The following is a 57,671-nucleotide window of genomic DNA, read 5'->3' as shown; positions in this document are numbered from 1 at the left end:
GATTGGCGGTTCGCTGGAGGAAGAATTCGACATCCTTCTGATCTACCGCAATGCGCTCCTGCTCCTTGCTCCGGCGCTGCTCAGCGCTGCGGCCATTTGCGGATATCTGCTAAGCCGCCAGTCTCTGAAGACTGTCGACCGCATGACAAAGGCAGCCATAAACATCGGCGTGGGGAACCTGTCGACGCGGCTGCCAGTGCCATCCGCGAGAGATGAGATACAGGAACTCGCAGTTGCATGGAACCAGCTGCTGGACAGAGTGCAGTCTGCAGTTTCGCGTCTCAGCAAGTTTTCCGAGGACGTCTCGCACGATCTGAGAACTTCGATTACGGTGATTCTGGGTACAGCTCAGCTGTCGCTCCATAGAGACCACTCGGAGGAGGAATATCGCGAAGACCTCAGCAGAGTGGTAGACGAGTGCCGTACTGCGTCGACACTATTGGACGCGCTCCTTTCTCTGGCCCGCAGCGACACATTCAGCTATGAGGCCGCCTTTCAACCGATCAATCTCTGCGATCTGGTCGTGAATGGATGCAGGCGCGTGGAGGATCTGGCAGAGTCAAGGGGAATCATGCTGGATTGGCGACTTCCGCTCGAGCCGGTCTACATTCAAGGCGATGAACTTCTGCTGTTAAGGCTGCTGGGAATTCTTCTCGACAATGCGATTAAATACACACGGGAAGGTGGCGAGATTACAGCCGCGGTTTCCCGGACTGAAGATCAGGTTCTTCTTACCGTGAGCGATACCGGCATCGGCATGTCCGAAGACGTGCGGCAGCGTGTCTTCGAGCGCTATTACCAGGGCGAGCTTCGCGAGCGGCAAACGCAGCCCGGCAATGGTCTGGGCCTCGCAATTGCGCGATGGATTGCCGATGCGCACCAGGCAGAACTTACTGCGGAGAGCACGCCCGCTACCGGCTCCGTCTTTCAGATTTCTCTCCCGTCGATAGTAAGCCGTCCACTCGAAGGCCAGCGCGAGCAGTACGCAGCCGGCTGATGCGAGCGTGTGTGCTGCGCCATATTTGCTGATCCTGACGCAGACTGCGTCCCACATCACCCCGCCTTTTATGCGGGAAAGAATGCCATGCATCACCTTAAAAAAATCTTAACGAAGCCTCCCTATAAACCGCCTCACCCGCGCGCTAAGTCTCTTACTTGCAGCGTGTAATGCTGCATTCATCAACTGCCTAACCGGTGGAAACTACTGTGATGTTGCAGTTCTTGCACTTTTTTATTTATGGAGGATTCTTTGCGGCGATTGACTATAGGCACCTGGTATCGATTCCTTGCCTTGAGTGTGTGTGTATGGCTTCTATCGGCAGCGCCGGCCCAACTGCGGGCGCAACAGGATCAGACGGCATCGATCACCGGAACCGTTTTTGACTCCCACGGAGCTGCCGTTGCCAATGCAAGCGTCGCGGCAAAGAATCAGACAACGAACGCGCTCAGCAAAGTGAATACCGACGGCGTCGGACATTTCGCCATCACGGGAATCCCCGCGGGCCGTTACGCACTCACGATCAGCGCCAAAGGATTCGGCACGACGGCGAAATCGGATGTTGCAGCCGCTGTGCGATCACAAGACATTTCTGTAACCCTGGGTATCCAGAGCTTCGAACAGAGTGTCGAGGTCCAGGCCGTCGCCGGCGACTCAATTGCAGGGCAGCATGCTCTCTCGCAGGGCTCTCTCGATACGGTGGCGCCCGAATCGGCCATCAGCAACGAGTTCATCCGTGAGTTTACTCCGCCCACGACCGATTACTCCGAAATCATCAACATTGCCCCCGGCACGATCAGCTACAACCCCAACGGCGTGGGGCTTGGACAGGGAACGATTTATTTCCGCGGATTCCAGGATGGAGATTTCGACATCACCTGGGACGGCATCCCTTTCAACGACAGCAACAACCCGACCCATCACTCCTGGGCATTCTTTCCCGGACCGTGGATAGGCAGTGTGAACTTCGACCGCAGCCCGGGCACGGCATCGACTATAGGGCAAGCGACTTATGGCGGGTCGATCAATCTGCTCTCTCCGGAAGTGCCATCAGAGCAGTCCGTTCTACCTCAGGTTTCCTACGGATCGTTCAATACGCTGCTGATCGACGGCCAGTACAACACCGGTATGCTCGGGCCACGCAAGAACATCGGCCTGACGCTGGATGTTCATCGCATTACCAGCAACGGCTTCGAAACCTTGAACTATCTGGAGCGCAATGCCGGAGATATCAAGGTCTTGTACAAATTGTCGGATCGCACAGTTATTACCGGATACAGCGGTGTCGTCCACCTCTTCGGCAACGCGCCGAATGTTTCTCCCTACCGCGCTCAGATCAACGCGTACGGCTGGAATTACCTGCTGCAGAATAACGACCCCACCAGCGCCTTCTTTCAGAAGTACAACACCAACACCGTTCCCACGGACTTCGAGTATGTCGGCATCCACTCGTCGCTGAACCGCGGCTGGCAGGTGGACGTGAAGCCTTACACATACAGCTACAACAACGCGCAGTATTACGCGAACGACAATCCAAACGATACGACAGGCCTTGCCACCGGCCCCAACGGCTCAAGCGGATGGATTACCCCCGCCAACTGCGAGCCAGAGGGCAAGATCTGGCCTTGTGCGATCGACAAAGTGAACAGCTATCGTAAGTATGGTGAGACTTCGACGATCAGCCAGACTTCGAAGTATGGCGTCTTCCGCACCGGCATGTGGTACGAGTGGGCAACGAGCAATCGCTTTCAGTTCCCTTCCGATCCGATCAACCACCTCGACCAGGCCGTACCTAACTTCCACGAGAATTACTGGACCAACTCTTATAACCCGTATGTCGAGTACGAATGGCATGCAACGAAGAAGCTCACTCTCATCGTGGGCGATAAGTATGCCTACTACACCCTGAACTTTAAGCAGTTCGCAGATAACGGTAAAGTGGTGGGCAATCTTAATGGCGCGCCCTCCATTACATCCTCGGGCGGCTTCGGCTCGAATCTGCCTTCGGCATCGGCAAATTACCGGCTGACGAATAACTGGTCGGTCTATGGCCAGTTCGGGAAGGGCGATGAAATTCCTCCCACCAGCATCTTCGACGTCGCAGGCGGCGGCAAAGAGATCTCCAAATTGCCCAGCCCGCAGACGACTTCTGCATACCAGGGTGGAACAGTCCTGAAGCTGAACCGCGTAACTTTCGATGCTGATTATTACGCTGTAAAGTTCCAGAACAACTATATTCAGAACGTTGTCACCAATCCAAATAACCCGGCTTTTGGTCTCAACGAATATTTCCTGGGCCCCGATTCAATCACCCAGGGATTTGAGGCGGAAACCAATGCCTCTCTAGGTTATGGCCTCAACGTCTACGCCAACGGAACCATAGGAAAAGCCACTTATACGGGAATCGGCGTTCCCTCCGGCCTCAATGTCACTGACACTCCCTCTTACACGCAGGGGCTGGGCGTCACCTATCAGGGCCACGGAATGGATCTAGGAATCATCGAGAAGCGCGTCGGCAGCTATTACGATGACAACGGCTCCTTTCACAATCAGGTCTATGTTGCGCCGTATAACAACGTCAATCTTTTCCTGAACTATACGATTCGCAAGCACTCGATGTTCGACGAATCGAAGATCAGCTTCAGCATCAATAACCTCTTCAACAGCGAAAACATCACCGATGTATTCCCCTTTAACAGTCCGACGCCTGCAGGCACATCGGCGTACATCGCGACCACGACTCCTTCGCCGTTGGATCAGATCAACCTGACTGCCGGACGCAGCTTTGTCGTCACCTTCAAGATGGGACTCTTCCCCAACCGCCACGAGTAGCAGCACGCCGGCCCGAGTCGGATGGGAGAAAACGCTCCTATCCGGCTCGGGCTTTTTTTGCGTTGAACTGTCGTGGTTAATGCTGCAGCTTGGATGGCGGAGCGACACAGGACATATATCGATCTTTGCAGCGGGCCCGCGCGTCTGAAGCGTTGCTCCAGTTCCACTGAAGCCGTCTCAGGAAAAAGCTCGAACTACAGCGTTGAGCGCCGCGCCGTCGGGCATGGCCAGCATTTCCGTTATCGTAAAGTGATTGCGGCCAGGCGCTAAAATCTCCTCCACCAGCTCGCCGCGTGCTCGTAGTAAAGAGGAGTAGTCTGCGGTCTGGCGCATCAATTCAGGCAGTTCAGAGTCCCCCACGGTCAGCAGTGTAGGCGCGCCAGGACCGATGTACGTTTGCGGGCTATAGGCTGCAACTTCGGACGGAGTTAGATTGAGCTTCTCGTTTAAATAGCTGAGCCGGATCGGCTCGAGATCGTATAGTCCGCTCATGCAAAGAACGAGTGAGACCGCCGGATGATTCCGATGCATGGCTGCGAGATGGCCGCCGGCGGAATGGCCCGCAAGGCAGAGACACGCGGGGTCGGCTCCCCACTCTTCGAAGTGAGCCACCAGAAAATCGATCGCCTGACCAATCTCGCTGACAATAGCGCCCATGCGCGCCTGGGGTGCGAGCGTATATTCGATAAGCGCGACGTTGAAGCCGTGCGCGAGCGGGCCGGCCGCAACATGGGCAAACTTCTCCTTGGACAGGCTCTGCCAATAACCCCCGTGAACGTAGGCAATGGTCGGCGCACCTGCGCGTGAACTGGGAATCCAATCTATTCGCTGGCTCGCAGCCTCACCATAGGCCAGGTCGCGCTTGATACCGGCACGCTCGTAAATCGCGGCGCCGCGACGTCCGAAATCGGCCATCGTCTCCGCCACATCCGGCACAGCGGCCGTGTTGTTGTAGGCGCGGTCGAGCTCCTCCCGATTCATCCCTCGATAGCTGTCCATTCGTCTCCTGATCTACTCATCTATATGCAGCATGGCTCGCATACGGAGTATTAGAAAGCAACCACCATGCCAAATGTTAGCGGCTCTATCCCAGAGTTCGCCGTGGAAGCTAAATCCTTCCTGGCGTTACGCGAGTGCTCCGCGAATCTCCTCGGGGTTCACTTACTTGCTGACGAACGAACGACGGATATCCGACACTGACGGAATTTGATTCGGCAGCGAACTTCGCCAAGATAGAACACAGAGCCGTAGTCGCTAAGATTATTCACTCAGCTGTCGGAGTCTCCGCCGCTAGATCATGCTTTTCTGCACGATCTCAGGAATGGTTTGGGCGTGCCGCAACGGGGGCGGCCCTCCACTTACTACCCCACCGCGAGGGCTTCGGGCCCATCACGAAATGGAGAAGCCCACCGGCTTGAATCTGCTCCCATGTAATAACGGGAATGTTGAGCGGAGTTCCATTGAGGGTCGCTGACTGAATGTAGAGATTTTCTGGTGAGTTATTGCTTGCCTGTATGCGGAAGGTCTTTCCATTCGCGAGGGTGAGTGCGATCTCGCCGTACATCGGACTGCCGATCATGTAATCGCCGCTGGCAGGATTGACGGGATAGAAGCCCATTGCAGTGAAGAGCAGCCACGCCGACATCTGTCCGCAATCATCATCGCCATCCAGGCCGCCGGGCGTTGGCGAATATTCCTTCTCAGCAATCTTACGCACCATCGCTTGCGTCTTCCAGGGCTCGCCGCCGAAGTCATACAGGTATCCGTAGTGATGACTCGGCTCGTTGCTGTGTACGTTATGGCCGCCGCTAAAGTGCTGATCGAGCTTCTTGTCGTATTGCTCCACGCCACCCATCAACTGAATCAATCCAGCCTGATCATGGAGCGGCGACCATGTGTAGACCCATGCGTCGCCTTCGGTCCAGCCGGAGACGGAGCGGTTTCCGTTGTCGTCTCTTCCTCCGCCGATCGGTGCCCATTTGCCATCGGAAGTTTTTCCATTCATCAGACCGAGTGCGGGATTGTAAAGATTGCGATCGTTCAAGGAACGCTTGAGAAAGAACTGGTAATCGTTCGCCCGCCCGAGAGCTTTCGCAACCTGCGCAACGCACCAGTCATCGTAGCTGTCTTCGAGAGTACTCGAAGCCGCTTCATCGGTTTTGTCGGTCGGGATATAGCCAAGCTGCTTGTAATAAGTGAGGCCGGCGCGCGCTTCATATGGAGTATGCTCCTCACGGTCAAGCCATCGCCGCGTTGTGTCTCCGTCCGGAGGCGTCATCGCGTCCTTATATACCGCCTGCCATGCCACCTCTCGATCGAAGCCGTGAAAACCTTTGCGGATGGCTTCAGCGACGAGCGAGTCCGCATGCGTTGCGATCATGATGTTGGTGTAGCTGGGATTCGGCCACTTGGGCATCCAACCACCTTCCTTGAAATTCTGCAAGAGCGCGGTAATCATGCCGTCGATTCGCTCTGGAGCAAAGAGAGTGAGCAGGCTGTTCTCTGCGCGAAAGGTATCCCAGATGGAATATGCCGTGAAGCTTTCACCGCGGTGGATGCTGTCATCGAAGGCGCTGTAATAGCGGCCATATTCCGAGAAGACTCTCGGATAAAGCAATGCATGATAGAGCGCCGTATAAAGCAATGTCTTATCGGCGTCGGTTGCTCCGCCGATCTGCAATCGCGAAAGCTTTGCGTTCCACTGCGCTCGCAGCGCCCGCTGCACCGCTTCGAAATCCCAGCCCGGTATCTCCCGCTGGAGATTTTCGCGGGCCTGTTCCACACTGATGAATGAAGTTCCCACGCGCAACTGAATGGTCTGGCCAGGCTCGAATTCCGCATAAGCTCCACGGCTGCTCTCAGCTTTGCTGTCGTCCATGCCATAAGTCTTCATAGCCTTCGGCGTCTGCTGAAACTGGATGACGAAGTAACCCTTAAAGTTCGGCAATGCGAGCGGACCCAAATGCGCATCCATCCGATGAGGATTGTAGCCAGTAATCTCGCGTGTTTCAGGATTCACAGATGCCATGCCTGGAATTCCTGGACGAGAAGCTTCAATCAGGACGCGGCCCGTGCTGGAGGCGGGAAAAGTAAATCTCAGCATCGAACAACGCTCTGTAGCTGTCACCTCTGCCTGGATTTTTCCATCCGAGCCGGTATCCAACAGAACTCGATAGTAGTCGGGCCGTGCGACTTCCGATTGATGGCTGTAAGGAAGTTGGCGGGAATCCGGCGTGGTGCGCAGTTCGCCGATTTGCGGAGCGATTGTGACGTAGCCGTAGTCTCCCATCCAGATCGCTGGCTGATGCGTCCCGGTGAATCCGGAGATGGTCGTGTCGTCGTAGTTGTATGAGGTGACGCTGATCTTGTTCTGCCGCGTTTGCGGCGTCCAGTCCGTCATGCCGAACGGCGTGGTCACGAAGGGCATGGTGCCGCCGTAACCGATCGCGCTGCGCTGAGAACCGACAAGTGGATTTACATACGGAACGAGATCTGTTTGAGCAGACAGCTTCGAGAACGCACCCAGAAAAATAATCGCGACGACAAAAAAAATTCTCTTCATCACCGCGAATTGTATCTCGCGAGCCTGCTGCTACTGCAGGTCGTTGCCGGCCAGCCAAGGCGTATCTCGATAGGAATCGGCAATCACCCAGGCGGCAGCCAACAGCGCCGCGTTCAGGATGGTCTCGCTCCACTGAAAGGCAACTTTGGAACCCGCTGCCACGATGGGTATCCATACGAGGAGCAGGAACAATCCGATCTGCAAGGCGGCGAGGCACGCTGCCAATCGCGCCCAGAAGCGGATGAGTACCGCGATGCCCGCCGCAACGAAGGCAGAGCCGGTGAAATAGGCCCAGAACAGGTGACCCGGCAACCATTCAGGGATTAGCGAAAGCGTGTCTTTCACGTCGATGAAATGGGCCGCGCCGAAGAAGATCAGCGGGAGACCGTAGAGTACGCGAGCGATGTGGAGTCCGTTGTTGCCGCTGATAAACCTAAGATGTCGACGGTCCCAGTCAGCGGCGTACCAGACATAAAGCACCCAAGCGGCGGCCAGAATGACCAGGAGCGGAAACACCGACCAACAGGCTGCGAAGAGAGCAGTGTGGAGAAAGTTTGGCAACCGGAACAGCAGCAGCCAAAAGAGAAGTGTGGCGAATAGCAAACGCGCCGCAATGGTCGCCGTACGTGAAACCAGCAGACCAATGCCGGTTGCAAGGGATATAAGCGCAGCGAGGGAAACGAAGAGTTCGTGTGCCGTGACACTCGCGGGAACAGGATTCCACACCGGAACGAGGTCGCGGTAGAGAAGCCCCACAATTCCGAGACCGATCATGGCAATCGAGAAGACGGCATGACCGATGCTTGCGATGCGCATGGATGTATTCTCCAGAGCTGCCTCCGTTGATTGGAGAGAGTTCCGGTAGAAAACCCTAGCACATCGAAGAAGGGCTGAATACCAGGGAAAATAAGGCTAAGCGGAAGCGTCCTTGAACTCTTCGTACCATGCCATCTGGATGGCTTCGAGCTTCGATTCGTTGGATTTTGTGGGGTCGTCGGCGAAGCCTTCGAGCTCCTTCACGTATTTATGCAGATCGGTGAAGCGGACCGTGAGCGGATCGAGCTCAGGATGCTTCTCCTGAAGCTGAATGCCGATTTCTTCCGAGTCGTTCCAGGTAATTTCGCGCGGCATGGGATCTCCTGAGTCCGTCCTGATATCGATCGATGTTGCGGTTTGCCTCTGCTCTCGACCTAGCTCTGATTCAGAGCCAGGGGCTTGCCTTCCGAGACGTAATTCCGATTCCAGCTGGGAATTTCGACGACGTAGGTTCCGGGACCGGTGATGATGGCCTGGCAGCCAAGGCGCGAGTTGAGCTGGAGTCCAGGCGCCATGTCGAGGCGGTCGAGCTCATCCTCTTCGGCCTCGCTGATCTTCGCAGTTCCCTCCTTCACCAGCAGGTGGCAGGTGGTGCAGGCACAGGCACCTCCGCAGGCGTGGTCGAGAAAGATGTTGTAGTTCTCAGCCACGTCGAGGAAGGACATCGGCTTGCCATGATGATCGTAGGGCATTGTCCCGTATTCGAATTCAACCGTGCGTCCTTCGGGCAGAAATGTAACGCGCACCATGTTGGGCGCGGGCGGCTTGGTCAGGTCGATCTCTTGTACTTTCGCTTCGGTCATTCTTCACTCATTCAATTCTGATCGGTTACTGATGCTTCATTCACATTACTTGATTTCCGCGGGCGCGAAGGGATGCGGCGCAGTCGGTCCGTCACCGAGCTTCTCGCCGGCGGATTGCATGGTCTGGCCGCCAATGGCGCTGGAGACGGCGGTCTCCATCATGAGCTCTGCCATGCGGCGCGTGGATTTGTCGAGAGCTTCGGTGCCGTCGCGCAACGCCTTTGCGTCATCGCCTTCCTTGAGGACGCCCAGCTCGGCGGACAGCAGCGCGATCTGACTGCGTTCTTCGTCGGTGAGCTCGCGCCACGCTGGATTCGATTTCGCCTTCTCGATCGCCGTGAGGATGGTCTCCGCTTCGTTTCTGGCTTCGATGAGCTGGCGCTGCTGGAAATCTGCCTCGGCATTATCGAAGGAGTCGAGGATCATGGTTTCGACCTGCTCGTCGGTGAGCCCGTAGGTCGGCTTCACCTCGATTTCTGCTTCCTTGCCGCTGCGCTGCTCGCGCGCGGAGACATGCAGGATACCGTTCGCGTCGATGAGGAACTTGACCTCGATGCGCGGCAGACCGGCGGACATGGGCGGTATGCCTTTGAGGTCGAAGCGTGCGAGGGAGCGGCAATCTTTCGCCAATTCGCGCTCGCCCTGGACCACATGGATGGCGACATTAAGCTGCCCATCGACACCGGTGGTGAAGTGCTCGGTCGCGGATGCAGGGATGGTCGAGTTGCGCTGAATGATCTTGGCCACAACTCCGCCGAGTGCTTCGATGCCGAGCGAGAGCGGCGTGACATCGAGAAGCAGCATGTCCTCGGTGGCCTTCGAACCACCTTCGAGGATGTTGGCCTGCACGGCTGCGCCGAGCGCGACGACTTCGTCAGGGTTGAGCTCGATGTGAGGCTTCTTGTTGCGCGGCGCGAGATGGAAGATCTGATCGGTCAGGCTGCGCACGAACGGGATACGCGTCGAGCCGCCAACCAGCACCACTTCGTCAATCTGCTCGGGCGTGACGCCGGCATCTTTGAGGGCTTGCTTGCAGGGGTTGATCGTCCGATCGATGACTGGCTTGATGATCTGCTCGAACTGTTCGCGGGTGATTTCGCGGCGATAGGGCTGACCTCCGGGCAGATCGACGGCGATCCGCGTGGTCTCGGAGGTCGAGAGCACGATCTTGGCTTCGATCACCGCTTTGCGAATAGCCTGGATGGCTTCCGGGTTGGCGCGGAGATCGAGCTTCAGCTCGCCGTGGATGTCATCGAGCGCGATGGCGATGAGCAGATTGTCGATGTCATCGCCGCCGAGGTGTGTGTCTCCGTTGGTCGCGATGACTTCAAAGATGCCCTCGTGCAGCTTGAGGATGGAGATGTCGAAGGTGCCTCCGCCGAGATCGTAGACGGCGACGATGCCTTCCTTGTTGCGATCGAGGCCGTAAGCGAGCGCCGCAGCGGTAGGCTCATTGACCAGGCGCAGCACGTCGAGTCCGGCCATGCGTCCGGCGTCCTTAGTGGCCTGGCGCTGCGCATCGTTGAAGTACGCGGGCACGGTGATGACGGCCTTGGTTACGGGCGAGCCGAAATAACGTTCGGCATTCTTCTTCAGTTGGCGCAGGACGTAGGCGGAGATTTCCGGCGGCGTGTACTGCTGCTCGCCGAGCTGGATGCGCAGAACCTCGCCGGGCTGAATGTCCGATGCGAGATGGAACGGGAAGAGCTTCAGCTCGTCCTGGATGTCTTCTACGCCGCGGCCCATCAGGCGCTTGGCGGAGTAGATGACGCGATCAGGTGTGGCAGCGAGATGCTTCGCCGCCGGGTTCCCTACGACGATTTTCTTGGGCTCGGGAATGGCGACTACTGAGGGAACCAGGTTGACGCCGTCTTCGCCGGGAATGACGACGGGGTGATCGCCCTGCATGAAGGCGACTAGCGAATTGGTGGTTCCGAGATCGATGCCCACGATGCGAGCTGCATTGGTTTCGCTCAACGAGATTCCCCTACGAATGACGAACGCGCGGGCGTTAGTTTGCCCGCGGGCGCATTCAATACGTATTGGGCCTCGCCGCGGCCGAAGGACCAGTCGTCAAGATCGTTCTCTGTGAGCATGATCATCACGTCATCCGGCTCTACACCTGCGCGCTCCTTGACCAGATGCGCGATGCGGCGATAGAGCGCCTGCTTGGCCTCGGTGGTACGGCCTTTGCGCAGAGTGATGTGCACCAGCGTAAAGTCTCCGGAGCGCTCCATGGCCATGAACTGGGGATCGACGACGAGCTCCCCTTTCAGATGCGCGGTGAGCACAACGAAAAGATCATTCTCGGGGATGGAAATAGACTCACGCATCGCGTCGTAGACAGCTCCGGGGAGCTTGCCCCGCTTGTCTGTGGGCATGGTGTCGTAAACAGAAATTCTTACTAGCGGCATGTCATCCTCGATCAGGCTTCCAGAGCCTCGTTGACGTCGCGAACCAGGTTACGGATGTAGCGGCGGCGGTCCAGCAGGGCGACCATCTGATCCTTTGTCTCGCTCTTGCGCGCCGTGTCTTCGTTGTCCAGAGCCGTGCCCCAGAGGGTCCACAGATCCTGCAAGTTGGAGTCGCTCGCGGCTAGCTGCGATTCAAAGTCGATGTGGGCTTTTTCCAGATCCTTGCGGAGCTGCGGGTCGTCTTCGCCCATCTTGCGAGTCATGCGCATCTCTTCGAGCTGCATGTTCAACTCGAAGACCTCTTCGAGCAGATCAGCGGGAACGCGCGACTCCTTGGCGGCTCCATCTTCGCTCTTCCCTGCTTCGAGGACGACGCCCTCGAGCTTGAGGAGATATTCGGTGCGCGCGATGGAATTCTTCAGCGTGCGATAGGCGTCGTTGAGCAGCGAGGTCTGTTCGAGACTCCACTGCTGCTCCTGCTGCGTGGCCTGTGCGTAGACGTCAGGATGAAGCTTCCGGCTGAGGCGGTAAAAGCTGCGCTCCAGCGCGGACAAGTCGATATTGAGCTTACGCGGCAATCCAAATGCGGCGAAATAATCGATGTCAGGAGATGGAGGTTGTACTTTGCCGCAAGCATCGCAAAAGGGCTTCGTGCCCATGACGGTTGCTCCGCACGACCAACAGGCCGCGCTGACGGATTGATGTTCCGCAGTTTGCATAGAGTGAAATTAAGCGGCGAGCGGCGCGCTACGCTGAGAAGGACGACCCGCAGCCGCAGGATTTCGTCGAGTGGGGATTGATGAAGTTAAATCCCTGGCGCATCAGCGTCTCCTCGTAATCGAGAATCATGCCGTGCAAATAGATGAATGACTTTGGATCGACAAAGACGCGCACGTCACCGAACTGATAGATGCGGTCACGCTCACGCGGCTGAGAATCAAAGCGAATGTTGTAGGAGAGCCCTGAGCAACCGCCGCCGGTGATGCCGAGACGCAAGCCGCCTTCGGTGGGTGAGACACCCTCCTTGGCCATGGCGACGCGAATGCGCTGGATGGCGCGCTCGGTCACCTGGATTCCCTTTTGATTGGGAGCCTGGTTTTCGGCATTCAGTATTTCGAGTTGCGGCGTGCTCATTCTTTCATCCCCAGGGGCTAAAGCCCTTGAATCTACAGCCCCTTGAATCTACGGCTCAGACAGGCACGGCTTAAGCCGTGCCCTGCTACACGACTCGCTTAGTTTGCGGCTACGGCCTGGGCGACTTCTGCGCCTTCGGTCACGCCGTTCTTCTTCTTCCAGTCGCCGATAGCGGCGCGGATGGCGTCTTCGGCAAGCACCGAGCAGTGAATCTTGACCGGAGGAAGCGCGAGCTCCTTCACGATATCCGTGTTTGTGATCTGCATTGCTTCTTCGATGGTCTTGCCTTTGACCCATTCGGTCGCGAGCGAGGAAGAGGCGATGGCCGAGCCGCAGCCGAAGGTCTTGAACTTGGCTTCCTCGATCACCTGGGTCTCGGGGTTCACCTTGATCTGCAGACGCATGACGTCGCCGCACTCCGGTGCGCCGACGAGGCCGGTGCCAACTTCCGAACTCGATTTGTCCAGCTGGCCTACATTGCGTGGATTGTTGTAGTGGTCGATAACCTTATCGCTGTATGCCATTGAAATTTCTCCTTATAAATTCGATGAACCTGACGAATTAAGTCTTACTCAATCTACCGGGTTTAGTGCGCCTGCCATTCGATCTTGCTGATGTCGATGCCCTCTTTCACCATCTCGTAGAGAGGCGAAAGTTCGCGCAGCTTCTGCACGACGTCGATCAATTTGTCGGCCACGTAATCGACTTCAGCTTCCGTGTTGAATCTGCCGAGGCCGAAGCGAATTGAGCTATGCGCTACGTCGTCGCCGAGTCCCAGAGCCTTCAATACATAAGATGGCTCAAGCGTCGCCGAGGTGCAGGCTGAACCGCTCGAAACCGCAATCTCGTTGATGCCCATCAACAATGACTCGCCTTCGACGTAGACGAAGCTCATGTTGAGATTTCCGGGCAGGCGATGCTCCCATGATCCGTTGACATGAATGTAGTCGAGGGCCCCCTCGAGCTTCGCCTTGAGCTTGTCGCGCAGGGCGATGAGGCGCTTGGTCTCGGCAACCATCTCCTCGCCAGCCAGCTCGCAGGCCTTGCCTAGGCCAACGATGCCGGGAACATTCAATGTGCCGGAGCGCATGCCGCGCTCGTGGCCGCCACCGTTGATCTGCTCGGAGATCTGTACACGCGGATTGCGGCGGCGCACATAAAGAGCGCCAACCCCCTTGGGGCCGTAGATCTTGTGACCCGATAGAGAAAGCGCATCGATGTTCATCGCGTTTACGTCGACCGGGATCTTACCCACCGCCTGCACCGCGTCGGTGTGGAAGAGCACGCCGCGCTCGTGGCAGAGCTTGCCGATTTCGGCGACCGGCTGAATCACGCCGATCTCGTTATTGGCAAACATGATGCTCACCAGAATGGTCTTGTCATCCATGGCCAGCTTGAGGTCTTCGATATCGATGAGGCCATCCGCCTTGACCGGCAGATAGGTGACGCGATATCCGGACTTTTCCAGGCGCTTGCAGGTATCGAGCACGGCTTTGTGCTCGGTGGCCTGGGTAATGATGTGATTGCCGCGCTCCTTGTACATCTCGGCGATGCCCTTGATCGCGAGATTGTTGGACTCGGTGGCTCCGGAGGTGAAGATGATCTCCTTGGCGGTGGCCCCGATGAGCTTTGCGACCTGCTCACGGGCCTTCTCCACGCCCGCTTCCGCCTCCCATCCAAAGGAGTGATTGCGGCTGGCGGCGTTTCCAAACACTGTCGTGAAATAGGGCATCATCGCTTCCAGCACGCGAGGATCGAGCGGCGTGGTCGCATGATTATCCATATATAGCGGCAGGTTGACACCCGCCGGGACGCTGACGTTTCCAATCTCAGTAGTGCTCATTCTTTATGACTCCTGCGTCTTTCCTGCTTAAACTTTTCCTGCCCCAGCGTCGGGGGTGCGGATGGTGACCAGATCCTGCTCTGTTTTCGGATGACCGTTAGCCTGATCGGAGTCGACCAGGTCCGAAATCCGGATATCTTTTAGCACGTTTGAGATGCTGTCGTTGACGCGTGCCAATGGCTCTTTGATGGTGCAGCTATTCGTCAGGTCGCATAATCCGCTGTCCGTCACGCACGATGTGATGAAGAGCGGCCCGTCGATGGCGCGAATAACCTCGAAGGCCGTAATGTCGGAAGCTCGGCGAGAGAGCGTGTAGCCGCCGTTCATGCCGGCGTGAGAGCGAAGGAGACCCTCCTTGGCAAGACGCTGCAAGATCTTGGCCAGCAGCTGCGGAGGAATATGATAAGCCTCCGCGATGTCCTTGGCGCTCAGCGACATGGAGTCCGAATGCTCGGCGATGAACTTCAACGCCATAAGGCCGTAGTCGGCTTTTTTGGTAAGTCTCAGCATGAAAAGAGACTAGCTCCGGCAGTCTCAATATTCAGTATAGGACCAGAACTGTCCGAATTCAAATCATCGATTCGAAATTGCCCGTTTATGGTCACACGGAAGCACCTTAGGATCGGTTTTGAAAGATGGCCGAATTCGATTTGACAGATGGGCCGGGCTCGATACAATCTTTGCGATATCACTATCAAATCCCCAGGTCAAAATACACCCACCAAATGGATACACCCTGCAAACACCCAAGAGTGCGTGTGGTAGCGCGCGAAGAGGACGCCGAGTATGTGGAATGTCTGGAGTGCGGCGAGGTTTTCGACTCCAACGAGTTTCGCGACATGGCAATCGAAGAAGCCCGGGAAGACGAGGAAGAAGAATAAAACCAGCGGGGTGCGGCCAGCGGCTAAGAACTTTGCTCTGACGGGCTGAGCCGCCGCGCCACCTGCCACGCATAGTGGAAACCTGAAATCGTAGTGAATGCAACCGTGGCGACCAGGGCTCCGTGGCGAACGACACGGATGATGGGCGGTGCGTAAAACATGCCCAAAAGCACGGCCAGCAGCGCAATGATCTGCGCCAGGGTATTTGCTTTTCCGAAAATGCTCGGCTTGAAATTTCGCATGCCCACGCCGGCGTAGAGAATAGCCGCCACCATCAGAATTCCCAGGTCGCGCCCAAAAACCAGCACCGTCACTCTCCGCGAGATGAGCCCTTCATGATGAAGGACCAGAAAAAGCGTGCTGAGCAGGAGTTTGTCCGCGACCGGGTCGAGATACTGTCCCAGCACGGTGCGCTGCTTGAGGAGCCTGGCCAGCAGACCATCGAGCCCGTCGGAAATGCCCGCGAGAACAAAAAGCGCGAACGCCGTCCGGTAGTGGCCATCGAGCACAGCCAGAACCAGAAAGGGGATGATGCAAAGCCGTAACAGCGTGAGTTGATTTGGAGCGGCGCGGAGTTCGTTCATCGGAGCGTTTCGAGGGACAGCAGACAGGCCTTCCTTTACCGATTCTTCACAATCAAAACCCTGATACTACCGCAGCTGCCGGATTTTCCGCCATAACGATGCATGCATCCCCCACTTCTCGAGCGCCAGAGGCAGAACAACGGCACCCATTCGTACGATGTTCTCTCTTCCCGCACACGAAACAGTCACCTGAAACAACCATCCAATCGACACGGATCTGATTTGCTATTTCGCTGCCGCATAGTCATCGCGTCCCCGATGACGCCAGAATCGAAGGCGGGTAGCCACCATACGGACAAGATAGATGACACGCCTCGGCATGCCTTCCGGGAAAAAACTTGCTATGATGGTTGAGGTCATTGCCCAATGATCGCAACGCAGGCGCGTAGCTCAGTTGGTTAGAGCGCTACCTTGACACGGTAGAGGTCAGGAGTTCGAGTCTCCTCGTGCCTACCATATTTCCCCATAAGATACGGTAGATTAGATCCTTCCTAGTGGAAGCCCCAACGCTTGACTGGCTGCCCACTTACATCGGAGTAGCGAACCCGGATTAGATCGCCTTTCCGGTTCCGCTCCTCGACGGCCCTGAATGCCCCGGCCTTTACAGCTGCAGGGTAAAGGTAGGTTTGGCTCGCGATGCTTCCACAGCGGGGCTTCGCTCCCTTCAACCTGCTTGAGGATATGAAGGTCGCTTGGCGCGGCTCCTGCACGGCGTTGATTTTGACCGGCCAGGATCAGTTTGCGCGCTTGTCCGCTCGGGGGCTAAAGAAGGTGTGGAGCGTCGAATCATCCCTGCTCGAGTATGCAACGTATGGCAATCGCGAGCAGGTCGTGGCCAGGTTAGGCATTCAGCGCAGCAGGTGCTGCTTTTAGCTGCGTGCCTGCTGCCGCTGTAGAAATCGATTTCGTCCCACCGCCACTGCAGCGATTTCGACCTCGGTTGACATCCTCTATAAGGTCGGGACTTTTCAAATGACTCAGAGGCAGTAGGGGTTGTTCTTAATGGGCCGCGACCGGATCGGCGCTCCGTATCCATGCGGTGTAAATGATGTCGCGTAGTTCGATGGCTCCTGCTGCGAGTCTTTCCTCCGCAAAAGCTTTTCCGTCAGGCGTTCCCGCTCCCGAAAACGCACCAGCCTTCTCCAACTGGTATGTCTTCTCGACCAGCGTGTTGGAGTGGCGCAGGTAGGCGACGTAATCATCGAAGACATCGCCAAGGAGCTTCGGTTCACTCGCTTTCACCGCGGGCTCCAGGTCGCCGATCTTGACATTAGCGCCAACAAATACACTTTCAAACAGTGCGTGGATGTGATGCTCCGTCGTATATCCGTTAGGATTAGGCCCCGACCAGCCATTCGGATAGATCGACGTGTGCAGCGGCATCGATCCATCGCCGACATAGTGTCCCAGGATGCCGGCGAGAAAAATGATCTCTGCCTCCAGAGGCTTGGTATCCCGCTTGTCGGCCAATAGGGCGCGATAATCGCGCATGGCGCTCTTCAGACGTTCGGACATCTCGACGGTCTGGTAAGGCTGCGTCCCCATGCGCTCGACCGTCAGTGGAAGATCGGGGTGAGTAGTTTGGAGCGGCACCAGCGCGCGAACATAGTCGTAGCGGTTGCGCGGAAGCGAACCGAGGAGGGCCACTCGCTCCAGGGCGATAAAGTGATCCGGCGCAGACTCATCTGCGAGCTGCGGCTCGCCGCGGCCGCGCCAATGGTCGGGTTCCGGCGCGTAATATTCGAGCGCATTGAGTCCCTCCGGAGACCGCAAAAACAAGGGGACATCGTTGGGCAGGTTCATGCCGGCCAGGCGATTGACCATATGGTGGCCATCGACTCCCCAGGCGAACGCATGCTGCGTCAAGAGAACAGAGACGAGAACCAAAGCGGTGCAGGAGTGCAACAAAGTAAAGAAACGATTCTGACGCGTCATGCAACTCCGCCTTTAATGAAGTACTACCGAAGCGAAGGCAATGGACAGTTTCCATGGCCTTCGCTTGCCCGGTGTGAAGTTTTAGAACTGGAGTCGAACACCGAGCTGCATCTGTCGCGGTGTGTAGATGTTGTTGTTGTTGGAATTGGTGGCCGCGCCAAAGGGGTTGGCGAGGAACTGCGTAAGAGTATTGGTGGTGACTCCGTTAGTGGTTGTGGTGCCCAGGGTATATGCAGTGGTGTTCACGGCCGTCACGTTCTGGTGGTTTGCGATGTTGAATGCCTCCGCCAGGAACTCGAGATTGTAGTGCTCGCGTACGGTGAAGCGCTTGGAGCCGCGCAGGTCGAGAAGGATCGTGCGCGGTTGCTCGAAGGTATTGCGCTCCAGCCCCGGAATGCGTGACGACCCGCCGGTGCCGGTATAGCCGCTGCTTACGCCAGTCACATATCCGGTAGAGAAGTCGCTGGTGACCAGCGCTGTCGGATTGCCCGTGATGGCGGCTGTGTAGGGAGCGCCGTTCTGCGCCGAGAAGCTGGGCGCGAGCTCGTAGCCGTTGACCAGATAGCTCTTCCAGCCGCTCGCCTTCCAAGGAGTCGTGACGATGGCAGTTGCGATGGCGCGATTAGGAATGTTCTGGGCGCCGTTGCCGTACTCAAGATGGAAATTCCGCGGGTCGAGGATGCTGCTGGAATTCGTGAAGGTAGTGTTGTTTTCGTTGTAGTCGAGAGTGTGCGACCAGGTGTAGCTGCCCTGGAACTGCACATTGTGGCTGAGGCGATGCTGAACCTGGAAGACGAGAGCGTTGTAATTGCTGTTGATGTTGCTCACGATGTCAGTGATTGATCCGTATGCGCCATTGGGCCGGAGAATCTCTCCTGTCGACGTCTTCCCGGCTGCGTTGACTGCATATCCATAGAGGTTTGCTGTGTACTTCGCATTGTTTGGCAGCGCGGAGAAGGCCTTGGGATTGCTGTTGACCACCGTATAAGTGACGCTGACCGGAGCGGGAAGGTTGGTGTCGACAAAGTTCGGCAGTTCGTGGCCGAACGATCCCAGCCAGCTAACGCTGAGGACCGTGTTCCATCCAATATCCTGATCGACCGTCAAATCGGCTTGATGAATCTGCGGAAGCTGGAAGTTCTTATCGAAGAAAATCACATTCGGCGTAACGCCGGCGCTGTTGGAGAGAATTCGCGGGAAGAGCGGCCCGCTTGTCGGGGTGAGATTGGGCGTTTGGAACTGGCTCTTGGGGCTGCCAGTTTGAGCAAGCGCGTTATAGATGGTGGAGTTGATGAGGCGGGCGTTGAAGATGCCATAGCCGCCGCGAAGGGTCGTCTTGCCGGTGCCGAAGATATCGTAGGCGAAACCTACGCGCGGTGCGATGTTGTTTTTATCGCTCGGGAATGAATCGGTCTGCGCAAGATTGGGGTTAGGCAGTTGCGCGCCTGGAGTCTGCTCATACTCGTAACGAAGTCCGAGTGTCAACGAGAGTCGCGGGCGTATCTTCCATTCATCCTGCACGAAGCCCGCGTAATCGCCGGTCTGGAACTCGAAGCCAAGCGGTCCGAAGCCCTGGTTGTAAGTGGAATAGTGACCAGGCAGGTTGGAGGTGGCGGGGTTCAGTGACTGGTAGTAGTCGGTAAGATAGTTTGCCACTGACGTATAAGAGTAGGCGCCGTAGAAGTTAGAGATATTCTCGGCGAGATCGTTGGTGTGGATATAGTCGCCACCGAACTTGAACGAGTGGTTTCCACGGATGTAGTTGACGGTATCGGTCACCTGCCAGCGGCGCTCATCAGGATAAGCAGGACGAGGATAGAAGGTAGGAGTACCGAACTGGAAGGCTCCGGTGATGGAGACGTTCGGCGGAATGCCGATGGGATTTGTGTAGCCTTGCGGCTGGAGCAGGGTATTGTGCTCATACGTCGTAGGAGTTTCGGGACCGGCGAACTCGAAGTCGCGGCCGTACTGGTAGCGAATTTCATTGGTCAACGATGGAGTGATGGCGGTGTCCAGTCGGGCGATACCCCAGGTATCGCGGGCATAGACATTTCCGATACTTTGCGTGCCGTACTGCGCAGTCACGTTGGTTTGCTGGCCGGAAGGCGAGATGAAGCGCAAACGGTTGGCTTCGGCGCTGAGGTGATTGCGCTCGTTGATCTGCCAGTCGATCTTCGGAAAGAACAGCGTCTGGTCGGCAAAGCGGTTGGCCTGTCCCAGCAAAGACGATAATCCGGCCTGGCCATTGATGTAATCGGTGACGCCTGCGGCGTAGGTAGGGAGCTTGAGCTGGGTCTGCAGCGTGCAGGCGCTGTTATCGGCGAAGAAGTTGGGATCGTTGGTCGCGGTGATTGGCGAAGTGGCCGTAGAGCTGGGGCAGGTCTTGCCGTCCGGAAGATTGGCCGAAGGCCTCGCGTAGAAGTTCGCCGGCGAGCTTGGCACTGTGACGATTGGAAAATCGTGATAGAAGCGGTCGAGCGCAAAGAAGAAGAACAGTTTGTCCTGGATGAACGGTCCGCTGAAAGCAAAACCATCCTGCTTGCGGATGTCGGTGGGTTTTACGTGAGTCGAGACGAATGGACCGCCTGGAACCGGCTGCAGGGTCTCGACGGTGAAATCGTTAAAAGATGCGAGCGCTGAGTCTCGGTCCAGGTAGTACCCTTCGCCGTGAAACTGGTTGCCACCACTTTTGGTGACCGCGTTTACAACACCGCCCGCAGCTCTTCCGTACTCGGTCGAGTAGTTCGACAGGTTGATCTGAAATTCCTGAATGGCCGACTTCGGCGTTGAGTATCCGATATTCGTACGGCCGCGCTCTTCTGAGAAGAACGCCTGATTGTCGTCGGCTCCATCGATGGTTACGTTGTTGAGCAGTGTGCTTTGGCCGCGAAAGCTCAGCAAGCCGAAACCGCCCGACTCCACCACGCCCGGAGCCTGCAGCGCATAGGCCGACCAGCGATAGTTATTTACCGGCAGGTCTTCGAGATCATGGCGGTTGATCGTCGTCGTGAAGTCGTTATTGATCGTGTTGATGATTGGAGCCGCACTTGAAACCTCGACGGTCTCGTTCGATGCCCCCAGAGTCAACGTCGGCTGTACGTCCGTGAGCGATCCAACTGTGACCTCAACCTGTTCGGATTTGAAGCTCTCAAATCCAACTGCGGCTATGGTCACGGTATATGTACCGGGCTGAAGATGGATGACACGAAAAGAACCGGACGCGTCAGAAGTGGTGGTCTCCTCGGCATTCGTGCCATTGTTGCGAATGGTTACTTTTGCCGCGCTGACAAAAGCGCCGCTCGCATCTCTCACGCTGCCGCCGATGGCGCCGTCGACGGCGGTCTGCGCCGCCAGGCGTCCATGCATGCTCGCAACCAAGATAACGGCCAGCATCCATCCCGCTAATTTCCTGAAGTTCATCGATCTCTCCTGAATGGTGTGCAGCAGAAAATGCGCCTTTGCTCGTGGTGCGCATTTCTGCAAAGTCGTGATTTGGACGCAGAACCACCTGCGACCACTGATAGTTGTCGAGAGAAGGGGCTATTGGCGCGGATTAACCGGGCTGATGAAGTACCGCGACGCCGCGGTTATGAAGACTCTTCGACCCGAACCGCCGGTTGTCTTCACCAATAGAAAGTTCACCGGGAACGCGGCGGCGCTTGCTGATGTCGAGCGCCCGAAGCGGTTGCTCACCGGACTTCGGCCGATGCTTTGTGTGAGAAAAGGCTTGATGCCCGTAAAAACTCGGATCGCAAGTAGACCAATCGAAACAGACAAGCAGATAACGTCGCATAGTAATCGGAATTCCAGGAAGACAAGACTCAACCTAGGCCGCTTCAGTGAACGCCGCAAGAATGGAAGGTTACTAGATCGTTAAAAGATGGCAGACGTCTGACGTCTTACATCCGTTGACCGTCGTCCTATAGGCTGACATAATCGAGGGCGATGACCGACAGGGCCACAAATGATCAATCAACTGAAGAGCTTAGCGACCGCATCTGGCAGGGTGTGCCACGCGAAAACCTGGCCACGCGCGTAGCAAATGCGATCCGAGAACAAATTCGTTCCGGCAAGCTGGAACGCGGCTCTCAGCTTCGCGGGGAAGTAGATTTTTCGCGCGAGCTGGGAGTCAGCCGGCAGACCCTGCGCGAGGCCACGCGCCTTCTGACACGGGAAGGACTGCTCACCATTCGCCACGGGGCCGGCACCTTTGTTACCGAGCGTTCCGAAAACTTGACCAGTCCTCTCGACAAGATGAATTCCATGTCGGCTCTGATCCGCGAGCACGGCGGCGAGGCTGGAGTCGATGGTTTAAAGATCAGGCGTATTACCGCGACGGCTGAGATTGCGGCGGCATTGGAGATTCCCGAAGCCTCCGCGGTTGCGGAAATCTTCCGGCGGCGATTGATCGGATCAAGGCCTTTGGCGATAGCCTATGATTACATCGCGCTTCTCGATGATGCCGAATGGAAGTTGCCCCTCATCAAAACCTTTGATGGAGGCTCGATTTATCAATTTATGGAAGCAAGATTCCAGAAGCAGTTTGCCTTCAGCGAAGCGACACTCAGCGCCGTCTCCGCCGGCAAGAAACACGCCGAACTACTCCACGTCAAACCGGGTTTCCCCTTGCTGCTGATGCGTGAGATTCAGTTTGAGGCGCCGCGACAGCGCAGCCTATATAGCGTGATCTATCATCATTCGACTTTGGTGGAGTTCAGCCTGGTCCGCCCCGGTACGAGGTCGTGACTCCGTCTTCAGCCGTCACGATATTTGGCAGTCTCACTATCGACGATCTCGTATTTTCCGATGGATCGACACGCTGGGGCGTGCCCGGTGGCTGTGCTGTCTACGCGGCCATGGGCGCGATGCTCTGGACAAGTCAGGTGAAGATAGTCGCTCCCCTCGGCCCCGATTACCCGGCAGAGTCGTTGGACAAACGCATCGATCTCTCGCACTGCCCTCCTGCGACGCATACGTTGCGGAATTGGGGGCTCTACGAAGAGGATGGCCGGCGGCACTTCGTCTCCCGCAGTGCGTCCCGAGACTGGGCTAAGTTTTGTCCAAGCCCGGTCGATGCGATCGCTGCTCATCAAGCATTGGCCCATGTCGCGCCCATGCCACGAGCTCTCGCGGTCGAGTTGATCGAGGAGCTTCGCAGAGTCGGTGCGGAGTCGATTTCACTCGATCTCGATGATCACGATCTGCTCGCCAGCTCCGAGCTGGATGCAACTGTTGCGCTTATCCGAAAAGTCGATCTCTTCATACCCAGCAGGCAAGACCTCCACGCCATTTTCCCTGAAGCCGGCCCCTTGGAAGGCCTTCGCCGGCTGAGAACATTCGCTCCGGATGTAACGTTGATCGCGGTCAAATGTGGCGCAGAAGGAGTAATTGCTCACGTCGCAGGCGCGCCGGAGTGGGTTCGCATTCCTGCCATTCCGGTTGCGTTGGCCGATGCGACGGGAGCAGGAGATGCTTTTTGCGGTGGAACATTAGCAGGCCTTGCCGAGGCGCAAGATCCCGTTGAGGGACTGCTCTGCGGAGTAGTATCAGCATCGTTCTGCGTTGAAGGTCTTGGTTTCTCCGGCATGGCCGCAGCCACGGAGGAAAAGGCAAAGGATCGCCTCACCATGCTTCGCCAACTCGTAGAAGCTCATCCGTTCTAATGAATGAGTTCATCGCGTCGACGGGACGCGAACTCAGAGAAACAAAGCGGAAACGTATCCAGGCGGTCAATGCTCCTTGAATGCCGATCTTCAAATTATTGATGCGTCCAAGATCAAAGATACTGACGCTAATGATTCAGTATCATTGGAAGAGCCGGTCGGAGATCTGGCGATGAATTGAGACAACTTTGACCAGCCAAAAGGCTTCGCTCGAAGCCACCACGGATCAAGCGCCGTCACGCCGAAATCGCACAAAAACGGTTCGTCGTAGCCTGGTCGAAGCAAGTGAGGCCCAGAAAGAGGCACTGCTCGCCCGCGAACTCCGTACCTCGCAGACACAGCAGGAACTTGCCGTGCTTGTAGTGATCGAGTTTACCGGAGAGCTCCGTAAACGCAAGCTTACCGCAGCGGCTCGACTTGCCCGCACCGCGGCCGCCGTCACGGCTGGAGTAGAAGAGCTTCCGCCCGATGGAGCCTCCGCCCTCGACTTCGATGCCAGCCGTGCTGAGTTCGAGGAGCTCGCCCGATCGGCCGGCGCGACCATTGCCGCCACTCTTGTGCAGCGCCGCCAGAAGCCCGATCCCTCCAGCCTCGTTGGCCAGGGCAAACTCGACGAAATAGTGGAGGTCGTGACCTCTACCAACGCATCGCTCGTTCTTTTCGACCACGACCTCACTCCGTCACAGCTTCGAAATATCGAATCCCGGCTTCCCTGCCACGTCATCGACCGGTCGCAGCTTATTCTCGACATCTTTGCACGCCACGCGAAGACAAGCGAAGGCCAGCTTCAAGTCGAACTCGCACAGCTCGAATACCAGTTGCCGCGACTCGCTGGACGAGGTCGAGCCATGTCGCAGCTTGGCGGCGGCATCGGAACCCGCGGCCCAGGCGAAACGCAGCTCGAGACCGACCGCCGCAAGATCAACCTGCGCCTCGACCAGATCAAGACTCAGCTTGACTCCGTTCGCAGGATCCGTCATCAGCAGCGGCAGCGCCGCGAGGCGGTTCCGGTTCCCGTGGTCGCGCTCGTCGGATATACCAACGCGGGCAAAAGCACGCTCTTCAATGCTCTTACTGAGGCCGGCGTGCTCGAGTCGGCCCGCATGTTCGCCACCCTCGACCCCAAACTTCGGCAGTTACAGCTTCCTTCCCGCCGCAAGGTTCTGCTCTCCGATACAGTCGGCTTCATCCGCAACCTTCCTCACACACTCGTCACGAGCTTCCGCGCAACTCTCGAAGAGGTCGAGCGTGCCGAGATTCTTCTTCACGTCCAGGACGCGGCCAGCCCTATCCGTGAAGAGCAGAAAACACAGGTTGAAAAAGTCTTAGCCGAGCTTGGAGTCTCGACCAAGCCCGTCATCCAGATACTGAACAAGGTCGATCTCGTCCCGCCCCAGGAACTCGCCCACCTCTTCAGCGACCGCGAAGCAATTCCCGTCTCCGCACTGCGGCAAACCGGACTTGAACAGCTCCTGATTGCGATTGACGCGGAGCTCGTGGTCGACCCGCTCGTAGAAGCCAGCTTTCGGCTCCCGCAATCCGAAGGTTCTGTTCTCGCCTCACTCGAAGGCGGAGCGATCATCGAGAAGAAGCGCTTCGAAGGAAACCTCGTCTTCCTCCGAGCCCGCGGTCCAGCATCGCTCCTCAACCGGTACCGCCGTTTCCATGACAAACATGATCTATCTACGCGCGGGAATGACACACTGAAACCAGATTGCTCCGCATAGGCTAGCTCATCTCCGTCTTGCGCATTTGTGTTCTGGATTTCTTGAGATTTTTCACCACAGTTTTGCTGACCACTTTCGTAATGTTCAGGCTGTCAGTGTCTGATCCCTCGGACTTCTTCAGGTCCACGTCGAAGTTCGGGCTTCCATCCTGTTTGGAAATCGTTAGGTGAAAATTTAGTTTTGTCGTTCCAATGAAATGCCCCAGCGGACCAACCGAGGCGCGAGCCGCCTGATTTCCCTTACCGAAGGCCGTGGCCCGCACTGTGACCGTGAACTCCGCACAGCCTGCCTCCGGACTTTGGTCGCCGGCACGGTAGACGTTCTGGATGGTCTTCTCCGACTCAAGCCGCCGCACCAGATTCTCGTAGAGGAGGACACGATCCTCCGCGGGAAAACTAATTGCCTGATCGGCATCGATTGGCTGGACCCGCACCGCGTTTGCCTGGATCTTCCACTCAGGGCAGCCTACAGCGGCTGCGGCTCGCAGCCTAGCGCCCGCAGAAGGCTGAAAAGCAATTTTCTCAAGCGTGGCGGGCATATCTGCTGCCTGGAGTTCAAAGACCGCGCCATGGTATTCGCCCGAGGCATCGAGAAATTCGATTGTGAGCAGGCCAACCTTCTTGTGCGTGACCGCGCCAAGCGCTAGTCCTCCTCCATAAGGAATAACCACGCGCGCGATTCTTCCAGCTTTACCACCGGTCTCGATCTGTTCATCTCCGCCGGAAACGGCTATGATCCGCGACTTAGGAATTTCGCCTGAACTGCGCTCAGTGATAAATCGCAGGCTCTTCGTGTCGAAAGAAAGATCTCCTTCAGTATCCGGAGCGGCACCCGGCCATCCGGTCAACACCTTCGCCGATACGGGTGAGACAGCGCCAGGTTCACTGCGAGTCGTGCTGGCATTTGACTGTGCGTGAAGCGGTACGCTGCCAATAAAAATCAGGATTGCGGTCTGCAAACTGAACCGCGTCAAGAATGGAAACATGAAGGCCTCTCCTCTGATGAGCTTAATGTCAGCTTGCGCCAAATGGCAGTAACTGTCAATAGGCAGCAAATGCCCTTTTGGGATAGATTCATGCTATGGGCATGAGAGAGAAGAAAGTTCAACGCAGCCGGGAGCGGATCACCTCTGAAGCGATAGCCCTGTTTGCCCGCAACGGATACGAGCAAACCACCATGGAGGCAATTGCGGAGGCAGCAGATGTGAGTCCCAGGACTCTCTACCGCTACTTCCCCAGCAAGGACTTAATCGTTCTTGCCAGTTTCACCGCGAATACGGCCAAGTTCTCAGAAGTGTTTGCCCTCAGAGTCAAAGAAATGCCGATAGAACGCGCGTTAGCAGAAGCCATCTTTGCTGTTCTCGCAGTGGAGGATGAAGAACCGAAGCACGCTCTTCTTGTCCGATCGATTATTGGCCAATCCCCTGTAACGCGAGCCCGTCTCTGGGATTACCTGGGAGAGCAGCAACGTTCCCTGACGAAACAGCTCAGCGAGTGTCTTGGCGTGGAAGTCAACGATCCAGCTGTGATCCTGACGGCCCGGATCGCGTTGGAAGTACTCCTGGCCGCCGCCGATATCTGGCGAGCCAGCAAAGGACGCGCATCCTCTCGTGGCACCGCTGAGAACCTGATGCTGCTTTTGAGAAACGGCGGCATCCTGTTTCCTAATCCCGGGACCTCCGCTCTTTCAAAGCCATCGGGATCGAATCAGCCGGTCAAGAAGCTCCCACAGCGGAGGCGCCACGCATCGATGTAGGACAGGAGCGGTTTTGCGCCGAAGCTTAACCAATAGCCTGTCTGCCGCTTTTCACCTGACCGCAGACTGATTCACAGAACGAATCAAAGCAGTCGGGTTCCCATCGAAGGATCGGTGAAACTCTCCCGCCCCATTTCTACTTTCCCGGCATAGCGCTGTTCATAGTGCGCGGCGCCAGCAACGCGAATCCGCAGATCATACCAGCCAAAACTCGGTACGAGATTCAGGGCTAACTCCGATGAACTTCCCGCCGCGATGGCGATTGTACGCGCGACGTCGCCATAGGCAAGGTCGTCGATCGTCACCGTTAATGATTGCGAGGAATCACGATTCACAAGCTTGAGGGATGCGCCTTGGGATGTACTTAGAAGGCTGACAATCAGTCGTGGATCCTGGGCATCCCCGCGGAATTCGCGAAAAAAACCGTTCGGACCATAGACGCACAGATGGTACGTTTCCGAATCGAAGAGTCGAAGCGGAAAATGATCCGCAATCTTGTCTCCGGCGGCGACCGCGTAGTCCCATGAGCGTCCTGTCTCGAATCCGCCTGCGCCTGTATCTGCAAGTGTGTCTGGGCCGGCCCCTCGCACTCGCTCTGGCGTGTAAACGCGGAAGGGTGCGCCAGATGCGCGCTCACCAAAGAGCCGGCGTCCGGCAGCAAATTTGATCGTGAATGCGCTTTTATCCACGGCGAGCGCTCCATCCGTAGTTAGTTCGTAGGGCAGCGCGCACGCCGGTCGTATGCCGTTCTCCTGCTCTGGCAATCGCGGGGAGTTGCGCGGCGAGCGGCGCACTTGCTCGATCTCTTTCTGGGTTAGCGGCTCCATCCCGCCTGGCATCGGCTTCACCTTCGCCTCCTGGATCGAGATCAGGAATGGATCGCGCCTCACCGGCTCGGGTAATTGCGATCTCTGCGCGCTCCAAGGACGAAAAGCGGAGGTCAGATCGCCACAAACAGTCCGGCGCCAGGCGCTGATGTTGGTTTCTCGAATGAGCTGGCCTTGCTTGTGGTTTAGAAAAACTTCGAGAAATTGCAGTATCGAGGTGTGATCGAAAACCTGCGAACAGGCGTATCCGCCTCGACTCCAGGGCGATGCGATCACGAGCGGTACACGGAATCCCAACCCGATAGGCCCGGGCTTCCCCGGCCAGTCTGGTTCCTTCTGGCGCATCGCATCGATCTGCTCCGAGGAAACATATTCGACGGAGGGATCGATTCCAGCGGAAACCTTCCCGGTGTCTGTGCGCCTTGGCTGCGGCGGCACAAACGGCGGAACGTGATCGAAGTAGCCATCGTTCTCGTCGTAGCAGAGAATGAAGATCGTTTTCTTCCAGACCTCGGGATCGCTCGTCAGGATATTAAGCGCCTCCGAGACGTACCACGCGCCGAACCATGCAGAGGACGGATGATCGGAAAAAGCCTCAGGCGCAACGATCCATGAAACAGCGGGCAGTTTGCCGCTCTGAACATCCTGTCGAAACTGGTGAAGCACGTCGCCTTTGGGGACGTTCATGGAGCGCTCCACACCGTCTTGCTGAAAACGCAGCGGAGTCAGTGCACGAAAGTCAAGATCGCCTTCATTGGTGATAAACCCCTTGCGGTGCAGGTTTCGCTCATGTTCCGGCAGCGCGGCAAAGGCAGCGTCGGTCCATGCAGAAAGTTCGCGCCGCACATCGTCCAATTGCCGCTGCGACTCGGCAACGCGCTTCGCTGTTTCTGCATTTTGAGGCGCGCCATTGAGTTGCTCGAGCGCAGATACAAGCGTGCTTTCCTTCTCCGCGAGCCAGCGCCGGTACGAAGGCGTGAAGCGTACGTGATAACGGCTGAAGTACTCGAGCGTATTGTCATCGAAGTTCGACAACCACTTGTCTTCCTCGTCAGTCAGGCCGGAGGGCAGGCTCAGTTCGTTCTGATAGATGCGCCAGGAAATTCCCTGCTGTTCCAGCCGATCGGGAAAGGTAGTCCAATCCAGTTGCTTGTCGTATCCCATATCGTCATTGCGTACATAAGCGAATGACCGGATCGACGGCTCGGCGCGTACCGTTCCCGTCCACATGTGCAGCCGGTTAGGCTCGGTCGCAGTGAGCGACGACGAAAAGTTCTGGTCGCATACCGTAAAGGCATCAGCTAGAGCATAGTAGAAGGGCAGGTCTTCGCGAGTGTAATAACCCATCGTCAACGGCAGATGGGCGCGAATGGGATCGGTGGCCGCCTTGGCGGGAATCCAGCCGTCGTACCGGCCGCCATTGCGCGCTGCGTTCGAATCTTCCCAGCCGTGCGGCAGCGAGCCTAGCCATGTCGCGTTGCTATTGCGGATATCGAAATGAAAAGGCGTGTGGATCGCTCCTAAAGCGCTTGCCTGCAGCCATACCGGATTGCCGCCGGGCTGCGTAATCGCACGCGGATCGTTGTAGCCGCGGACACCGCGCAGGGTGCCGTAGAGGTGATCGAAGGAACGGTTTTCCTGCATGAGAATCACGACGTGCTCCGCGTCCAGGTAGGTCGATCCCTGCTCTGGATCAATCGCCGCAGCTCGCGTTATGGCCGGCAGCATCTGCTGTCCGAAGCCGCCGGCGGCGAGTAGCGATGCCAGCTTCAAGAAATCACGTCTCGATTCCATCTTTTGTTTTGTCCTATGCTTCATCTTGAATATTGACTTAAGGCTTCGCCGAAGACGCACTTATAAATGACCGCATGATGTACACTACCCACTTACAATCGTACCAGCCATTGCTGGCGATTTCGTTAGTTAAGGAATGACCCACCAACCTTGCTGCCGGTGGGTCGTTTCCTGTTCGTTATAGAACTAGAAGTCCAACCGCGCTCCGATCTGGCCGCTGCGGCCTCCGAGTCCCGCCGTGATAACTCCGAAGCTGGCGCTCGATAGATTCAGGTTGAGGTTGTTCTCGTTTAAGTTTGTGTGATTCGTTACGTTGGTGAAACTCGCCTCGGCCCGAAGTTTGAAACGCTCATTGATCGCGAAAATCTTGGCGAGACCACTATTCAGCTGGATAAGACCAGGGCCCTGCACTGTGCCAATTCCGCTATTGCCAAAGCGACCGATTGGAAGCGGGGGACCGTATGCGGAAACCGGTGTCCCGTCAGCGTTGTAACCGGCGCCGGTGTCGCAGGCCTCGCCGGGTGTCCAGGCACTCCAGCCGGGACAGGCGAAAGCCGATGGGTTAATCCAGCCGTTACGGCCCTGGCCACGCGGCTTCCAGTTAACGCCCGCCACGCGGTCCGGATGTTGTGAGGCATCGGTGGGGATCCATCCCGCCAGAGATGTGGCAAGTCCCGAACCCGTGCCGGAGGGATCAGTTTCCCCGCCAGCAAACGTTGGCGTAATGTACGCGCCGCTCTGCCAGATAAAGATGTTGCTCAGTTGCCAGCCACCGACAACCGCATCCATAAGCCGCGGCATGCTTGAGCCGAAGTGCCTGCCACGACCGACGGGTAGCTCGTAGATCGAGGTAGTCAACCAATGCAGGCGGCGAGGACCTGGCGTATTTCCATAGTCCAGCCTCTTATCAAATACCCAGGAGGCAAAATCACCTCCGCCGCGTTCGCCAGTAAACTCCGTGTCGGTCGCGCCAGTGTTATTCGACAGAGCCCTGGCCCAGGTAAATGTTGAGTCGAACTGAAGACCGTTCTCCATGTGATGCTTGGCTTCAAATTCCATCGAGTTGTAATTCGCATTTGCCTGGGAACCATAGTTCATCAGGATGCCCCAGTTAGGGAACCTGCGCGCGCTGAACGGCTGATTGTAGGCAGAAGCGGTGGTGGACAGAGGCAAGGTGTTCTCATCTTGCTTCAAATTCAGATGAGACGTTTCGGAACCCGTATACGATGCGCGCACACCGTAGCCCCGGCCCAGATCATGCTCCAGGGTCAAAGCCCACTGCGCCGTCTCCGCATCGTGATAGTGAATGTCAATGCTTGCGTTGAATTCGTTCGTGCCGTAGCAGGTTGTACAGCCGCTGGTTCCAGAGCCGTAGCCTATCGCCGGCCATGCGTAGAGCGGTTGATTCGTGGTTGTATTTAGTGCGTTTGAATACGCCGACGAACTGCCTTGAATCGTTCCGGTCAAAGAATGAAAGGTCTGGCCCATGATAGTAACGTTGTACAAGCCAAAGCCTGAGCGCACCACCCACTTGCCGTCATTCGTCAAGCGGTATGCAAATCCCAGGCGAGGCAGGATGCGATTCTTATCCACGAAGCGCAGGCTTCGTGGCAGACCCGCAGCAGTGTTGGAGACGACCGGCATGCATGGTGCGCCGTTTACGATCGCGTTGTTCGAGTTGTTAATACCATCCGTGTCGCAGGCATTGGAGGAGGCAAGAGTGCTTGGCGACTGGATATTCGGCTGGGGAAAGGTGGGATAAACAACCTCGGCCGTGCGCGGTACGCTGTAATCCATATTGGCATAGAAGCCGTTCTTGTCATAGAAGCCCGGGCGGTATTCATATCGCAGGCCATAATCGACTGACAGCCGTGGTGTAGCGCTCCAATGGTCTTCGGCGTATAGGTGGTACTCTGCAGCGGAGCCGTCGATGTCTCTCGTTATATCGTCATAACTCGAGTTGTTTGGAATCCCCAGCAGGAAGTCCGCAAAATCTACGCCCGTGAATGTACCCACAGCGTTGCCTACGTTGCTGAAATAAAAGTTTCCATAGTTATCGCCCGTACTTATCCCGGTTCCTCCGATATAAGTGTAGGCTCGGATGTCCCCGCCGAACTTGAAGTTATGCACTCCCTTCGTCCATGACACGCTGTCGCTATAGGAGTACGTATTATCGATGTCGTTGCTGTTGAGCCGTCCCGCCGGCGGAGACGAGATATTCGTGAATGAAATAAATGGAAAGCCGTTGTACCACAGGTCGTTCAGGGCTGTGAAACCCAGGCCCTGCGTGAAGCCGGTGCCGTTGTAGGAATTAGAATCTCCATTGTTCCAGCGTGTGAAACCAAAGAGAAACACGTTAATCAGGTTCGGCTTTATCGTCCAGCTGAGGCTCGTACTCAAGTTCGATGAGTCGTAGATATTAACACTAGGATCGAAGTTTAGGTTGTAACCCGATGTGCTCGGAAAATTGTAGTAGCTATAGCGGCCCCAGAGCAGAACCTTCTGATTCGCACCGAAGTACTGGTCGCCGCGAACGTCTACCTGGTTGGAGTGCGTAGGCTCGGACACATTGGCGTAATAATTTGGCGACTCTCCGTTCACATAGGAGGTCGTGGGAACGGTGCCGCCACCTGACAATGTTGCTGGCGTATTCGGGTCGGGATAAAACTGCAAGAACTTTTGCGCGATCGAGCTTAAATTAGCCGACGGAATTACATTGCCCCAACTGGCGCCCGTATAGGGATCGGTTAAGCCTGAGTAAGCTGCCGACGGGTTTGAGTAGTTTGAAAAGTCGCCCATCTTCATGGCCGCCGTTGGCACTGTGGCCTGCATAGTCACGCTCTGCGGAAGACGGAAGCCCTCATAATCGACGAAGAAGAAGCTTTTATTCCGGCCGTCGTATAGCTTAGGAAGGATAACCGGGCCGCCCAGCTTTCCGCCAAAGGTGTTTGCAACAACATGCGGCCTGATGGGAGACCCAAAAGTATTTGCGTTGATGCCGGAGTTCTGGTGGTATTCCCATCCAGCGCCATGAAATGTATTCGCGCCGCCCTTGGTCGTGACCGACACCTGGGCCGGATCTCCGAATTCGGCAGGAGCCAGCACGCCGGTCAGTTGAATCGAAGCCACAGCGTCAGCACTGGGGAAGAGAACCGGATTGCCGCTGCTTCCAACCTGGATATTCGTGACTCCATCCACGGTCATGTCCGATTGGAAAGGGAGATTCCCCTCAACCGAAAATTTCCCCTGATCGGCCTGCACACCGGGCATGGCGGACATCGCGCCCAATATCGACGTACCGGCCGAACTGGCGCGGAAGTTTGTCGGCAAGTTCAGCACGTCATCGGAGTTGAACGTGGTCGTGATGGTGGGAGTTTCCGTCTGAATCACGCCAGTGTTTTCGCCCGAGACCTGTACGGTTTGGGCGGCGCTGCCGACGATGAGCTTTGCATCGACACGCAGGGTTTGCAGAGTATCTAACTGCAATCCTATGGAGGACCACTTCTCGAAACCGTGTGCCTCGACCTCCATGTTGTAGCGATCCGCATCAGCGTCAAGAAAGTGATACTCGCCCATGGCGCTGCTCGTCGTGGTGCGCACGACTCCCTTATCTGTGTCGGTCAGAATTACGGTAGCGCCTGGCACCATGGCGCCGGTGGAATCCACCACGGTGCCGACGATCGCTCCATGCACGGCTTGTGCCGACGCCGGTTGCACCATCGACAGCAGAACCAGCAAAAGGCCGCCGAGTGGAAAGAGATGTTTGCACCGTATGAAACACTTCTTGATATTCATTTTGTCGCCCCCTCCAAAATGTCGCGCTTCTGTGCTGAGTGTCAGGCGGTTCTGCGTCGTACCGATACGTTCAGCAGGTTAAGTGGCGATGTGGTGTGCGTTCGGGCGCCGACGGAAGCTCTTTATGTGGGGCGGTGAAATCCCGGAGTGAACAAACCATGAATCTCTTGCGCAAAGTATGGCGTCGCCTGTTCACACCGCAGAAACAGAAGGTCCTCTTTCGAGACATCTTCAAGATCAGGCGGTCGAAACATCATTTACAGAATCGTCATGAATGGATCAAAGGCTTGTTCAGGGCTGGCTTGCTCTTTGTTGCAGCGCGGAGAATGCAGTATCCAGAATTTCGATCGCGGTGTTCAGATGTTGCTCCTCAATGGTCAAAGGAGGAGTGAGTACGATCGTGTTGCCCATCGATGTTTTGAAGCTGAGCCCCAGGCTCAATGCTGCATACAGGATCTCTTCAGCCTCCGCCTCGGCCGGCGATCCATCCGCATGCCGAAGCGTCAGCGCACAGAGAAGGCCGAGACCGCGTACATCGCAGATGATGGGATGACGCGCTTCAAGATCCTTGAGTTGTGCAAGAAAACGCGCACCCAACTTCGCCGCCCGCTGAGCCAGATTCTCCGCTTCGATTACCTCGATAGTGGCGAGAGCCGCGGCGCACAGCACGGGATTCTTCTCGTGTGTGAAGTGACCCAGCGCCACCCCGCCACCGACATCGAGATCCTCCCGCGCAAGCAGCGCCGCCATTGGCAACATTCCTCCGCCCAGGCCCTTGCCGATCACCAGCATGTCCGGGACGATGCCGTATTGCTCGCAGGTAAACATCGATCCCGTTCGCCCCAGTCCGTGGGGAATCTCATCGAGAATCAACAGAGCTCCATAGCGATCGCATAACGAACGAACGCGCTGCCAATAATCCTTGGGCGGAATGGTGCCCGTGCTGCGCACCGTTTCTCCGATGATCGCAGCGACATCGCCCTCTCGCTCCAGCACATACTCGATGTAGTCCACGCAGGCGAGCGTGCAGCTCTTTCCGCAGCGGAAGGGGCACCGCTGCGGCTCCGGCGGAGGAACGTGCTCGGCGCCCGGCATCAGCGGTCCCATGCCGCGACGGAAGAGAGCTTCGCCGCCCAACGAGATTGTGTCCAGCGTTGCGCCGTGAAACGAATCCCAAAGCGAAATGGTTTTGAAGCGCCCGGTGGCCAGACGCGCAAGCTTGACCGCCATCGAGATGGCCTCGGCGCCACCCGGCGCAAAGAGGCATTTGTTCAGGTTCCCCGGAGAAATCGCAGCCAGCTTACGAGCCAGTGCGATTGCGTGACGATTCGTATAGCGGCGCGTACAAAAAGGCAGCTCGTCCATCGCCTCCACTACGGCTGCTTTCACCTTCGGGTTTCCAAAGCCGATCTGGTGCACGTTGTTTCCGTGAAAATCCAGATAACGCCGTCCCTGCGCATCGATCAGGAAACTTCCATCACACGCATGCAGAACGTTAAGGCAGGGTGACGACAGCGACTGGTGCAGAAAAAAACGCGCGTCTTCTTCGAGCAATGCGCGCGTCTCTGCATCCAGATGCTCGTTTTGCCACGCCGTGCGCGCCGCGGATAAGTTTACGTCGCCTTCGGATTGCGGTATCGCTTTGCTGTCGTTCATAGATTGATCATCAACTCCCGATCCAGTGGTGGCAACGGCGGCCCAATCGTCTCCGAGTGATCCGAGGGCTTCAGGTTCCAGAGTGGAATCAACATCCCAGCCGCTGCAAATCCAGCTGCGGCAAACACCAGGAACAGGCGGTCCCAACCATAATGTTCACTGACATAAATCACCAGGTAAGGCGAAATCAATGCCCCCAGGTGCCCGATACCATCGATCAGCCCGGAAGCCGTCGCCGCGGCCTTTGCCTGTCCGATGTCCTGGGCGGCCGCTCCCGAAAGCAGCGTATCCGGACCATACGAGAGCAGGCCCGCCAGAGAAACAGCGATACCGGTAGCCACCGGGCCTAAGCTCGCCGTCCCCATCTGCGCTAATACAACTACGCTGAACCCGCACAGCATCAAGGCTGAAACCGGCGCACGGCGCGATTGCATCCAGTGATCAGAGATGTAGCCGGCTGCCACCGCGCCGACAACACCGACCAGTTCGTACAGCGAAGAGAGATATCCTGAGGCCGTCAGACTGTAATGCAGCTGGTTGACCATGTAATAAGGTAGCCAGAACATCAGGGCATACCGGCACATCTCGAGAAAAAAGTAGGAGGCGCCAATCAGCCAGATCGCACGGTTACCGAGCAATGCGCGCACTTCGCGCCACGCCGAATGGCTGGAGCGCCCATCGCGTGTGGCACCAGCCTCCACCGAATTCTGAGGCTGGGATGTTTCCGGTTCATCTCGTATCACCAGAAAGAACGGGGCTGCGACTACAGCCAGCACCGCAGCCGGCAGAATGAAACCGCGGCGCCATCCAAGCGCTGGAAGCAGCCATTGCTGGGAAACAGCCCATGTGGCGAAAGCCGTGGCTAAGAATCCGCCCAGGACGTAATTCGTCCCCCACCATGCCATCACCACGCCCCGCTGCCGGCTGCTGAACCAGCTGGCCATGATTTTCACCAGGCCCGACCACCCCGTCGACTGCCCAATGCCGTTGGCACAGGCGAAGACCAGCAGCCAAAGCGGCGCGCCATGCAACCCCATCAGCAGATTGCTGGCGACGATCAACACCAAACCTGTGCCTACTACGCGGCGGGGGCCAAATCTGTCCGACAGAAAGCCGCATCCGAATTGGCCCAGAGCGTACAGCAGACTGTAGCCAAAAACGATATTGGCCAGCGTCAGACTTCCCAGCCCTGAAGCACTATGCAAAGCCGGCAAAGCAATGCTCAGATTCTTTCGGCAAAGATAGAACCCGGCGTACGTGAGCCAGGTGACTGCGAAGATCCTCCGCTGGCCGCGGCGTCCTGAGATCGCCGCTTCCGGCCGAATCGATTTACCCACGTGGTTGTCTCGCTCCTGCCGCGTAGGTCCTGAATGAATGTGGACCGAGTGCGATTCCTCCCAGACTCACGTGGAAGTGCCGTCCATGGAAACGTTCGGCAGGTTAAGCCGTGAGTGTAGCCACGTTACCGGCCTCGCAACGCGCACAATAAGCGAATCGAATATGAAAACAACATGACTGCGCCGCGAAGTTCGCCGCCATTATCCGCCTGTAACACATCGCGCAATATCATAACGGTCAAAGTAGATCGGACTCCCGCGGCTGATCGGTTCCCGATTCCCCAGCTCACGAAGTACGCAAAAGGAAGGAACCCCCGACATGACCCTGCCAGATGAGGCCTGGTTGCCAGCATCGCCAATGAGCGGCAGACAAAAGATACGGGGCGCTGAGCTCGCGAAGCACAGTGCGCCGCTCCGCGAAGCGCTCGAAGCGGTTTGCAAGAGCACTCCCTTCCGCACCAGCCCCAAGAGCTGCGAGTTCCTGCGGCACATCGTCCACCACTCTCTCGAAGGCGACACCGATGTGCTCAAGGAACGGCTTATCGGAATGGCGCTACTCGGTCGCGACGCAAGCTACGACACCGCCACTGACGCGGGCGTGCGCGTCCGCGCCAATGATGTCCGCAAGCGGCTCCACGCTCACAACGAGGGCCTGGATAGCACGACCAAGTATTGTTTTGGCCTGCCGGCAGGGACCTATGTTCCAGTCTTCTACGGTTCCTTCATCGAATCGCCGGCCAACTCCCAGACCGAATCGCCCGCGCAAAAAACCGCACCGTCGCCAGCTTTATCCGTCTACCGGTTGGCCACTCCCGCCCTTGTCGCACTCTTTCTCTGTGTCATCTTTTTGCGCTCGGAGTTCGCCCAGTCCCACTCGTTTCTTCTCTTCTGGAACCATGTTCTTCCTGACGGCGACGCACAGCTGTATCTGCAACCCCCGCATGCAAGCGCCCCCGCAGTGAATCTCGCCAGCGAATCCGTCAATGGCCCGCAGGACGAGATGGATCTTCGCGCGCTCAAGTTTGCCGCTCCACTCTTCGACCTCGCCGGGCAGCTTCACCATCGCCTCACGCTGGTTGGCACACCAGCTCAAGCCGCGGACGGAAGGCTCGTTTATATCGGAGCTGCGGAAAGTCCCGCGGGGCAGCCCGATTCGCTTTCCGATCTTGCCGACAGCACAGCAGCCAGCCTGGCCAGCCGGTTCGTTGTCAGGGCTACTCCCACAGGGCGGCGAATTCTCGACCGTCAATTGCCTCAATCGAACGGAACCAGCGGAGCACTGCTAACGATCGTCAACGGACCTCGGCTACTCATATGGATAGACGGCGTCGACGACGATGCCATCCGCATGCTCGTGAACCGGCTCTGTGACCAGAGCACCTTCCCAACAGCGCTGGCCGATAGCTTCCAGCCCTACACCATCACCCAGGCGGTCTTTCCTGCCTCGCAGCACAGCAAACCGGCGGTCGTCCGCTTGCCCTTCCGCGGGATGCACGCCGCGCCTGAGGTTGCGCAATGAGCCGACAGAATCTCTCTAACGCCGCATGGCCCAGCCGGCTCTACTCCGGCGCTTGGCTGCTCTATGCCGGCTATTACATCTGCCGCAAGGATTTAGGCTCGGTGGCCGGTTCTGCGGCCACTCATCTTGCGACGGAGCTGGCATGTTTCGGAGTCGCCTACGCCATCGCGCAATTTGTCGGCGGCGAACTGGCTGACCGCTTCAGCGCGCGCCGCGTCGCGCTTGCCGGATCCGCTCTCTCCATCCTCTGCACCGCAGCGCTTGCCATCGCTTCGCCGAAAATGATCTTGCTGCTGCAGGTCGGCAATGGCTTCGGTCAGGGATTCGGCTGGCCCGCGCTCCTGCAACTGTTCGGCCGCTGGTTTGGCCGTGGCGAACGCGACCATGTGCTGGGCTGGTGGAGCACCAGCTATATCCTCGGCGGCTTCCTCGCCACATCCCTCGCCATGTGGCTGACGATTCACACCGCAGCTACTACGCACAGCGGCTTCGAGCCTGCCTATCTCATCATCTCCGGAATTCTGTTGCTCGCAGCGCTCCTTTTCTATTTCCAAACCCGCGGAATGCCCGAGGCGCGAACTGCTGAAGACGCGCAATCAGGATTTTCTGCCAGCTCAGGCCAGAGCTGGCGCAGGGTGCTGGGCGATCGCAATATCCGATACATCTCCGCCATGTATTTCTTCCTCAAGATGACGCGGTACACCCTGCTCTTCTGGCTGCCACTTTATCTGGTTTCGAGCGGCGGCTATACAAATTGGTCGGCGGCCCACATCGCATCGTGCTTCGAAATCCTCGGCATCGCCGGTCCTATCGCCGTAGGCTACGTCATCGAGCGATGGCTCGTGGGACGTCACATGCAGCTCGGCGCAATCATGCTCTACGCGCTCGCATTTGTCTGCCTGCTGCATCCGCTCCTGGCCGGCACTGGTACACTCGGCATGGTAATTTCGATTTCGCTCATGGGCATGCTGATTCACGGTTCGGACCTGCTCATGTCCGGCATGGCCGTCCTCGATACGGTACCCTCCTACATCCATGGCCGCTCCATCGGCTTTGTCAACGGCATCGGTTCCATCGGGCAGGCTATCTCTCCGCTGCTGGCTACGCTCTTCGTTGCTCACTATGGCTGGAGCCGGCTTTTCGATCTTTTCGTCTTCTTCGCCATCGTCGCCGGCATCATCTGCACTCTGGGAGCCCGCTCTTTAACCGGTAATGCCTCGCCAGTTAACCGTTCAGCCCTCAAGCTCTCCGACATTCCGCTATAAGCTTGCTTGGTGAGTTCGCGAAACGTAGATGTTCTGATCATTGGCGCCGGCATTGCCGGCCTCGCGCATGCATGGATCGCCGCCCGCTCCGGCCGTTCCGTCGCTGTCCTTGAGCGGCAGCCCGCAGCGCTAGGCGCCTCCATCCGCAACTTCGGTTTACTTTGGCCCATCGGCCAGCCGGCCGGCCCCATGCTGCAGCTGGCCCTGAAGAGCCGCGCGCTCTGGATCGAGATGCTTGAGGAAGCTGGAATCCCCAGCCGCCGGACAGGCTCGCTCCATGTCGCCTGTCGCGATGACGAACAACAGGTAGGGATGGAATTCGCCGCCCTGGCGCCTGCGCTGGGCTATCAATGCTCCTGGCTCGATCGCGGCGACGCGCTCGCCTGCAGTCCCGCGCTTCGCCGCGACACCGTTCTCGGCGCGCTGCACAGCGAAACCGAAATCATGGTTGATCCGCGCGAGGTATTGCACCGGCTCGCGGAACACCTTGCCCAGCGCTATGCAGTTTCTTTTGGGTGGAACTGCACCGCGCTGCACATCGACTCGCCGCGTGTCCGCACGACGAAGGGTGATTGGCACGCTGGCCGCATCCTGATCTGCAATGGCGCAGACTTCGACGTCCTCTACCCTGAGCTCTTCGCAAACAGCGGCCTCGTCTGTTGTCGTCTGCAGATGCTGCGCACTCGGCCGCAGTCCGCAAGTTGGAGCCTGGGCCCCGCCCTGGCCGGAGGTCTCACCTTCCGCTTCTATCCCTCCTTCGCCCTCTGCCCCTCGCTTGACGCTCTGCGCAGCCGCATTGCCTGTGAGTCGCCGGAGTACGACCGCTTCGGCATTCACACCATGGTCTCCCAAACCACGGCCGGCGAACTCACGCTCGGCGATTCGCACGAGTACGGCCCACCGGTTACGCCGTTCAACTCCGATGAAATTGACGAGCTGATTCTGCGCCATCTCGACACCTATGTTCGCGTGCCTGATGGCATTTCCATCAGCGAACGATGGCACGGCGTCTATGCGAAGCATCCCGAGAAACCTTATCTGCGTCTTCAACCCGCGGAAGGCGTCGAGATTATCACCGGCCTCGGCGGTGCAGGTATGACTCTCAGCTTTGGCGTCGCTCGCGAAACCTTCTACCCCGCAGAAATACCCGTAGTAGCAAAGGAACAACGATGAAACCCTTCACTCGGCTGCGCGCCGTCATGCTCGATTGGGCCGGAACCACTGTCGATCACGGGTCAATCGCTCCCGTGATCGTCCTTCAGGAGCTCTTCGCTCGCCGCCGCGTCACCCTCTCCTCTGAAGAGGCGCGCCGCGATATGGGTCTTCTCAAGCGGGACCATATTCGAGCCATCCTCGCTCTTCCCAGCGTCTGTGAAAAATGGCGCGCGGCTGCGGGACGCGATCCCGTCCCCGAAGACATCGATTCACTCTTCGCGGATTTCAATCTGCTGCAGCCGGGTATATTGTCCAGCCACTCGCAGCTCATCTATGGAGTTGTTGAAACCACCGCGGCGTGGCGCGCGCAAGGTCTTCGTATCGGCAGCAGCACCGGTTATACCCGCGAGATGCTCACACCCATCGCCGAACTCGCCGCAGCGCGAGGCTATGAGCCCGATGCTTCCGTCTGTCCAGATGAAGTGGGCGCAGGCCGCCCCGCGCCGTGGATGCTCCATCGCAATATGCGCATTCTCGACATCTATCCACCCTCGGCATGCGTCAAAATCGGCGACACCGTGAGCGACATCGAAGAGGGCCGGAACGCCGGCATGTGGACCATCGGCCTGACGCGTACCGGCAACCTGGTCGGCCTCGACGCCGCAACCTGGGCACACCTCGATACCGCCAGCCAGCAATCGCGCCTCGCCTCCGCTGCACAGCAGCTCCTTCAAGCCGGGACCAATTATGTTGCCGAAGATCTTTCTGCCTGCACCCCGCTGCTGGAGCAAATCGATGAAATCAACAGTTATCTCCCATGTACCCCAAAGGTCCGCTGAGTTGCCCTATCTACCCGACGGCTTCCCAAGGCCGGCCATCCTGTAATTTGCACGCACGCCGAAGAGCGCGGCGCTCGGTTCGTGGCGGTCGATCTGTGTGACTGTCATCGTCAAGCTCCCGGTGCGCGGATCGTTGTGCTTTGTCACCAGGTTCAGCCGCAGGGCCTCGGAATACCAGTATTCGTTCGTCACCGTCACTTGCTGCCCGGTGCCGCTCTCCGCCGCCGTCAGGGTCTGCGTTATGCTCACGCCATGCACCTGCAGCCCCGCGATCGTGCGGTAGCCAAGATCCTCTTGGCGCGTAAATTCGCTCGTTGGGCCGGCCGCTGCTGTCGGTGAGGCAAAATCGTCCGGCGTGTCCGTTGCGGGAGGCCGGCCCAATATCATCACCTGGTACGTCTTTCGCTGCGGATATAGATACTCTGTCATCCGGTTCTGGGGATCGTACAGATGAATCACCGTCGCATCGGGCAAGGTCTTCGTCGTCGTTGGCACGAACGGCCGGAATTCATTGTAGATGCGCCCTTGGTTGTCCCGCGCAATCTCCCGCTCGGACCACAACTGCAGATTGTTACCGTTCGGCTGGATGACCGTCCGCTCCACCCGCACCGTACCGGAGAATGGCGCATTAGGAATCGGAGTTACAAAGATTCCGCCCCCAGCCTGCGCGCGAAGCACCGGCATACCAACTGCCAAGATCGCCACGACACCACACCCAATGCCCACCCTCAGCCGCGAACGCATGGATACCCTCCGGGACCTTTCGGCCTCTCAGTTTAGCCGCAATCACCGTTCCCGACAATCATTCTCGTCGCTAACTCACATCCGAGGTTAGGGCCGCTCAGGGAGCCTTCCGGTTAACGTCGCTAACTCAGCAGATGTAATCAGCTGCGTTAGGTAGATAGCTTGATACGGTAGAGATCAGGAGTTCGAGTCTGCTCGTGCTTACCATCTTTTCGGGCACATATAGCTAGCCCTTCCAAGGCATGGGTCGCTATCTTCATGGGTACAACCGCGTTGCGAGGATGCGGCTGCTCGTCGCGTTTGAATCATCATTCAGGCTGGACGCTTCGATCAAAAGCTCAAACCCACTCAGACGCTTCCCGGCAGAGAATACCTGATTCAACAAAGGCTGGAATGCGTCACCGTTGAAGAGCATGTCGGCTGCCGCCTGTGTGCCCACCCCATCCAACCCTTGAATGAGCAGCACATGGCCTGTCTTGTTCAGATTTGGAAGGAATGCCAGCACAGCATAGGGTCTGGTGCAGATAATTCTTCGTCGCCGATTCATAGATCGCGGACTCGCCAGGCTGCGGATGCTCATTCACGATCCAATATCGATTGTCCCTGGGATGGTTCACGAAATGAAACGTCAGACGATCGGCGAACAATTCATCCCACGGATTGCTGTAGTTCGATCCCAGCAGGATCGCATTGCCGTCTCTCAGATCATCGAAGCTTAGATTCCGCACCGCCCGGATAACGAAGCGATTCGGTGTCGCTTCCGGCAGCCGCTGCAAGCTCGAGACGATCGTGAGATTCAGCACGCTGGTGTACGTCTGGTCTTCCAGATAGGACATGGGCAGCGGATTTCGCCGGCCGTCTGCCGAAAACCAATTCAAATACTCGGGCAGGGAAAAGGTTCGATGATTCACCTGCTGCAGAACTACAAATCCAGTGTCGCCGGGCACGATGAAAGTATCGCGGTCATGGGTAAAAAGCTGCGCCCATAGTGGATGCATCGAGCTGAGTGCCTCCGGCGCCGGACTGGGCCTGAGGGCCCACTTCACCGCCCAGCCCAGCAGCAGAGAATACAAAATCAGAAATGCTCCCCCACGCGTCCAGAGTCGCAGCTTCGCCTGCTTCGTATGTCGCGGCTCAGCTGCCTTTGGAACGAGAGACACAGAGGTTTGAGGCTCGAGCGGCAAAGGCTGCGAAGACACTCTTGACGCGAAGACGGGAAGATATCCCCCCTTGGGAATCTCGATCCGCAGGGCATCCTGTGCCCCATCGGACGCGTAGTACTCCTGCAGCCTTTTCCTCAGCTGGCGCGCATAGTTGCGCACGATATTGTCTTCGCGCGGATCGAAATCAATCGAACGATGGAATACCTTCACACCGATCTCATGCTCGCTGATGCGAGCAGATGGATTCTCCACTGCGCGCTGGCACACATACAGGAGAAATGCTGAGAGGAGTGGCGCCGAGCTGAAATGCTTGCTACTCAGGACGCGCTCAATTGCCTGCCGTTCTTCACTTGCTGTCGGAGGCAGATCGAGAGAAGACGCGTCAATCCTTAAAGCTGGAATTCCTGCCATGAGTAGTACGGAGAATGATCTTTATTTCGTTGCGAAATCGATCCTAGCGTCCGGCTATCAATAGAGTGTGAATGCACACACCTCTCGTACCCCCCGGTGAATCGAGGTCGCACACAGTGAAAGCTCAGGTGTATGGCCACCCATACCGGCGCATGATCCCAATGCATAGCCGAATTTTCACACAACGACAAAGCTCTGAAATCAAGGCCATTGCCTCATACGAGTCTCTACAAAACTGAGGGTATACACTTCCCTCTCCACTTGTACCGGCCTCCTGAAAGCCCTACCTTCTGCCCATATCGCTGCTTCTTGATACTCCCGCGTAAGACCGCGCAGATTCATTTACAAAATTCTCGCTTCAGGCAGGCACAAATATGGCATTCCCGCGCTTCCGGTTGCTCGCGCTCTTTATTTGTCTCGTGGCACTGTCCGTCAGACTTCATGGTCAGGCTGGTGTTGCATCGCTTTCGGGACTCGCCACCGATCCCTCCGGAGCGATTGTTGTAGGAGCACAGGTCACTGCTACCAATCAGGCCACTCATCTATCACGTGCCACGATCACGGATCACTCCGGCTATTACACCTTTGTAGGCATGCCCGTCGGCGTCTACGATATTTCTGCCAGCCAGACCGGATTTGCCGGTGAGCACGCCACGGTCACCCTCGATCCCTCGGCCAAAGCCCGTCAGGATTTCCACTTCACGGTTGCCGGGACCACGAGCGAGGTCAATGTCACCGCGACGGAACCTCAGCTGTCGCGCGACGATGCCTCGATCGGCACGGTCATCGAAAACACTACGATCGAGGAGACGCCGCTCTATCAGCGCAACTGGGACGACCTCATCCGTCTGATCCCCGGCGTGCAGATGCAGCGCTTCACGCAGCAGAGCGGCAGCAGCGTCTCGGGCAGCACCGGCCTCTTCACCATCCACGGTCTCAACGACGAGCAGAACGACTACATCCTCGACGGCATCGACAACAACACCTTCTCGGAAAACCTGCAGGAGCTTTCCGCATCGGCTGCCCGGCCCTCCGTCGACGCCATCGGCGAATTCAAGCTCATCGCCAACGCCTATACCGCAGCGTATGGCAGAAGCCCCGGCGCGCAGATCGATGTCACCACCAAGAGCGGCACCAACCAGTTCCACGGTCTGCTCTTCGAATATCTCCGCAATCGCGTCTTCGATTCGAATGATTACTTCACCCACCGCGCCGGACTGCCCAAGCCGGCCGAAATCCAGAACCAGTTCGGAGGCAACTTCGGCGGCCCGATCCTCCACGATAAGCTTTTCGGCTTCTTTAACTACGAAGGCACCCGCATCAATCAGGGCGTGACCCGCACCGCCACCGTACCCCTGGCCAACGAGCGCGCTGGGGATTTCAGCCCGGCTGCTGCCGCCGCCGCGGGCGTCAAGTACAACACCATTTACGACTACAACACACCGACCTGCCGCGTCGATCCCCTGGTCTGCCAGCCCTTCCCCAACAATGTGATCCCGCAGGCAGCCATGGATCCTTTCGGCTTTAAAATCCTGAATGCCTTCCCGCTGCCCAACCAGCCCGGCGACTTCAACAACTTCGTCCGCACAGGCGCGCTCACTGACAACAACGACAGCTACGACGGACGCGTCGACTGGAACCTCAGCGACAAGGACCTGATCTTCGGCCGCTACACCGGCTCCAACCGCATCCGCGATGTTCCCGGCAACTTCGGTGGAATCGCCGACGGCAGCTCGACCTCGTCCTGGGGAAACTCGGTCCTGAAATCCTGGGCCTTCGTCCTCGGCTGGACGCGCGTTCTCAATCCCACCATGACCAACGATTTTCGCTTCGGCTTCGTCCGCAACTTCTCCCACGACCAGCAGCAGCCATTCGGGCTGAACTCACCCGACGAATTCATCCCCGGCGTACCTGATAATCCGGCAACAGCCGGCGGCATCGGCCTCACCGAATATGTTTCCGATGACTCCGCCATCATCGGCTCGCCCCAGTTCCTGCCCAAACAGCAGGTGCCGCAGCAGTATCAGTACACCGATACATTTTCATGGACTCGCGGCTCGCACTTTCTCAAGTTCGGAGCCGACGTGCGCGCTCCTATGCGCAACATCTATCAGGATGAAGAAAACATGAACGGCGCCCTGGCGTTCGCTGGCATCTTCAGCTGCCTCACTGGCAGCCCGGGCAACGGATGCTCCTACGCCGACGGCCTGACCGGCAATATTTATCAGGCCGGCCTCTCCAACGTTTACTTCGTCGACGAGCGCATCTGGATGGCCTCCGGCTTCGTGCAGGATGACTGGAAGCTCACGCCCAAGCTCACCTTCAACCTCGGCCTGCGCTACGATTTCTCCACGTCACCCTACTCGGCCAAGAATCAGCTCGCCAACTTCAACCCCGCCGGAGCCGGTTCGCTGATCTATGCCACCAACGGCTCTCTGAATGACCGAGCGCTCGTCGATACCAAGCTTCTGGCGTTTGCGCCGCGCTTCGGCGTCGCTTACTCCCTGGGAAACAAAACCGTCATCCGCGGCGGCTATGGCATCTACAACCTGCTCTTCAAGCGCAACGGCAGCGAAGATCAGCTGGCTCTCAATCCTCCCTCTCTGCTCTCAACAACGTCGAACCCGGTGACGAATCCCAACCCGCTCGATCCGCTGCCCCTGCCTGCCTTCCAGCTTCAGAACGGCTTCTCGCCCGATCTGCTCAACCCCGCCAACGCTTCTTCGCCGGCGTTGCAGCCGACCCTCCACATTCACGCGATGGATTCCAAATCCCCTCTGCCCTACGCGCAGGAGTTCAGCCTTGGCTTCCAGCGTGAGCTACCCGGGCAGGTGGTTTTGACTGCCGATTACGTGGGCACCGTGGCTCGCCACCTCGACGTCATCAGCGACCTCAACCAATATGTCCCCAGCACCGCCGGGACCGCTCGACCCGTGTATCCCTATCCAGCGTGGGGATATCTCGAGTTCTCCCACTCCATCGGCACCAGCAACTACAACGGACTGGAAGCTCAATTACAGCGCCGCTTCCACAACGGCCTCTCTCTCATCACGGCATATACGTGGTCGAAGGCCTTTGCCACCCAGTACGACCAGACCTTTACGAATTCTCTCAGCGGCGCCAACGTGCCGCAGCGTGTGGTCGTCTCCTATGTCTACGAGCTGCCCTTCGGCCACAACAAACCGTTCGTCACCTCTGGCCCTGGCGCGTGGCTGCTCGGAGGCTGGCGCACGTCCGGCATCTATACATTTTCCAGCGGACTTCCCTTCACCGTTTCGTCGAGCGGCCAGCTCTCGAGCGACATCGACATCAACGGCAACGCCACCGCGCTTCCCATCATGACCGGCAGGCCAAAGAAGGTCGGCGATGTGAACTGCTGGTTCTATTACTCGGCGAACAAGACGTGCCAGCAGCTCTCCCCAGGCACGTCGGATGTTTATGCCATCCCCAACCTCAACGCCGGACAGTCTCCCTATGGCAATGGCGGCATCAACAACCTGACTGGCCCCCATACCAACGTCTTCGACTTCGCTCTCATGCGCGAATTCAGCATCCTCGAGAAGACGAACTTGCAGTTCCGCTGGGAGGTCTTCAACCTCACCAACAGCGTGTTGTTCGCACAGCCCTCGGCGACATTGAGCAACAGCAGTGTGGGGACCATCACTTCGCTCGCAGGCGATCCGCGGATCATGCAGTTCGCGCTGCGGCTCTCGTTCTGAGCGGCATAATAAGTGTTGAAGCGTGTCCCGCATCCTAAATTTCGTGTGTGCGACGCGCGACTTGCACCGATCACGCTCAAATATCACGATGAAAAAGGATCATCCAAAATGCTGCCTCGGAAGCTATTCGTGCTCGCCTTCCTCGTTTTCGCCGTCCTCTCCGCGCGCGCGCAGAAGAGCGACCTTGACTTCCTCAATCACAATCAGCCGGTCCTCGACGCACACAACTGCTACCCCTACGAAGGTCAATGGACCGACCGGGTCAAGCGCGCGCTCAACTCCGGCTTTCCGGTCTCGATCGAACAGGACCTCGCCTGGTATATCGATCCCGCAACCGGCAAAGGCCGCGTGGTCGTGTCGCACACTCCCAAACCCACAGGTTCGGAGCCCACACTGCGCGACTACTTCTTCGAACAGGTGCGCCCCGTCGTCGAAAGAGCGATCAAGGAAAACAAGCGCGATCAGTGGCCCATCATAGTCCTGCATTTCGATTTCAAAGATAACCAGCAGGCGATTTTAGAAGGTGTCTGGCAGCTGCTGAACGAATACAAACCGTGGCTCTCGACCGCAACCAAAACTGACGACCCGCATCATCTGTCTCCGCTTGACCGCAAGCCCATCCTGGCTATCACCGAAGATAACGACGCGCAGGAGAAAGTCTTTTACGATGCCGTGCCCACCGGCTCTCCTCTGCTCCTCTTCGGCTCCGCTCACACCGCCGAGCCGCCGGCCAGCATGTCGATACCGGAGAAGATGCACTGGGCCATCGCCACGCCGGCCGATCAATTTGTAACCACATCCCCTACAAATTACCGCCGCTGGGTAAACTACTCCTGGTATCCCGTCGAAGAAGGTGGACAAGGTAACGCGGGCGAGTGGACCGAGGCCGATAATCAACGCCTTCAGGCGCTTGTTACCGACGCTCACCAAAAGGGCTTCTGGATTCGCTTCTACACCCTGGATGGTTTTGCCCCTGGCGAAGACCACGGATGGGGCCGCTACTATAACTTTGGGTCGCGGAGTGCCGTCGAGCTTCGCTGGAAGGCAGCCATCGCCGCCGGAGTCAACTTCATCGCCACCGATCAGTATGAAGATCTCGCGCCATACATGAAGCAGTACGCCAGGAATCTGCGTCCGTCCCCGTCGGGGAAGTGAACATAGCCTGGTAACTCTAATTGCTGTTCTTCCACTTGAACCATCAGGCAGACTATCGATGAAGCCTTTTTTCCGCGCCTTTGCCTTGCTGCTTTGTTCCCTCTTTGCCGCCAATCCTTCCTACGGACAAAGCAGCGACCCCAATGACGAAATCCGTTCTGTCGTTCTTCTGGTTCGCCACGGAGTTCGCACGCCGATCGAGAGCGAAACCCGCTCCGGCGCCTACAACGCGCAGCCCTGGCCCGCATGGCCATCCGCCCCGGGAGTGCTGACAGAGCACGGGGCAACTGCGCTGAAGCTGCTTGCCGACTATTATCGCGCCCGTTATCCCACGCTGCTCGGGAATGTATCCTGCAGCCATCCCGGCATCTATGCCGAGGCCAATACTACGCAGCGCACCATCGCCTCCGCCAAAGTTCTCGTAGCGGAACTGGCTCCCGGCTGTTCGATCGACGTGCATATGAGCCCGATGGGACAGAGAAATCCGCTGTTCTCGCCGGCCGACAGCCCGGCGGTCGATCATCAGAAGCTGACCGACGCCACCAATGGACGCATGGCCGATCAACCCGACTGGTTCACCAATGCCTTCGCAGTTCCGCTCGAAAAAATGCATCACGTTCTTATCGATTGCGAGGGCAAAGACTGCGACAAGACCAAGCCGGACTTCCGCACCACACGTGTGCAGAACGGGACAGCTTCACCGCGCAACAATCGCGAAGAAAATCCTGTCACGCTGGGAGCCGACTTCGCCGAAAATTTCCTGCTCGAATACACGCAGGGATTTCCGATGGAACAGGTTGGCTGGGGCCGCGTCTCGCGTCGCGATCTTGACCAGCTCATGGAGATGAATACTCGCTATCACGACTTCATGCTGCGCACGCCTTACTCCACACAAGTCGTAGCGTCCGACCTAGCTGCGCGCATCCGCAACACCATTCTCGCCTCGGCCTCGGGGCAAGCCATTCCAGGAGAGCTGGGCACGCCGCAGGATCATGTGATCCTGCTCGATGCCCACGACGGAAATCTTTCCTGGCTCGGCGGTCTCCTGCGCCTCGACTGGATTCTGCAGGATCAGACCTTCAACGCAACGCCTCCCGGTGGAGGCTTCGCCTTCGAGCTGCATCACGACAAGAGCACAGGAGCAAACACCGTGCAGGTGTTCTTCATCAGCCAGACGCTCGACCAGATGCGCTCGCTGCTCCCACTCAATGGGTCAGAACAACCATCCGTTGCTCCTATCTTCGTTCCCGGCTGCAGCGCGTCCGGTCCCAGCGTTCCGGGCTCCAGCGTTCCCGGCTCCAGTGTTTCTGGCTCCAGATATGCTTGCACCGTCGAAGACTTCGACAAAGTCGTGACCAATGCGATCGATCCTCGATTTGTGGAATCCGGGGTTAGACTTGTGGAACCCGGGATCAAAGGCTCAAGTGGAAATATCGCCGTCAGTCGATGATGGAACGCCCGGCGCTGCATCCTTCAACGATGGATGCAGCCGGCATTCTTCTGAATTCTCCCCCAAGAAAAAATAGAATTTATATGCCCGTCTGAGAGAATCCTCTGAGCCGGTTGCCGAATCTCGTATGTGTCGGTTGTCGGGGAGGCAATCATGTCGCTGACTCTCGGAGTGGTAGGGATTGCTGTTGTTGCCGCATTTGCGTTGTTCTACCGTGCACGTACTGTGCGCAGGCGGGAATTATTGGAACGGCACAGCATCACGCCCGAGGATCTTCACACTCTGCTGACTGCTCAGCAGGACGTGCATCTTTATGATCTCCGCGTTCCGCTCGACGTACTTACAGACGCCGAGATCATCCCAGGAGCACAGAGGATGTCTCCTAAAGAAGTGCGTGACAATCCGAACCTAATCCCGAAAGAACAGACCGCCGTCGTCTACTGCACCTGCCCAGGCGAAGAGAGCAGCCGCGAAGTACTAGGACGCGCCCTCAAATTAGGCTACAGCCAAGTCCGCTTTCTGCGCGGAGGCTTGGCAGCGTGGAAGGCGAAGGGATATCAGGTCGAGCCATATTCGCAGCCCTTCCATCTGGACACCGCCCAATCTCAGTAGCTTCGCAAAAGAACTGGGCCAGATTGAGCCAACAACCGTAAAGATAGAAACGCATGCGGAAAGTCGGCCGCTCGCGTTCTGTCCCGCTCAGGCTTGCCCGGAACTTCACCTTCGTTACAAGGACGATGGGCGCCTTCCCCAATCAGTCCGATCATCTCCTCGAATCATCTCCAGGAATCATCTCCAAAAATCATCTCCAGGACAAGATAAGCGAACATCGCCATCTGCAATGCCACCCACCCAAGATCGCCGTTAAGGTAGAAGCCACCGTGCGTTTAAAGGTTGCTGGTGCCGGTGGCGACACCGCGATTCCCATGCCGTCGCCTCGTGCAGACGCTTTCTCCAGGAAGCCTAAACCGGAACTCCGGCGCACCGCGTGACAGCACCCGCGTATAGCGAATTTCCATTGACTCCTTGAGAGCTAGGAATTCGCGATTGCGGTTTGCGGTTTCGAACGGTTTTGTTATCGAACGATGTCACCTGGCGCTACCTCCCAGGTGCATAAGACATCTCAAATGGAGTACAACACTTGGTTGCACTCGCCAGGGCTTCGAAGAGGCGCCATAGCCGCGCCCCTGGTATGAGAAAGACTGCCGTACTATGCAAGTTTCCTTGGAACAGCCGATGCCAGATTTGCGCACACGGACGGCATACGGTGAAAACTCCAACCCGCCGATAACGAAGCGGAACCCCCGGAGGCTTAAATGATGAAGAGAAAACGGCTCGGCTTTCTCGTGATCGGTGTAGTGACGGTCATCTTCCTGTGCTCGGCTACGAGCGCAGTCGCACAGTTTCGTACATCGATTCAGGGAGTGGTGACCGATACGACGGGGGCGGTTATTCCTGGCGCGACCCTCACTCTCAAGAATCTCGCAACCAATGAGACTCTTATACGGACCAGCGGCGCAGACGGCGTCTATAACTTCAATGCGCTTCCGGCGGATCACTTTCAGCTCACGGTGGAGAAGGCCGGCTTTCAGAAAAAGGTTCTCGATCAGCTACAGCTGAATCCGGAGCAGCCTAACGGGATCAACATTCAGCTGGAAGCTGGCGCCGCGTCGACGACCATCACGGTGAATGGGTCCACACTTCCTGCTCTTGATACGCAGACCGCCAATACGTCCCGGGCAATTTCCGAGAACGAAGTCCAGCATATCCCGACTTATCAACGCGACCCCACCAGCCTCATCCGGCTCGTGCCCGGAGTTCTGGCCGATGGAGCACAATCAGGCGGCGGCGGCGGATTCCAGGCGCCAGGCACGCAGACCGGAGCCTCCTCGGGCGGCGGCGGCAATCTGGGACACTCGAGCAGCATTTTTTCTACGGAAAACGGCGCTTCCGCAAACGCCAACGGCGGGCAGTTCGATTCGAACGGGTATTCTGTCGACGGCATCAGCACCGAGAGCGCCGTCTGGGGCGGCGCCACGGTGATTACTCCCAGTGAAGACTCGGTCGGCAATATCCAGGTCTTCACCAACTCGTACGATGCTGAAAATGGCCGCTTCTCCGGCGCGGTAACTGAAATCACGTCGAAGAGCGGAACGAACAACCTTCACGGCAGCTTCTTCATTCAGCTCACGCGCCCCGGTCTCAATGCCTATCAGTCGTGGAACGGCCCACAGTCAGTGCAGGCATTCGACCCTACCACCGGGGCCAAGCTGACTCCCGCAGATCGCGGACTACTTCGCGATCAAGACCGCTATAACCAGCTTGGCGGCAGCATTGGCGGCCCTATCTGGAAAAACAAAATCTTTGCCTTCTTCGCTTATGAAGGACAAAGCCAAACCATCCAGGCAACCAGCACACAGTGGTTTCCCACCGCAGCCTTCGCCGGCCTCGCTCCGGCCGGCAGCATTTCCAGCACTTATCTGAACTTTAAAGGAGCCGCTGTCGCTGGCACTCCGATCGCCTCCGTCACCTGCGCGGATGCCCACCTCACAGAAGGCGTGACTTGCAATACGATTGCCGGGCAGGGCCTGAATATCGGCTCGCCGCTGACCACCGGACTAGGCAAGCAGGATCTTACTTACGTCAGCAACAGCACTCCCGGTGTTGGCAGCGGGCTTTCCAATGTTCCAGATATCACGCAATACACAATCGCCGATCCCACGGTCAGCGACTTCAAACAGTACAACGGACGTCTCGACGCCGATGTGACCAGCAAAGATCACGCTGCCTTCGCCATCTACTGGGTTCCTTCAAGCCTGTCTCATTTGAATGGCGGTCTCGGATACCAGCAGTTCAATCACGACCAGATAAACGACGCCTTCTCGGTCATCTGGAATCACACTTTTTCACCGAGCTTCCTCAACGAGGCGCGCGCCAATGCGGCTGGCTGGCGCTGGAACGAACTCTCCGACAATCCTCAGGCTCCATTCGGCCTGCCCGAGGATCAGTTGTACAGCCCGAACGGCACAGACCAGATCGGCAGTGTCAGTCTCGGAGCGCTCGGCGTCCCATCGCCATCTGTTCTCGATCAGTGGACGTACGGCTATAAGGACGTTGCGACTAAAGTTCTCGGCGCGCAGACCATGAAGTTCGGGTTCGATTTCACGCGGCTCTATTACCTCAACGACCCCATCGGCGCACCGAACTATACCTTCTATAACATCTGGGATTTTCTCAACGACGCTCCCGAGCAGGAGAGCGGGCCATTCCAGGCAACTACCGGTTTTCCGGGCGGCTTCCGCAACGATAACCGTGAGAACATGTGGGGAATTTTCTTTCAGGACGATTGGAAGGTCCGCCCGAACCTGACTTTGAGCGCCGGACTCCGGTACTCCTACTTCGGTCCGCTCACCGACAAGGACAACAACATGGGCGTGCTCCGCTTCGGCAGCGGCTCCAGCCTGCTGACTGGCATTTCCATCAGGACAGGCATCGATGCCTGGAACGCGCAGAAGCTGAACTTTGGTCCGCAAATCGGTTTTAACTGGAGCCCCTCACAGTTCAACGGCAAGGTCGTCTGGCGTGGAGGCTATGGCCTGAACTACAACCAGCAACAGCTCGCCACGGCGAATGCTTATGACGGCAATCCTCCGGGAACGAGCGCCGTACCGGGGATCAGCACCAGTCCGGCGAACATCAACCCGAACATCCTCTACGCGACATCGAGCAATCCGAGCAGCATCGTTGGATATCCTGCAAACCCGAGCGCAATATCTACCTTCAATGCTGCGGGCCTGCCTACAGTCGGTGGCGCAAACCTCGGAGCGCTGCCCACAAATCTGCCCACCGCGTACGTGGAGCACTATTCGCTCGAGACGGAGATGGATCTAAGCCATCAATGGGTAGCAAACATTGGCTACACCGGCAGCAGCGGCAAGCACCTGAATTTCAACTACGACTCAAACGCCTTCGCCGTCCTTCAGGGGGCCGCGCTCAATCCTTTGGTAAGCAGCATCAACACCTTCGGCAGCCAGGGCCGTTCCAATAACAACATGCTGCTCGCAGGCCTCAAGCATCAGTTCTCACAAACTTTTTCGCTGGATGCGCAATACACCTGGGCTCATAGTCTCGACACTAATTCGGGACCGTACTTCCGCAGCCCCTATCTCTACAACACCGATTTCGCCTATGGACGATCCGATTTCGATATTCGAAACGAATTCAAGCTCTTCGGCATCTGGCAGCCGTTAATCTTTCATGGCGGCAATGACTGGAAAGGCAAGATCGTGGGCGGATGGACGATTAGCGGAATACTGACGCTTCACTCCGGTTACGGATGGACTCCGATCTACACGGCGCCCCACCAGATCTATTGCAACGAGTGCAACTACGGATACCAGAACCTGCGTCCGTTCTATAACGGCAAAGCCCTTCACAACAGCAGCAACAGAGCCTTCAAGACCGGCAGCGACTTCCCAGATCCGGGCACGGCGACTACCGGCGACAACAACAATGAGTTCATCAACAACTACTTCACAGTTCCTGATTACACGAACGCTATCGCGGACAATCCCGGGCAGTTCGCAACCGCTCTTATCCCTCCGCCAGGAATTGGCCGGAACTCCTTTCCCGGTCCTAACTATCGCGACGTCGATATGAACCTTGCAAAATCATTCGGATTGCCCAACATGCCGGTATTGGGAGAAAAGGCCAGGATCGAAATCAAAGCCAACTTCCTCAACATATTCAATATGTTGAATATCGATCCAAGCACGATCTCCACCAACGTTGGAAATCCTGGCCTAGGCCAGGCGACGGCAGCACTCGGATCGAGAATTATCGACTTCCAGGCCCGCTTCAGCTTCTAACTCCTTTCTGGGTGCGCCCCACGGCGCACCCTTTTCCTTCTCTCTAGAAGTGGCTCGCCGCTATAGCGTTCAACAATGCTCTCGATACGATGGTGAGCACGCGAAGGTTTAGTCATGCTGAAAAAGTCTCTGTCATTTGCTGCTGTGTTAAGTATCTTTCTGTTGACCTGCCATCCGCTGCTTGCTCAAGAACAAGTTCAGATCGATGCGACCGCGCAGACGACGCCATTTCCTCACTTCTGGGAGCAGATGTTCGGCTCCGGCCGCGCCATTCTCACGCTGCGCGAAAGTTATCGTGACGACCTTCGTGCCGTAAAGCAGGTCTCTGATTTTCGCTATGTCCGCTTTCATGCCATCCTTCACGATGAGGTTGGCGTCTACAACGAAGACGAGCACGGCAATCCCGTTTATAACTTCGCCTACGTCGATCAGATCTACGATGGGCTGCTGAAGAACGGCGTCCGTCCCTTTGTCGAGATCAGCTTCATGCCGAAGAAGCTGGCCTTCAATCCCGATGCGCTTCATCCCTTCTGGTACAAGCAGAATGTATCTCCGCCCAAGAGCATGGAGCTCTGGGACGATCTGATGACGCACTTCGCCCGGCATCTTGTCGATCGCTACGGCATTGATGAAGTATCGCAGTGGTATTTTGAGGTCTGGAACGAACCGAATATCGATTTCTGGAACGGTATCCCTCGCCAGCAGTCCTATTTCGATCTATACGCCCACACCGCGCGTGCGCTCAAGGCTGTGAGCCCGCGCTTGCGCGTCGGCGGACCAGCGACAGCCGCCGCAGACTGGGTGGCTGACTTCCTGAAGTACACCGCTGCGAATCACGTGCCTGTCGACTTTGTCTCAACGCATGGATATGCCGACGACACCGTCGAAAACCTCTTCGGAACCAACGAAGACATCTCCATGGATGATCGCGTTTGTCGCGCCGTGGCTAAAGTGCGCGGAGAGATCAAGGCATCCGCCATGCCCAGCCTGCCGTTGATGTGGACAGAGTGGAATGTGCAAGGGCAAAATGAGTCGCGCGACACCATCTTTGTGGGGCCGGCACTCGCGAACACCGTCCGTCAATGCGATGGCATGGTCGAAATGCTCTCGTTCTGGACTTTTTCCGATGTCTTTGAAGAAGGCGGCCCTGTTCCTAAACCATTCGAAGGCCAGTTCGGACTTCGCGCCAAGGGCGGCATCAATAAACCGAGCTATTACGGTTACGAATTACTGCATCAGCTTGGGAACCGGCGACTCGCCAACCCCTCAAAGAACGTGATTGCGACCAGGACCGCTGAGGGAAAGATCATCATCGCGGCATGGAATCTCGTCGATCCCGATCAACAGGGATCAAATCGCACGGTGGAGCTGGTTTTCCACGGTGTTGCGCCCGATGCAAAGATCACCATTCAGCGTGTCGACCGTGACCATGGCAACGTCCTGCCTCAGTACGCGGCAATGGGCAGTCCACTTGACCCCACGCCCGATCAGGTAGAAAAGCTCAATCGTGAAACAACTCTGCCGGCACCAGAAACCTTGACTCTGAAAAACAGCAGGCTTGAACTGCAGCTCACGCCGAATGCTTTCGACCTCATAACCCTGGAATCGAAATAGCCCTCCGGCAGTTGGATGGGATCATTCTCTAGCGCACCCAGCAATCATGCACCGCATCATTCATCGCGAAGCAGAATCATGGGATCGACTGCAAGCGCGCGTCGAGCCGGCACCAGGGCTGCAATCACGCCCACGCGGAGCGTGCGTACAATGGCAAGTGTGAGCACGGTGGTAGGGGCGAATTCAGGCGCTTTTCGCAACTGTCGTAGTGCGGGTCGTATATCGGCATTCATACATGGTCTCGGCACGCGATCGTGTATTTCGTCGGGATTCCCCGGCTTGTATCGGGCGTGCGCACGTGCCGACGCGGCGGTTCCATGTGTTATCGCGAGTTTCAATCGGAGACCAGGAGACAACGCCAAAGTGTTGACCGGTTATAGTCGGTGCAAACTACCGCGGCAACGAGGCGGCGCAGCTCCAAAAAAAGAGAATGATCGCTAATCGCTGTTCCCTGCCGATATACTGCAGCCCGGGAACTCGCACGCCCGTATCTATCTACCCCTATGGGACGCTGGGCTTCATTGGCGATCGCGGCGTTGTACTTGTTATCCAGCCCCGTCCGTGCCCAGCAGTCTTCTCCCGAACAGTCTATGGGCGTCCCTTTGGAACAGACGACAGCTCCAAATCCGGCCCAACCCATCACACCCGGAACTCTTCTGCAACAGAGTCAGCAACAACAAACCGCCGGATCTAACCCGACCCTCTATCGCGACCTCGATCTGCTTCGCCGCGACGGCTTTGCCGCGGCCGGTTCAGCAACTGTTTCTCTTCGCGTCCTCAATCATGAAGGATTCACACCGTCTCACCTCGAAAGATCCGATTTCGCTCTCACCGTCAACGGCAAGCCGCGCGACTTCCGCCTGCACGCGCCCGGCACGCAGGCCGTCGTCATTCCTCCAATGGTCCTGCTCGTCTTTCCGCCGAATGATCCGGTAGTCCACAACATCGGAGTTCGCCAGGCCGTACAGTACTTCTCCCAGCAGCCTGCCGAACAACTTCCATGGCGCGTCGGCATCTTCGACTCCAACGGCAAAATGATTCCCTTCACCAATGGACGTTCGCAGCTACTCGCCTATCTCGACGAAGTTGCGCACACCACGGAGTCGTTTGAGTATGCAACCGATCCGGCCATGCCGCGAGAGTTGCGCGCGGAAGGAAGCTGGCTTGGCAAGGCTCAGCTCGCCATCAGCAACATGCAGCGTTACGAAGGACCAAAGGTCATTCTCGCCATGAATCCCATCGCGGGATCCCTCTACGGCCTGAATGACCAGATGCTGGCCCATGACGGCCCCGAAGACCTCCTCGGAGTCGCCCAGCGAATTGGCGGGCACATCTACATCGGCAATGTTGGCGGCCCCGATGTCTTCGTTCCCGGTGGAGAAGCAGCCGCCGATCAGCCCGCGCAGCTCAATGG

At 57.4% G+C, this 57,671-nt stretch carries 43 protein-coding genes and 1 tRNA gene (2 of these 44 only partly in view); 21 read left to right on the top strand and 23 right to left on the bottom strand.

From position 1 onward, the window contains the following. Window positions 1-997: the 3' portion of a sensor histidine kinase gene (locus XX99_RS03230; protein WP_050057906.1), read on the top strand. Its footprint begins 434 nt before the window's first position; 997 of the gene's 1,431 nt are visible here — the last part of the coding sequence; its start codon lies beyond the left edge, outside the window; the stop codon is at window positions 995-997. 252 nt (window positions 998-1,249) lie between these two features. Continuing rightward, window positions 1,250-3,829 carry a TonB-dependent receptor gene (locus tag XX99_RS03225; RefSeq protein WP_050057905.1) on the top strand — a complete coding sequence of 860 codons (2,580 nt, stop codon included), beginning with the start codon at window positions 1,250-1,252 and terminating at the stop codon, window positions 3,827-3,829. A gap of 177 nt (window positions 3,830-4,006) precedes the next feature. Here XX99_RS03225 and XX99_RS03220 read toward each other — a convergent pair whose 3' ends face one another. The 12 genes from XX99_RS03220 to XX99_RS03165 all read right to left on the bottom strand — a co-directional run bounded on the left by XX99_RS03220 (window position 4,007) and on the right by XX99_RS03165 (window position 14,911). Continuing rightward, on the bottom strand, window positions 4,007-4,828 hold the full coding sequence (locus XX99_RS03220) for an alpha/beta hydrolase (RefSeq protein ID WP_050057904.1): 822 nt from the start codon (window positions 4,826-4,828) through the stop codon (window positions 4,007-4,009). Window positions 4,829-5,144: 316 nt separating this feature from the next. Next, entirely contained in the window at window positions 5,145-7,391 is a 2,247-nt protein-coding gene (locus tag XX99_RS03215; RefSeq protein ID WP_050057903.1) for a GH92 family glycosyl hydrolase, read from the bottom strand. A 30-nt stretch (window positions 7,392-7,421) separates the two neighbouring features. Further along, on the bottom strand, window positions 7,422-8,207 hold the full coding sequence (locus XX99_RS03210) for a DoxX family protein (RefSeq protein WP_050057902.1): 786 nt from the start codon (window positions 8,205-8,207) through the stop codon (window positions 7,422-7,424). 96 nt (window positions 8,208-8,303) lie between these two features. Then, window positions 8,304-8,522, bottom strand: a complete 219-nt coding sequence (iscX, locus tag XX99_RS03205; RefSeq protein WP_050057901.1) for a Fe-S cluster assembly protein IscX — start codon at window positions 8,520-8,522, stop codon at window positions 8,304-8,306. Window positions 8,523-8,581: 59 nt separating this feature from the next. Continuing rightward, window positions 8,582-9,010 carry a 2Fe-2S iron-sulfur cluster-binding protein gene (locus XX99_RS03200; protein WP_050057900.1) on the bottom strand — a complete coding sequence of 143 codons (429 nt, stop codon included), beginning with the start codon at window positions 9,008-9,010 and terminating at the stop codon, window positions 8,582-8,584. A gap of 45 nt (window positions 9,011-9,055) precedes the next feature. Beyond that, the gene (gene dnaK / locus XX99_RS03195; protein ID WP_231581136.1) at window positions 9,056-10,918 is read right to left on the bottom strand and encodes a molecular chaperone DnaK; all 1,863 of its coding nucleotides are present in this window, start codon (window positions 10,916-10,918) and stop codon (window positions 9,056-9,058) included. Window positions 10,919-10,983: 65 nt separating this feature from the next. Further along, the gene (locus XX99_RS03190) at window positions 10,984-11,424 is read right to left on the bottom strand and encodes a tautomerase family protein (protein ID WP_050057898.1); all 441 of its coding nucleotides are present in this window, start codon (window positions 11,422-11,424) and stop codon (window positions 10,984-10,986) included. Window positions 11,425-11,435: 11 nt separating this feature from the next. After that, window positions 11,436-12,083: a Fe-S protein assembly co-chaperone HscB gene (hscB, locus tag XX99_RS03185; RefSeq protein ID WP_231581123.1), complete on the bottom strand. Its 648-nt coding sequence runs from the start codon at window positions 12,081-12,083 to the stop codon at window positions 11,436-11,438. Window positions 12,084-12,171: 88 nt separating this feature from the next. Further along, window positions 12,172-12,558, bottom strand: a complete 387-nt coding sequence (locus XX99_RS03180; protein ID WP_050057897.1) for a HesB/IscA family protein — start codon at window positions 12,556-12,558, stop codon at window positions 12,172-12,174. 98 nt (window positions 12,559-12,656) lie between these two features. After that, a complete protein-coding gene (gene iscU / locus XX99_RS03175; protein ID WP_050057896.1) occupies window positions 12,657-13,082 on the bottom strand; it encodes a Fe-S cluster assembly scaffold IscU in 426 nt (141 codons plus the stop codon). 62 nt (window positions 13,083-13,144) lie between these two features. Continuing rightward, a complete protein-coding gene (locus tag XX99_RS03170) occupies window positions 13,145-14,401 on the bottom strand; it encodes an IscS subfamily cysteine desulfurase (protein ID WP_050057895.1) in 1,257 nt (418 codons plus the stop codon). Between the two features lie 27 nt (window positions 14,402-14,428). Beyond that, window positions 14,429-14,911, bottom strand: a complete 483-nt coding sequence (locus XX99_RS03165) for an RrF2 family transcriptional regulator (protein WP_050057894.1) — start codon at window positions 14,909-14,911, stop codon at window positions 14,429-14,431. Between the two features lie 125 nt (window positions 14,912-15,036). On the opposite strand from XX99_RS03165, the gene XX99_RS27940 reads away from it, so the two are divergent. After that, a complete protein-coding gene (locus tag XX99_RS27940; RefSeq protein ID WP_050057893.1) occupies window positions 15,037-15,282 on the top strand; it encodes a hypothetical protein in 246 nt (81 codons plus the stop codon). 23 nt (window positions 15,283-15,305) lie between these two features. Here XX99_RS27940 and XX99_RS03155 read toward each other — a convergent pair whose 3' ends face one another. Further along, window positions 15,306-15,866, bottom strand: a complete 561-nt coding sequence (locus XX99_RS03155; protein ID WP_050057892.1) for a CDP-alcohol phosphatidyltransferase family protein — start codon at window positions 15,864-15,866, stop codon at window positions 15,306-15,308. A gap of 379 nt (window positions 15,867-16,245) precedes the next feature. Here XX99_RS03155 and XX99_RS03150 point away from each other — a divergent pair. Together XX99_RS03150 and XX99_RS03145 are read left to right on the top strand one after the other, a co-directional pair. Further along, window positions 16,246-16,322: transfer RNA gene (locus XX99_RS03150), tRNA-Val, on the top strand. A 180-nt stretch (window positions 16,323-16,502) separates the two neighbouring features. Next, window positions 16,503-16,739, top strand: a complete 237-nt coding sequence (locus XX99_RS03145) for a hypothetical protein (protein WP_050057891.1) — start codon at window positions 16,503-16,505, stop codon at window positions 16,737-16,739. 126 nt (window positions 16,740-16,865) lie between these two features. Here XX99_RS03145 and XX99_RS03140 read toward each other — a convergent pair whose 3' ends face one another. Together XX99_RS03140 and XX99_RS03135 are read right to left on the bottom strand one after the other, a co-directional pair. After that, on the bottom strand, window positions 16,866-17,801 hold the full coding sequence (locus XX99_RS03140; protein WP_050057890.1) for a phospholipase C/P1 nuclease family protein: 936 nt from the start codon (window positions 17,799-17,801) through the stop codon (window positions 16,866-16,868). An 81-nt stretch (window positions 17,802-17,882) separates the two neighbouring features. Next, window positions 17,883-21,221 carry a TonB-dependent receptor gene (locus XX99_RS03135; protein ID WP_050057889.1) on the bottom strand — a complete coding sequence of 1,113 codons (3,339 nt, stop codon included), beginning with the start codon at window positions 21,219-21,221 and terminating at the stop codon, window positions 17,883-17,885. Between the two features lie 525 nt (window positions 21,222-21,746). On the opposite strand from XX99_RS03135, the gene XX99_RS03125 reads away from it, so the two are divergent. The 3 genes from XX99_RS03125 to hflX all read left to right on the top strand — a co-directional run bounded on the left by XX99_RS03125 (window position 21,747) and on the right by hflX (window position 25,191). Next, a complete protein-coding gene (locus XX99_RS03125; protein ID WP_050057887.1) occupies window positions 21,747-22,547 on the top strand; it encodes a GntR family transcriptional regulator in 801 nt (266 codons plus the stop codon). Further along, window positions 22,544-23,464: a carbohydrate kinase family protein gene (locus XX99_RS03120; protein WP_050057886.1), complete on the top strand. Its 921-nt coding sequence runs from the start codon at window positions 22,544-22,546 to the stop codon at window positions 23,462-23,464. The genes XX99_RS03125 and XX99_RS03120 overlap by 4 nt, the downstream gene beginning before the upstream one ends. A gap of 188 nt (window positions 23,465-23,652) precedes the next feature. Beyond that, the gene (gene hflX, locus XX99_RS03115) at window positions 23,653-25,191 is read left to right on the top strand and encodes a GTPase HflX (protein ID WP_050057885.1); all 1,539 of its coding nucleotides are present in this window, start codon (window positions 23,653-23,655) and stop codon (window positions 25,189-25,191) included. Window position 25,192: 1 nt separating this feature from the next. On the opposite strand, the gene XX99_RS03110 is transcribed toward hflX, so the two are convergent. Continuing rightward, the gene (locus tag XX99_RS03110) at window positions 25,193-26,176 is read right to left on the bottom strand and encodes a hypothetical protein (RefSeq protein ID WP_050057884.1); all 984 of its coding nucleotides are present in this window, start codon (window positions 26,174-26,176) and stop codon (window positions 25,193-25,195) included. A gap of 101 nt (window positions 26,177-26,277) precedes the next feature. Between XX99_RS03110 and XX99_RS03105 the strand changes: the two genes are divergently transcribed. After that, window positions 26,278-26,946, top strand: a complete 669-nt coding sequence (locus XX99_RS03105; RefSeq protein ID WP_197081818.1) for a TetR/AcrR family transcriptional regulator — start codon at window positions 26,278-26,280, stop codon at window positions 26,944-26,946. Window positions 26,947-27,029: 83 nt separating this feature from the next. Here XX99_RS03105 and XX99_RS03100 read toward each other — a convergent pair whose 3' ends face one another. The 4 genes from XX99_RS03100 to XX99_RS03085 form a co-directional block, all read right to left on the bottom strand. Further along, window positions 27,030-29,567 (bottom strand): phosphocholine-specific phospholipase C, encoded by a 2,538-nt coding sequence (locus tag XX99_RS03100; RefSeq protein WP_050057882.1) that lies wholly within the window; start codon window positions 29,565-29,567, stop codon window positions 27,030-27,032. Between the two features lie 186 nt (window positions 29,568-29,753). Continuing rightward, window positions 29,754-33,362, bottom strand: a complete 3,609-nt coding sequence (locus tag XX99_RS03095; RefSeq protein ID WP_050057881.1) for a TonB-dependent receptor — start codon at window positions 33,360-33,362, stop codon at window positions 29,754-29,756. A 291-nt stretch (window positions 33,363-33,653) separates the two neighbouring features. Further along, window positions 33,654-35,018, bottom strand: a complete 1,365-nt coding sequence (gene pbfA, locus XX99_RS03090) for a (R)-1-hydroxy-2-aminoethylphosphonate ammonia-lyase (RefSeq protein WP_050057880.1) — start codon at window positions 35,016-35,018, stop codon at window positions 33,654-33,656. Next, window positions 35,015-36,355 carry an MFS transporter gene (locus XX99_RS03085; protein WP_050057879.1) on the bottom strand — a complete coding sequence of 447 codons (1,341 nt, stop codon included), beginning with the start codon at window positions 36,353-36,355 and terminating at the stop codon, window positions 35,015-35,017. The genes pbfA and XX99_RS03085 overlap by 4 nt, the downstream gene beginning before the upstream one ends. A gap of 358 nt (window positions 36,356-36,713) precedes the next feature. Here XX99_RS03085 and XX99_RS03080 point away from each other — a divergent pair, with 358 nt between their 5' ends. From XX99_RS03080 to phnX, 4 genes are read left to right on the top strand one after another with little or no spacing between them, the layout of a single operon-like run. Continuing rightward, on the top strand, window positions 36,714-37,874 hold the full coding sequence (locus XX99_RS03080) for a hypothetical protein (protein WP_156185764.1): 1,161 nt from the start codon (window positions 36,714-36,716) through the stop codon (window positions 37,872-37,874). Beyond that, entirely contained in the window at window positions 37,871-39,139 is a 1,269-nt protein-coding gene (locus tag XX99_RS03075; protein ID WP_050057877.1) for an MFS transporter, read from the top strand. The genes XX99_RS03080 and XX99_RS03075 overlap by 4 nt, the downstream gene beginning before the upstream one ends. 9 nt (window positions 39,140-39,148) lie before the next feature. After that, window positions 39,149-40,312, top strand: a complete 1,164-nt coding sequence (locus tag XX99_RS03070) for a TIGR03364 family FAD-dependent oxidoreductase (protein ID WP_050058094.1) — start codon at window positions 39,149-39,151, stop codon at window positions 40,310-40,312. Next, window positions 40,309-41,133 carry a phosphonoacetaldehyde hydrolase gene (gene phnX, locus XX99_RS03065; RefSeq protein WP_050057876.1) on the top strand — a complete coding sequence of 275 codons (825 nt, stop codon included), beginning with the start codon at window positions 40,309-40,311 and terminating at the stop codon, window positions 41,131-41,133. The genes XX99_RS03070 and phnX overlap by 4 nt, the downstream gene beginning before the upstream one ends. Window positions 41,134-41,139: 6 nt before the next feature. On the opposite strand, the gene XX99_RS03060 is transcribed toward phnX, so the two are convergent. Continuing rightward, window positions 41,140-41,877, bottom strand: coding sequence for a hypothetical protein (locus XX99_RS03060; RefSeq protein ID WP_156185763.1), 738 nt, complete (start codon window positions 41,875-41,877; stop codon window positions 41,140-41,142). A gap of 398 nt (window positions 41,878-42,275) precedes the next feature. Beyond that, on the bottom strand, window positions 42,276-43,250 hold the full coding sequence (locus XX99_RS03055) for a hypothetical protein (RefSeq protein WP_156185762.1): 975 nt from the start codon (window positions 43,248-43,250) through the stop codon (window positions 42,276-42,278). A gap of 575 nt (window positions 43,251-43,825) precedes the next feature. Here XX99_RS03055 and XX99_RS03050 point away from each other — a divergent pair. The 7 genes from XX99_RS03050 (at window position 43,826) to XX99_RS03020 (ending at window position 56,257) form a co-directional block, all read left to right on the top strand. Then, the gene (locus XX99_RS03050; protein ID WP_050057873.1) at window positions 43,826-47,170 is read left to right on the top strand and encodes a TonB-dependent receptor; all 3,345 of its coding nucleotides are present in this window, start codon (window positions 43,826-43,828) and stop codon (window positions 47,168-47,170) included. A gap of 108 nt (window positions 47,171-47,278) precedes the next feature. Next, window positions 47,279-48,325, top strand: a complete 1,047-nt coding sequence (locus XX99_RS03045; protein ID WP_050057872.1) for a hypothetical protein — start codon at window positions 47,279-47,281, stop codon at window positions 48,323-48,325. Between the two features lie 58 nt (window positions 48,326-48,383). Further along, window positions 48,384-49,775, top strand: a complete 1,392-nt coding sequence (locus XX99_RS03040; protein WP_050057871.1) for a histidine-type phosphatase — start codon at window positions 48,384-48,386, stop codon at window positions 49,773-49,775. Window positions 49,776-49,928: 153 nt separating this feature from the next. Further along, complete coding sequence (locus tag XX99_RS03035) at window positions 49,929-50,387, top strand: rhodanese-like domain-containing protein (protein ID WP_050057870.1); 459 nt, start codon at window positions 49,929-49,931, stop codon at window positions 50,385-50,387. Between the two features lie 53 nt (window positions 50,388-50,440). After that, window positions 50,441-50,767, top strand: a complete 327-nt coding sequence (locus XX99_RS03030) for a hypothetical protein (RefSeq protein ID WP_156185761.1) — start codon at window positions 50,441-50,443, stop codon at window positions 50,765-50,767. Between the two features lie 324 nt (window positions 50,768-51,091). Then, entirely contained in the window at window positions 51,092-54,643 is a 3,552-nt protein-coding gene (locus tag XX99_RS03025; RefSeq protein ID WP_050057868.1) for a TonB-dependent receptor, read from the top strand. Between the two features lie 114 nt (window positions 54,644-54,757). Further along, window positions 54,758-56,257 carry a GH39 family glycosyl hydrolase gene (locus XX99_RS03020; RefSeq protein WP_050057867.1) on the top strand — a complete coding sequence of 500 codons (1,500 nt, stop codon included), beginning with the start codon at window positions 54,758-54,760 and terminating at the stop codon, window positions 56,255-56,257. 56 nt (window positions 56,258-56,313) lie between these two features. Here the strand turns inward: XX99_RS03020 and XX99_RS27065 are convergent, their stop codons facing one another. Next, complete coding sequence (locus tag XX99_RS27065; RefSeq protein WP_156185760.1) at window positions 56,314-56,490, bottom strand: hypothetical protein; 177 nt, start codon at window positions 56,488-56,490, stop codon at window positions 56,314-56,316. Window positions 56,491-56,847: 357 nt separating this feature from the next. Here XX99_RS27065 and XX99_RS03015 point away from each other — a divergent pair, with 357 nt between their 5' ends. Beyond that, window positions 56,848-57,671: the beginning of a hypothetical protein gene (locus XX99_RS03015; protein ID WP_050057866.1), read on the top strand. 1,210 nt of this gene lie beyond the right edge of the window; the window shows 824 of its 2,034 coding nt (coding positions 1-824); it begins with the start codon at window positions 56,848-56,850; its stop codon lies beyond the right edge, outside the window.

It is taken from the genome of Silvibacterium bohemicum, from assembly GCF_001006305.1.
GTDB classification, from domain to species: Bacteria; Acidobacteriota; Terriglobia; order Terriglobales; family Acidobacteriaceae; genus Silvibacterium; species Silvibacterium bohemicum.
The sequence above is the reverse complement of the archived record's forward strand: the minus strand, read 5'-3'. Positions and strand labels throughout refer to the sequence as shown.

Coding starts and splice junctions, on each gene's coding strand:
- XX99_RS03145 (WP_050057891.1), top strand. CDS start 16,503: ATGCTTCCACAGCGGGGCTTCGCTCCCTTCAACCTGCTTGAGGATATG.
- XX99_RS03210 (WP_050057902.1), bottom strand. CDS start 8,207: ATGCGCATCGCAAGCATCGGTCATGCCGTCTTCTCGATTGCCATGATC.
- XX99_RS03220 (WP_050057904.1), bottom strand. CDS start 4,828: ATGGACAGCTATCGAGGGATGAATCGGGAGGAGCTCGACCGCGCCTAC.
- XX99_RS03030 (WP_156185761.1), top strand. CDS start 50,441: ATGCGGAAAGTCGGCCGCTCGCGTTCTGTCCCGCTCAGGCTTGCCCGG.
- XX99_RS27940 (WP_050057893.1), top strand. CDS start 15,037: ATGGCCGAATTCGATTTGACAGATGGGCCGGGCTCGATACAATCTTTG.
- XX99_RS03040 (WP_050057871.1), top strand. CDS start 48,384: ATGAAGCCTTTTTTCCGCGCCTTTGCCTTGCTGCTTTGTTCCCTCTTT.
- XX99_RS03105 (WP_197081818.1), top strand. CDS start 26,278: ATGAGAGAGAAGAAAGTTCAACGCAGCCGGGAGCGGATCACCTCTGAA.
- XX99_RS03140 (WP_050057890.1), bottom strand. CDS start 17,801: ATGACGCGTCAGAATCGTTTCTTTACTTTGTTGCACTCCTGCACCGCT.
- XX99_RS03125 (WP_050057887.1), top strand. CDS start 21,747: ATGACCGACAGGGCCACAAATGATCAATCAACTGAAGAGCTTAGCGAC.
- XX99_RS03095 (WP_050057881.1), bottom strand. CDS start 33,362: ATGAATATCAAGAAGTGTTTCATACGGTGCAAACATCTCTTTCCACTC.
- XX99_RS03200 (WP_050057900.1), bottom strand. CDS start 9,010: ATGACCGAAGCGAAAGTACAAGAGATCGACCTGACCAAGCCGCCCGCG.
- dnaK (WP_231581136.1), bottom strand. CDS start 10,918: ATGCAGGGCGATCACCCCGTCGTCATTCCCGGCGAAGACGGCGTCAAC.
- XX99_RS03135 (WP_050057889.1), bottom strand. CDS start 21,221: ATGAACTTCAGGAAATTAGCGGGATGGATGCTGGCCGTTATCTTGGTT.
- XX99_RS03180 (WP_050057897.1), bottom strand. CDS start 12,558: ATGAGCACGCCGCAACTCGAAATACTGAATGCCGAAAACCAGGCTCCC.
- XX99_RS03110 (WP_050057884.1), bottom strand. CDS start 26,176: ATGTTTCCATTCTTGACGCGGTTCAGTTTGCAGACCGCAATCCTGATT.
- XX99_RS03100 (WP_050057882.1), bottom strand. CDS start 29,567: ATGGAATCGAGACGTGATTTCTTGAAGCTGGCATCGCTACTCGCCGCC.
- XX99_RS03215 (WP_050057903.1), bottom strand. CDS start 7,391: ATGAAGAGAATTTTTTTTGTCGTCGCGATTATTTTTCTGGGTGCGTTC.
- pbfA (WP_050057880.1), bottom strand. CDS start 35,018: ATGAACGACAGCAAAGCGATACCGCAATCCGAAGGCGACGTAAACTTA.
- hscB (WP_231581123.1), bottom strand. CDS start 12,083: ATGGGCACGAAGCCCTTTTGCGATGCTTGCGGCAAAGTACAACCTCCA.
- XX99_RS03025 (WP_050057868.1), top strand. CDS start 51,092: ATGATGAAGAGAAAACGGCTCGGCTTTCTCGTGATCGGTGTAGTGACG.
- XX99_RS03075 (WP_050057877.1), top strand. CDS start 37,871: ATGAGCCGACAGAATCTCTCTAACGCCGCATGGCCCAGCCGGCTCTAC.
- XX99_RS27065 (WP_156185760.1), bottom strand. CDS start 56,490: ATGAATGCCGATATACGACCCGCACTACGACAGTTGCGAAAAGCGCCT.
- XX99_RS03080 (WP_156185764.1), top strand. CDS start 36,714: ATGAGCGGCAGACAAAAGATACGGGGCGCTGAGCTCGCGAAGCACAGT.
- XX99_RS03190 (WP_050057898.1), bottom strand. CDS start 11,424: ATGCCGCTAGTAAGAATTTCTGTTTACGACACCATGCCCACAGACAAG.
- XX99_RS03155 (WP_050057892.1), bottom strand. CDS start 15,866: ATGAACGAACTCCGCGCCGCTCCAAATCAACTCACGCTGTTACGGCTT.
- iscU (WP_050057896.1), bottom strand. CDS start 13,082: ATGGCATACAGCGATAAGGTTATCGACCACTACAACAATCCACGCAAT.
- phnX (WP_050057876.1), top strand. CDS start 40,309: ATGAAACCCTTCACTCGGCTGCGCGCCGTCATGCTCGATTGGGCCGGA.
- XX99_RS03170 (WP_050057895.1), bottom strand. CDS start 14,401: ATGAGCACTACTGAGATTGGAAACGTCAGCGTCCCGGCGGGTGTCAAC.
- XX99_RS03045 (WP_050057872.1), top strand. CDS start 47,279: ATGCTGCCTCGGAAGCTATTCGTGCTCGCCTTCCTCGTTTTCGCCGTC.
- XX99_RS03050 (WP_050057873.1), top strand. CDS start 43,826: ATGGCATTCCCGCGCTTCCGGTTGCTCGCGCTCTTTATTTGTCTCGTG.
- XX99_RS03060 (WP_156185763.1), bottom strand. CDS start 41,877: ATGCGTTCGCGGCTGAGGGTGGGCATTGGGTGTGGTGTCGTGGCGATC.
- XX99_RS03020 (WP_050057867.1), top strand. CDS start 54,758: ATGCTGAAAAAGTCTCTGTCATTTGCTGCTGTGTTAAGTATCTTTCTG.
- XX99_RS03165 (WP_050057894.1), bottom strand. CDS start 14,911: ATGCTGAGACTTACCAAAAAAGCCGACTACGGCCTTATGGCGTTGAAG.
- XX99_RS03035 (WP_050057870.1), top strand. CDS start 49,929: ATGTCGCTGACTCTCGGAGTGGTAGGGATTGCTGTTGTTGCCGCATTT.
- iscX (WP_050057901.1), bottom strand. CDS start 8,522: ATGCCGCGCGAAATTACCTGGAACGACTCGGAAGAAATCGGCATTCAG.